The organism is Bradyrhizobium sp. CIR48 (assembly GCF_014198315.1).
In the GTDB taxonomy this organism is placed as follows: domain Bacteria; phylum Pseudomonadota; class Alphaproteobacteria; order Rhizobiales; family Xanthobacteraceae; genus Bradyrhizobium.
This window is the reverse complement of record NZ_JACIHG010000005.1, coordinates 461,374-518,710: the sequence shown is the minus strand read 5'-3', so window position 1 is coordinate 518,710 and position 57,337 is coordinate 461,374. Positions and strand designations below refer to the sequence as shown.

The window sequence follows — 57,337 nt, the reverse complement described above, 5'->3', positions numbered from 1 at the left end:
GACCGGGGCCGGAACTGCTCTCCGATGCAGGCCGTCCGCACAGTGGAGGCCACGATGCTCGGTAAGCTCGATTGGTCGGCCATTCCGTTCGATCAGCCCATCCCGCTGGTCGCGGGCGCAGTGGTGCTGGTCGCGATCCTCGGCGTGCTGACCTGGGTCGTGGTGAAGGGGCATCTGCCCTATCTCTGGAGCGAATGGATCACCAGCGTCGATCACAAGCGCATCGGCGTCATGTACATCCTGCTGGCCTCGGTGATGCTGCTGCGCGGCGGCAGCGACGCCATCATGATGCGGATCCAGCAGGCCGTCGCCTACCAGTCGCAGGGCTACCTGCCGCCGGAGCACTACAACCAGATCTTCTCGGCGCACGGCACCATCATGATCTTTTTCGTGGCGATGCCGTTCGTGATCGGGCTGATGAACCTGATCGTGCCGCTGCAGCTCGGCGTGCGCGACGTCGCTTTCCCGACGCTCAATTCGGTCGGCTTCTGGCTGACCGCGACCGGTGCGCTGCTGGTCAATCTCTCGCTCGTGATCGGCGAGTTCGCGCGCACCGGCTGGCTCGCCTTTCCGCCGCTGTCGGAGCTGTCCTATTCGCCGGGCGTCGGCGTCGACTATTACGCCTGGTCGCTGCAGATATCCGGCGTCGGCACGCTGGTCGCCGGCATCAACCTTGTCACCACGGTGCTGAAGCTGCGCACCAAGGGCATGAATTATTTGCGCATGCCGATGTTCTGCTGGACCACGCTGGCCTCGAACCTCCTCATCGTCGCGGCCTTCCCGATCCTCACCGCCACGCTCGCGATGCTCTTGCTCGACCGTTACCTCGGCTTCCACTTCTTCACCAATGAGGCCGGCGGCAACGTCATGATGTTCATGAACCTGATCTGGGCCTGGGGACATCCGGAGGTCTACATCCTGGTACTGCCGGCCTTCGGCATCTTCTCCGAGGTGGTCTCGACCTTCTCCGGCAAGGCGCTGTTCGGTTATCGCTCGATGGTGCTTGCGACCATGGCCATCTGCGTCATCTCCTTCATGGTCTGGCTGCATCATTTCTTCACGATGGGGGCAGGGCCGGACGTCAACGCCATCTTCGGCATCGCCAGCATGATCATCGCGGTGCCGACCGGCGTGAAGATCTACAATTGGCTGTTCACGATGTATGGCGGCCGCATCCGCTTCGCGACGCCGATGCTGTGGGCGGTCGGCTTCATGGTGACATTCATCATCGGTGGATTGACCGGCGTCCTGCTCGCGGTGCCGCCCGCTGACTTCATGCTTCACAATAGCATGTTCCTGGTGGCGCACTTCCACAACGTCATCATCGGCGGCGTGTTGTTCGGCGCCTTCGCCGGCTTCGAATACTGGTTTCCCAAGGCATTTGGCTTCCGCCTCGACGAGCGCTGGGGCAAGCTGGCATTCTGGTTCACCTTCCTCGGCTTCTTCATCACCTTCATCCCGCTCTACATCGCCGGCATGCTCGGCATGACCCGGCGCATGCAGCATTATGACGTCGCGGCGTGGCGGCCCTGGATGATCGTTGCCGCAATTGGCATGGCCGTGCTGACGATCGGGGTGATCTGCCAGATCATGCAGCTCGTGGTCAGCATCCGCAACCGCGAGGCGCTGCGCGACCGTACCGGCGATCCCTGGGACGGCCGCTCGCTGGAATGGGCGACCTCGTCGCCGCCGCCGGTGTTCAACTTCGCCTTCAATCCCGATGTGCGCGGCGAGGACGCCTATTGGGACATGAAAATCCATGCCCAGCAGCAATCGCTCGAACGCGACAGGCCGGAATATCAGGACATCGAGATGCCCCGGAATTCCCCGACCGGCTTCGTCTGCGCGTTCTTCGCCACCGTCATGGGCTTTGCACTGATCTGGCACATCTGGTGGATGGTGATTTTGGGCGGTCTCGGCGCGTTCGCGACCTTCGTCGTTTTCGCCTGGCGCGACCATGACGAATACGTCATTCCCGCGGAGGAGGTCGCAGCGATCGACCGCATCAATCTCGAGGAACGACGCAGCCTCGTCAGCATGGCGGGGGCGGTCTGATGGCGATGACTGCGACCGCCGGCCACGCGCATGCCGATCCCCATCACATCGGGCTCGTGATCGAGCATCCCGGACCCGCTTCGAAGCGGATCGTGACCGCCTACGGCTTCTGGATTTTCCTGCTCTCCGACATCGTGATGTTCTCCTGCTTCTTCGCGGCCTACGCGGTGCTGTCCGGGCAGACGGCCGGCGGCCCGAAGGGCTCGGAGATTTTCGAGCAGAGGAACGTCGCGATCGAGACCGTGTGCCTGCTGTTGTCGAGCTTTACCTGCGGCATGGCCAGCATCGCGGCCGATGTGCGCAACCGGTTCTGGTTCTATCTCGGGATGACCGTGACCTGCGTGCTCGGGCTGATATTCCTCGTCATCGAGTTCCGCGAATTCGCCGATCTCGTCGCGCGCGGCTACGGCCCGTCGCGCAGCGCGTTCCTGACGGCGTTTTTCTCGCTGGTCGGCTGCCACGGCCTGCATGTCTCGGCCGGCGTGCTGTGGCTCCTCACCATGATGGCCCAGGTGTTTGCCAAGGGCTTCCGCGCCGACGTCCTGCGCCGGATGATGTGCTTTGCGCTGTTCTGGCACGCGCTCGACATCGTCTGGGTCGGGGTGTTCTCCGTCGTCTATTTGCTTGGGAGTGCCGCATGAGCGATCAGAGCCACGCGCGGAGCGACCACGACCTCGCGCCGGGCGAGGAAGAGCAACACAGTGTCGGCACCCGTATTCTCGGCTACGTCGTCGGCCTTGTCCTGGCTCTGCTGCTCACGGCGACGTCGTTCTTCATCGCCGGCACCGATCTGGTCTGGCAGCCCTCCATCCCGGTTGCGTTGATCGTGCTGGCGATCGCGCAGATGGGGGTGCATCTGGTGTTCTTCCTGCACATCACGACCGGTCCCGACAACACCAACAACGTGCTGGCGCTGGCCTTCGGCCTGCTGGTGGTCTTCCTGGTGGTGGGCGGCACGGTCTGGATCATGGCGCATCTGAACGCGAACATGCCGCCGATGGATCAGATCATGCGGATGCAGTGATAGCACCGCCCAAAAAAGAAGAGCCGCTTGTTGTGACAAGCGGCCCAAGTCTAGGGAGGAAACGCCCAAGCAGGGCAATCAGGCCGGAGCCGGATTGCTGCCAAGGAAACGCCCGCGCAAGCGCTTGCGTACCTTTATGAGTGCAGCAACTCGCGAAGGGGTTCAATTCCGGATCAATACGGTCATGGACTACTACTCACGGATGCGTGAGGGAATTTTTCACTTCGGCCGACGGCAATTGTAGGCCTTGCGGAAGCCGGCCGCCTGGGCGTCGTCCTCCGAGCAGAACCAGCGGTCCGGCTTGGTGGTCGCCGGGTAGCTCGGGCAACCCCGCAGATGATAGATGCCGATGTTGCCGGTGACGCGTGCGCGCACCGCGAGCTTTCCCTTGATGCTGCAACTCGGCGGCATCGTCAGCTCCTCCGGGAACAGCACGGCGCGAATTTCCTTGTCGCGGTCCGGACGGCAGGCGGCGCCCAGCAGTGCGCCGTCCTTCTTGCCCGCGCGGAAGTCTTGCGGCGCAACAAAACAGCCCTTCCAGATCCCGGCGGCGGCTGACTTGGCCTCGGCCACGGCCGGCTTGACGTTCGCCTTGATCGGCTCCCGCGCGACGGCAAAGCCGAGCTTGACCAGCTGTTCGTTCAGGCTGGCCTTGTCGCCCTCGGCCGTGCAGATCGCCCGGTGCCGCTTGCCAAAGCTCTTCTCCGGCCCGACATCGTCACAGCGCACGGAGCGCTTGTTGATCAGCTTCGCCAGCTGGTCGCGAGCCTCGATGCCGCAGGTCCAGGAATCGGCGTGGTCGTCGATGCAGACCTGGTCGAGCTCGGGCGCGTCGACGCCGTCAAGCCGGTAGGTGACGTCGCCAAGCTGGATGGAGTTGCCGTCGCGGACTGTCGCGGCGGCGGTCAGCGCGGAAGCCGGCTCGGAAGACGCCAGGACTCCGGACAAGGCGAAAAACAAAACGAGCGCAAAAGCGCGGGCGGCGGCAAAGACATTTCGGAAGGACATACGGTCTCGCTATCGATTGCTCGTGTGCCTGTTCCTAGCATCCGGATGTGGCGATACCAATGGTCTGCACCCTGCGAAGTGCGACATTCCGGCCCCGCGGCTTTACTCCCCGCCCGCTCTGACCCTATCGTTCGCAGGCCTTGCGGACCGTGCAGGCCGAATCGCCCGGGAAGCGGCGAGGGCGGGAGGAAAAGGTTGCGATGAAAGACCCCGTGGACGTCCTGATCATCGGCGCCGGCGCTTCGGGCGCGGCGGTGGCGTGGTCGCTGGCCGAGACCAAGATGCACATTCTCTGCCTGGAGCAGGGCGGCTGGATGAACCCGGCGGAATATCCCAGCACGGGCCGGGACTGGGAGGCCAAGTTCTACGGCGAGTGGTCGTCGAGCCCGAACGTGCGCGGCCGGCCCGAGGACTATCCGATCAACGACGACAATTCGCCGATCAAGGTCGTGAACTACAATGCGGTCGGCGGCTCCACGGTGATGTACACCGCGCACTGGCCGCGGCTGCATCCCTCCGATTTCAAGGTGAGGACGCTGGACGGCGTCGCCGACGACTGGCCGATCGACTACGACGCGCTGACCCCGTTCTTCGAGGAGAACGACCGGATCATGGGCACGTCGGGCTTGTCAGGCGATCCGCTCTCGCCGCTGACGCATCCGCCGATGCCGCAACAGCCGCTCGGATTGTCCGGCGCCATCATCGGCAAGGCCATGAACAAGCTCGGCTGGCACTGGTGGCCGTCGGATACGACGGTCGCGACGATGGACTATGAGGGCCGGGCGCGCTGCATCAATCTCGGCCATTGCACGCCGGCCTGCGCGCAAGGCGCCAAATCTTCCACCGATATCACCTATTGGCCACAGGCGATCCGCGCCGGCGTCGAGCTGCGCACCCATTGCCGGGTACGCGAGATCACCACCGACGAGAGTGCCATGGCCTCCGGCGTGGTCTATTACGACAAGGACGGCGTCGAGCAGTTCCAGCCCGCGCATGTCGTCATCATCGCCTGCAACGGCGTCGGCACGCCGCGGCTTTTGCTGAACTCGGTGTCAAACCGCTTTCCGAACGGCCTTGCCAATTCGTCGGGCCTCGTCGGCAAGAATTTGATGTTCCATCCCTATGCGCAGATCTACGGCTATGTGAAGGAGCCGACCGATAGCAACCGCGCGCCGCCGACCTGCCTGTGGAGCAAGCAGTGGTACGACACCGACCTGTCGCGCGGTTTCGTGCGCGGCTACGGCGTTCAGTTCGTGCGTGGGGCAGGGCCGGTGTTCGAGGCTGTCGTCAGCGAGCAGAAGGGCATTCTGCCCTGGGGCGAGGATCATCACCGCGTCTTCCGCAAGCTGAACGGCCATCGGCTCGGTTTTTCCGCGATCTGTGAGGATCTGCCGGAGGAGCATAATCGTGTCACGCTCGATCCCGTGCTCAAGGACAGTCACGGCATTCCCGCGCCGAAGATCGACTACACCATCAGCGAGAACAGCCGGAAGATGATGGAGCATGCGCTGGCGCGCGGCCGGGAGATTTTGGAGACCGCGGGCGCCACCGATATCTGCATCAATTCGCCGATCCCCTGGGGCGGCTGGCACCTGCTCGGTACCGCGCGGATGGGCACCGACCCAGAGCGCTCCGTGGTCAATGAATGGGGCCGCACGCACGACGTCAAGAATCTCTTCATCGTCGACGGCAGCATCTTCGTCACGTCGGGCGGCGTGAACCCGACCTCCACCATCCAGGCCCTCGCGCTCTACATCGCCGACCAGATGAAGCAGCGCCTCGCCAATTTGTTTGATTAAGGCCGCCATGTCCGCAGACAATCTCACGCGCACCCAACGCGACGACCTCCGCAGCATCGCCGCGATGATCGTTCCCGCCAGCGACGAGTACAAGGTGCCCGGCGCGGACGATCCCGCGATCCAGGCAGATATGCTCGCAACGCTTGGCCGCGATACCAAATTGGTCGCGGCCGCGCTGGATGATCTGGCGCGGCTGGCAGGAGCGCCGCTCGCCGAGCTCGATGCCACCAGACGCGATGCGGTGGCGCAGGAGTTTCGCAAGCACGGCGGCGTCGCCGCCGCGACGCTCGTCCGTGTCGTGCTGCAATGCTACTACCGCGACGACCGCGTGCTGGGTTCGCTGGGGATCGAGCTGCGGGCGCCATTCCCGAAGGGCCATGTGCTTCCGGATGGGGACTGGTCGCTGCTCGATCCGGTGAAGGCGAGGGCAGGCACGCTGCGGCGGGCGCCCTAGCCATCTGGGCAGTCCAGCCCTGCGCGCCCGACGGGCACCTTGCGCGGCCGGGCACAGGCCACCATCTGTGTGAGCCTTCAAGGACTCTTGCCATGCTGGATTTCACCTCAGATATCGTCGATGACGCCGCGTCATCGCGAACGACAGCATCTGCGCCGGCCGATGACCGGGCGTTGCTGGACGCCTATTCCAATGCCGTGATCGATGTGACCGACCGGGTCGGCCCCGCGGTCGTGCGTGTCGAGACCGGGCCAAAAGTGCCGAACGGCCGTGAGCGCGGGGGGCTCGGCTCGGGCATCGTGATCTCGCCTGATGGCCTCGTCCTCACCAACAGCCACGTGGTCGGCACGTCGAAGGAGATCCGGCTGCGCGACGTCGAGGGCCATGTCGGCGACGCCCAGGTGCTCGGCGTCGATCCCGATACCGATCTTGCGCTACTGCGCGCCAACGGCGTGCGCCATTTGCCCTATGCCGCGCTCGGCAATTCCAAGACGCTGCGCCGCGGCCAACTCGTGATCGCGATCGGCAATCCGCTCGGTTTCGAATCGACCGTGACCGCCGGCGTGGTCTCGGCGCTCGGCCGCTCGATCCGCTCGGTGAGCGGGCGCACCATCGAGGACGTGATCCAGACCGACGCCGCGCTCAACCCTGGCAATTCCGGCGGCCCGCTGCTGTCGTCGAATGCCGAGGTGATCGGCATCAACACTGCCATCATCAACGGCGCGCAAGGCATCTGCTTCGCGGTTGCCAGCAACACCGCGCAATTCGTGCTGTCGGAGATCATCCGTCACGGCTATGTCCGTCGCGCCTATATCGGCGTCGCCGGACAGACCGCGCCGATCCCACGGCGGCATGCGGTGCTGGCCGGCATCGAAAACAAGATGGGCGCATTGCTCGCGCAGATCGAGCCGGATGGTCCGGCGGCGAAGGCGGGCCTGTTGCCTGGCGACGTCGTCATCAGGCTCGACGGCGTTGAGATCAACGGCGTCGACGATTTGATCCGCGTGCTCGACCGCGACCGCATCGGCCGGCGGCTCGCCATGGACGTGCTGCGGCTCGGCCGCCTGCGGGCGATCGATATCGACCCGATCGAGCGCAAGCCGCAGCGCTAGCGCCGAAGGGGCGAGGCGAGGTATGACGGTGTCATGCCTCGCCTTCGGAAACCCGCCGCATGATGCCGGCACACGAGACCTACGACGTCATTGTCATCGGCGCCGGTGCCGGCGGCATGACGGCGGCGGCCGTGGCCGCTGCGCAAGGCCTGCGCGTGCTGGTGATCGAGAAGACCGCGTTCGTCGGCGGCACCACCGCCTGGTCCGGCGGCATGGTCTGGATTCCGGCCAATGCCAGGATGAGGGAGGCCGGGCTCTCCGACAGCGTCGCGGATGCCGTCCAATATCTGTCGAGCACGGTGCCCGAGCCCGCCAATGCCGGTCTGCGTGCCGCCTTCCTCGCGCGCGGGCCCGAGGCGATCGCCTATCTCGAAGCCAATACGGAAGTTCGCCTCCAGCCGGTGAAGGCTTGTCCGGATTGTCATCCGGAGCGGCTGGGCGCTACGCCCGGTGGCCGCGTGTTGGAGCCGGTCGGTTTCGACGGCACGCGGCTCGGCGGCGCTTTTGCGCGATTGCGGCCACCGTTGCCGGAGTTCACGCTGTTCGGCGGGATGATGGTCGATCCTCGCGACGTTCCGCATTTGCGCAGTGTTGGAAAATCGCTGCGCTCGACCCTGCGTGCGGCGCGGCTGATCTCTCGATATGCGCTGCAGCGGCTGCGGAGCCCGCGCGGCACGTCGCTGTATCTCGGCAACGCACTTGCCGCGCAGCTCTATGCTTCGGGGCTGGCGCGGCAGGTTGAAGTTCTCTTCAGCGCCGACGTCGAAGACCTCTCGATGCAGGGCGACCGCGTCAGTGGAGTTGTGATCCGTCATGGCTCGCGCGACCGGCCGATCGCAGCGCGCCGCGGCGTGGTGCTGGCAACCGGCGGGTTCTCGCACGACGCCGTATTGCGCAAGCGCTTTTTCCCGGCGGCGGCTGGATTCGTCTCGGCGACCAACCCTTCCAGCACCGGCGACGGACTTCGGCTGGCGGCAGCGACTGGTGCCGCGCTCAATGCGGATGCGACCAGCCCGGCCTATTGGGTGCCGGCCTCGCTATTCCGCCGCGCCGACGGCAGCCGCGGCGTGTTCCCGCACCTTGTGACCGACCGCGCCAAGCCCGGCGTGATCGCCGTCAATGCCGCGGGCCGGCGTTTCGTCAACGAGGCGCTGTCTTACCACGAATTCGTGCTGGCCATGCTGCGCGACGGCAATGCCGAGCCGGACCGGCCGTTCTATTTGATTTGCGATCGCCGGTTCCTGTGGACCTACGGCCTCGGCCGGATCAGGCCGGCCACGCGGAGCTATCGGCGCTATGTGGCGAGCGGCGAGTTGGTCGAGGCGCCTGATATCGCGGGGCTCGCGGCGAAGATCGGCATCAAGCCGCGGGTGCTGGCGGCGACGATCGCGAGCTACAACGAAGGCGCGAAGGAGGGGCGCGATGGCGAATTCGGCCGCGGCAGCACCATCTATCAGCGCCACCTCGGCGATATCAGCCACAAGCCTAATCCCTGCGTCGCGCCCATCCTCCGCGCCCCGTACTTCGCGATGCGCATCCATCCGGCCGATCTCGGCACGGCCGTCGGCATGAAGGTCGATCCGCAAGCCCGGGTGCTGCGCGCGGACGGCACGCCGATTGCGGGCCTTTATGCCTGTGGCAATGACATGGGCTCGATCATGAACGGGAATTATCCGGGACCGGGCATCACGCTGGGGCCAGCACTGGTGTTTGGATATATCGCAGGAAGGCATCTGGCGGAGGGAAGCGTCACACGTGAGACCGCTGCAGGCGTGTCGGCGTCGGTTTAGCTATTTCCACCGCTGCCATGCTCCGCGAAAGTGGGGCATCCAGTACGCCGCGGCCCATCGGTTCAATCACAACCGCCTCGGAGTACTGGATCGCCCGGTCCCGGCTCCGCCAAGGCTACGCCGCGGCCCACACGAGCACACGAGCGCTTGGCACGCCGAAGCTTCAGCGAAGGCGGCAAGCCGGGCGACGACACTGAGTATGTGGCGAGACTCTGGATTGCTTCGTCGCATGGCTCCTCGCAATGACGGGGAGAGAGCCTGCGTTCTTAGCCGCTACTCCGCCGCCGCCGCAAAACGGCTGTTCTCCAGCTCCGCCTCCAGCCGTGCCGTCTCGGCCGCCGCCAGCTTGATGTTGGTCTCCTTGACGTGGCCGAAGCCTCGGATCGTCTCGGGCACGCGCGCGAGGCGTGCCAGCAGCGGGATCTGCTCTGCCTTCAGCCCGGCCATCCGCTGATCGATCATCGCCAGATAATCCTCAACCAGCTTGCGCTCGGTCCGGCGCTCCTCGGTGCGGCCGAACGGATCGAGCGCGCTGCCGCGCAGGAACTTGAGCTTGGCGAGAACGCGGAAGGCATGGATCATCCAGCCGCCGAACTCCTGCTTCTGCAGCCGGCCTGTCGTCTTGTCGCGCTTGGCGAAGATCGGTGGTGCCAAATGGTATTTCAGCGTGAAGTCGCCGTCGAATCTCTCCGAGACCTTCTTCGCGAAGCTGCCGTCGGTGTAGAGCCGGGCGACCTCGTACTCGTCCTTGTAGGACATCAGCTTGAATAGGTTCTTGGCGACGGCCTCGGCCAGCTCGGTTGATGCGGGCGAGGCGGCCGTTTCCGCCTTGCGCACTTTTGCAACGCCCGCGAGGTAGCGGTCGGCATAGGTCTTGTCCTGATAGCCGGTCAGGAATTCCGCGCGCGTCGCGATGATGTCGTCGAGCGACTTCGTCGGTGCCGCCGCCCGGCTCTTGAACTGCAGCACGCTGCGCACCCGCGACATGTCGTGGGCGGCCAGGCGTCCCCAGGTGAAGGCGAGCTCGTTCATCTCGATCGCGGCGCCGTTGATCTCGATGGCGCGCAGCAGCGCTTCCAGCGACAGCGGGATCGCGCCCTTCTGGAAGGCAAAACCGAGCATGAAGGGGTTGGTGGCGATGCTGTCGCCCATCAGCGCGGCGGCTATGCCTGTGGCGTCGATGATGTCGAGGTTCTTGTCGCCGACGGCGTCGCGCAGCACGGTCTGCATCGTGCCCATCTCGAAGTCGAGATCGGGGTTTTGCACAAAGCTCGCGGTCGGCTGCAGATCGGCGTTGATATAGGCTTTGGTCACGCCGCGCTCGGCACGGCTGAGCGCGGAGGGACCTGCCGAGACGATCATGTCGCAGCCGAGGATGACGTCGGCGCCGCCCGTGGTGATGCGGACCGCGGCGATATCCTCCGGCTTCGGGGCGATGCGGACGTGGCTCATCACGGCGCCGTTCTTCTGCGACAGGCCGGTGAAGTCGAGCGCCGAGCAGCCGCGGCCGTCGACATGGGCCGCCATGCCTAGCAGGGAGCCGATGGTGATGACGCCGGTGCCGCCGATGCCGGTGACGAGGATGTTGTAGGGCGCGTCCAGCTCGCTTGCGGGCGGCAGCGGCAAATCGGCGAATAGCTGGCCGGAATCGACGGCCGAAGTCTTCATGCGCTTGAGCGAACCGCCATGAACGGTGACGAAACTCGGGCAAAAACCCTCGACGCAGGAAAAGTCCTTGTTGCAGTTCGACTGGTCGATCTGGCGCTTGCGGCCGAACTCGGTCTCCAGCGGCTGCACCGAGACGCAGTTGGAGGCCTGCGAGCAGTCGCCGCAACCTTCACAGACCAGCTCGTTGATGAAGGCGCGCTTGGCGGGATCGGGATAAAGCCCGCGCTTGCGGCGTCGGCGCTTTTCCGCGGCGCAGGTCTGGTCGTAGATCACGACCGTGAGACCCTTGATGTCGCGCAGCTCGCGCTGGACAGCATCGAGCTCGCGGCGGTGATGGATGGTCGCGCCTTGCGGGAAGTAGTTTCCTTGCGGGTACTTGCCCGGATCGTCCGAGACGATTGCCAGGCGCTTGACGCCCTCGGCCCAGACCTGATGCGCGATCTGCGCGACGTTGAAGGCCCCTTCGGCGGGCTGGCCGCCGGTCATGGCGACGGCGTCGTTATAAAGGATCTTGTAGGTGATGTTGATGCCGGCGGCCGATGCCGCGCGGAGCGCCAACAGCCCGGAATGGGTGTAGGTGCCGTCGCCGAGATTCTGGAAGATGTGCGTCTCGCTCGTGAAGGGTGACTGGCCGATCCAGTTCACGCCCTCGGCGCCCATATGCGAGATCAGATCGGTGCGGCGGGTCGGCATGCTCAGGGCCATGCCGTGGCAGCCAATGCCAGCCATGGCGCGGCTGCCTTCAGGCACGCGGGTCGAGGTGTTGTGCGGACAACCCGAGCAGAAGAACGGCGTGCGAGCCAGCTTGATCTGCGTGCCGGTGGTGACCGGATTGTCGAAGGCCTCGAGCCGCGCGAGGCGCTGCTCCAGCACCGGGCTGTGATGGCCGAGCTTGCGCAAGCGCGCCACCAGCGCGCCGGCGACGATGGTCGGCGTCAGCTCGCCCTCGCTCGGGAGCAGCGGCGCGCCGCTTTCGTCGCGCTTGCCCGTGATCGTCGGGCGCCGCGATGCATCGATATTGTAGAGGATGCGCATCAGCTGGTCTTCGATGAAGCCGCGCTTCTCCTCGACCACGAGCACGTCTTGCAGACCCTCGGCGAAACGCTTGGCGCCGCTTTCTTCCAGCGGCCAAGTCAGGGCAACCTTGTAGATGCGAAGACCGAGGTCCTGCGCGTCCTTGTCGGTGATGCCGAGATCAGCCAGCGCCTGGCGCAGATCGAGATAGGCCTTGCCGGTCGCGACGATGCCGAGCCGCGCAGGCTTGGAATCGAGCACGATGCGGTCGAGCTGGTTGGCGCGGGCGAAGGCCTGCACCGCCGCCATCTTCGGGCCGAACAGGCGCCGCTCCGCTTCCAGCGGCGGATCGGGCCAGCGGATGTTGAGGCCGCCGGGCGGCATCTCGAAATCGTCAGGGAGCACGATCTTGATGCGTTCAGGGTCGCTGTCGATCGACGCCGAACTCTCCACGGTTTCGCTGATCGCCTTGAAGCCGACCCAGCAGCCGGAGAAGCGCGACAGCGCAAAACCGTAGAGGCCGAGATCGAGATAGTCCTGCAGCGTCGCCGGATTGATCACGGGGATCAGCGCAGCTGCAAACACCTGCTCGCTCTGATGCGCCAGCGTCGAGGACTGGCAGCCGTGGTCGTCGCCGGCCAGCGCCAGCACGCCGCCATTGAGCGCGGTGCCGGCCGCATTGGCATGCTTGAGGGCATCGACCGAGCGATCGACGCCGGGGCCCTTGCCGTACCAGATGCCGAAAACGCCATCGACCTTGGCACCGGGAAACAGGCCGACCTGCTGGCTGCCCCAGACCGCCGTCGCCGCCAGATCCTCGTTCAGGCCAGGGACGAAGGCGATGTCATGCTTCTGGAGGTGCGACTTCGCGCGCCACAACGCGTGGTCGTACATGCCGAGCGGGGAGCCGCGATAGCCGGAGATGAATCCGCCGGTGTTGAGACCCTGGAGCCGGTCGCGTTCGCGCTGCAACATGGGCAAGCGAACCAGAGCCTGTGTGCCGGACAGGAAGATCCGCTTCGATTCGAGCCGGTATTTGTCGTCCAGCTCGACCTGCAACAGCGTCATTTCGGCAGTCCTTGTGTGGTAGTCCGGCGAGGGATTTTGCGCCGCGGGAGGCTTGCGGCTTTGCGAAGCGGGAGATCCCAGTCAAGAGCATGGGCCGGCGAAGTCAATATCGCTGGCCGCATCCGTGGCGCTCCTGATAGTCATGGCTTCCAGTGGAGAACATCATGGCTGCAAACGCATTCGACACCGAGATCACAGCGACGGCCGAGGCCCTGATTGGACCGTGGCGCCAGCCGCGTCAGATGCTGCAAGCGCAAACCTATGATGCGCACGCGTCCATTCACGACGACGCCACCGCGCAGAAGCTCGGCTTCAAGGGCGGCACCATCGAAGGCCCGACGCATTTCAGCCAGTTCGCTCCGCTCTGCGCGCAGCTGTGGGGACACACCTGGTTCGAAACCGGCTGCCTGTCCGCGCATTATCGCAGCGTCTGCTATGAGGGCGAGGAGGTGCAGGCGATTCTGTCGAAGCCACTGCCCGGGACAAGCCAGTGCCAGATCCAGATGGTCAAGCGCGACGGCACCGAGGTGCTGCGCGGCACGGCTTCGGTCGGTGAACCGCACGCAGCGACTGCGCTGGAGGCGCGCCTCGCCGAGCTCAAGCCGCTCGCCGATCCCGTCATCCTGCGCGACGTCAAGGTGGCGCAGACCGGCAAGCGACAGACGGTCCGCATGGCGTTCGATCAGACCATGGGCGACCTCTATCCGTTCTCGCTGCGGCAGAAGCTCGCCGTCATCACCGAGAATTCGCCGTACTATTCCGGCGCCGACAACCCCTGGGGCAGACCGATCATCCCGATGGAGATGCTGAGCGTGCTGTTCCAGTATCGCTCGAAGGACGATCCGCTCCCGGCCAAGGGCCCGGCCGTCGGCCTGTTCGCCGATCAGGAGATCCGGCTGATCAAGGGCCCGCTCTTCGAGGGCGAGGAGTACGAAGTCGAGCGCGAGGTGGTCGCGCTCTCCGGCAGCCGCCGCACCGAAAGCGCCTGGGTCAGGACACGCGTGTTCGACAAGGCGGGCACCATGGTGGCCACCATGCTGCTGAACATGGCGACGATGAAGGACTCCTATGCGCCGTACGAGGAAGAGTATCGGCAGCTGTATGGGGCGTAGGAGCGATGGCTGCACCCTCTCCCCTTGTGAGGGGAGAAGGGAAGAATGCTGCCAATCGGCCGCCCATCCTTTAAGCAGATGCACGCGGCGAAGCCGTCGCACAGGGAATATGCAGGCGCCGATCGCTTGCGTAACCTTCTGACTACACAACGAATTCCCTCGCGTCCGGCGCTCCACCGCAATTGTACACAATGGCACGGCGCTTGCAGAACTCCGGCAAAGAGAGTTCTCGCGAGGGGCGGGCGTCATGCTGGACTCGAGCAAGTCGACATTGGGCGTCATCAGCGCCGAGCCCGAGCCGATCAGGCTCGACTGGCCGAGCACCGCGCTTCTCATCATCGACATGCAGCGCGACTTCATGGAGCCCGGCGGCTTCGGCGAGACGCTCGGCAACGACGTCAGCCAGCTTGCGCGCGCGGTGAAGCCGATCGGCACCGTGCTGACGGCGGCGCGCGACACCGGCATGCTGGTGATCCACACCCGCGAGGGCCATCTGCCCGATCTCTCCGACGCGCCGCCGGCGAAAGTCGAACGCGGCGCGCCGTCTTTGCGCATCGGCGACCCCGGTCCGATGGGCCGCATCCTCATTCGCGGCGAGGCCGGTCACGACATCATTCCCGAGCTCTATCCGCTCGACAGCGAGATCGTGATCGACAAGCCCGGCAAGGGCGCGTTCTACGCCACCGAGCTCGGCGACGTGCTGGAGAAATACGGCATCGAGAATCTGCTGGTGTGCGGCGTCACCACTGAGGTGTGCGTCAACACCACCGTGCGCGAGGCCAATGACCGCGGCTACCGTTGTGTCGTCATGTCGGACGGCTGCGCGTCCTACTTCCCCGAGTTTCACGAGATGGGCCTGAAGATGATCAAGGCCCAGGGCGGCATCTTCGGCTGGGTCGCAACCTCAGCCGCAGTCCTGGAGGCAATGAAGGTTTCGACCACATAGGGGTATTGTCATGAGCACATTGACGGGGACGGCCGGCAAATCTGACTTGAACAAGTCCGAGTTCAAGCCGGCGCTATGGACATCGGGCGACTGGAATGCGTTTTTCGGCTTCGGCACCAATATCCTCGTCAACATGCTGGTGCTCACGGGGCTGCTGCGCTTCGTCTTGAAGATGCCGGACAGCCTGGTGTTCGGCCGCATCCTGCCCGCGCTAGGGCTGATGATGTGCCTCTCGACCTTCTACTATGCCTACCTCGCCTACCGTCTGGCGCAGAAGACCGGCCGCAACGACGTCTGCGCGCTACCCTCGGGCGTCAGCGTGCCGCACATGTTCATCGTCACCTTCGTCATCATGCTGCCGATCACGCTGAAGACCGGCGACCCGCTCAAGGGCTGGTCGGCCGGCCTGGTCTGGGTGTTCTTCCAGAGCTTCATTCTCATGATCGGCGGTTTCATAGCGCCGTTCATCCGCAAGATCACGCCGCGCGCGGCGCTGCTCGGCACGCTTGCCGGCGTTTCCGTCACCTTCATCTCGATGCGGCCGGCGCTTGAGATGTATATGACGCCGCAGATTGGTCTCGTCTGTTTCGCCATCATCCTGGTGAGCTGGTTCGGCGGCGTGAAATATCCTCGCGGCATTCCCGCGGGCCTCGTAGCGATCGCCGCCGGCATGATCATCGCCTGGGGCTCGAACCTGTTCGGTCTTGGCCTCGGTGGACTTAGCGTCAAGGGTGTCGGCGATGCCTTCGCCAATTTCGGCTTCTCGGTGCCGCTTCCCGCCGTGGGTTACGTCTTTTCCGGCTTCGAATTCCTCGGCATCATCCTGGTCACCGCCATTCCGTTCGGCATCTATGACCTCGTCGAAGCCATGGACAATGTCGAGAGCGCGGAAGCCGCCGGCGACGAATATCCAACCACGCGAGTGCTCACGGCGGACGGCGTCGTCAGCCTGATCGGCTGCCTGATGGGCAACCCTTTCATCAACGCCGTCTATATCGGCCATCCCGGCTGGAAGGCGATGGGCGGCCGCATCGGTTACTCCGCCGCAACCGGCATCATGGTGATCGTGCTGGCCTGGTTCGGCATCATCTCGGTGCTGCTGGCCCTCGTGCCCGTGGTCGCGATCTCGCCGATCCTGCTCTACATCGGCATGCTGATCGGCGCCCAGGCGTTCCAGACCACGCCGGTCAAGCACGCGCCCGCGATCGTGCTGGCGCTGACGCCGCATCTGGCCGCCTGGGCCAAGCTGCAGATCGACACGATGCTGGGCTCGACCATGAATGCGGCGGCAACCGTCGGCGGCATGGCCGCCGACAAGGCCGACGCGGTGAAGGCTGCCGCGATCGCCGCGCTGCCGCAGCAGGGCGTGTTCTACCACGGACTGGAGGTGATGGGCGGCGGCTCCATCCTCGGCGGCCTCATCCTGGGCGCGATCGGCGTCTTCATCATCGAGCGCGACTTCGAGAAGGCATCAGGCTTCGCGCTGGTCGGTGCGGTCCTGACCTATTTCGGCTTCATGCATGGCGAGGCCGTCGGCATCGGCGGCGGATTCGGTGTCACGCCCGCCGTTGCGCTGGCCTACGCCGCGATGGCCGCCGGCCTGTTCGCGGCCAGCAAGCTTGGCGCCGGCGGACACTATGCCGCCCATCCGGAGCTGTCGGCCGCGCCGGCGGAATAGGAGAAGCGAAGCGGAGATTGCGGCCGGGCGGCGATATGCTGCCCGGCCGTTTCCTTTCAAGCCGCACGACAAGGCAAGTCAACCGAGCTGGTTGATCCACTCGCGGAATAGCTCCGGGCCAGCGTCGACGGCAGCTGCGAGATCGCGGGAGTCGCGCGCTGCGCGCGGCGAGTAGCCGAAGCGTTGCCGGAAGCTGCGGCTGAAATGGGCCTGGCTCACGAAGCCGAATTCAGCTGCGATCTCCGCATTCCAGCGGTCTTCGTCGGCGTCATCCAGCAGCACATGGATCGCCTCGAGCCGCCGTCCGCGGATGTAATCGGCGACGCCCGCCAGCGGCGTGAAGACCCGATAGAGCACCGAGCGCGACACGCCGATCTCGCGGCAGATGGTTGCCACCGAGAGATCGGGGTGACCGAGGTTCTGATCGATGAAACGGCTGGCGCGATGAAGGATGGCGATGTCGCGCCGGGCGAGCCCTTGCTCGCGCGGCCGCGCGGCCATGCCGAAACATCCGCGCAGCAGCCCGAGCGTCGTCTGGATCGCCTCGGGCGCCTCGTTCCCGTCCATCGCCGGAAGCCGTCGTCGCAGCAGTCCCATCTGATCGGCGAGCACGCGGCCGGCGGCGCCGTCGAGGACGAGCCCGTGCAGGTCGAGACCATCGGGCGCGGCGTTGACGATTGCATCGCGCTCGACGTCGAGGCTGATCGTGTCGGTCGCCGTGGCGATGCCGTCGAAGCGCCGGGTCAGGTCGAGCACTAGCACCTGGCCGGGGCCGGCCGAGATCGGCTCGCCGTCGACCTCGCCGCTCCAGGCGCCGCGACGGAGCAACAGCAGCGCGAATGAGTTGCGGCCATCGGCCTTTGCCAGCGCGGCGGTGCGGGTGAAGCGCACGGGCCCCATCCTGGTGGATGCGGTCACCAGGCCGCCCAGCAGCCAGGCCTCGGCCAGAACCTCGAAGTCGTCGCTGGACGTGCCTTCGGGGACCGACACCTCATAATGGGTGAGAATCGCGCGGTAGCGATCGAGCCGCTCGGCGGCGGGTAGCTCCGCTGTATCGAACCGCAGATACGGAATTTTCGTCATGCCAGGCCGCTCCCTCCGGCAGTTGGTCTGCAAATTGGGACGATCAGGCAAGTTTCCACGCCGTCGAACCGCAGTCTCCGGGCATGAATATTCATATTATCGCGCGCGGGCCAGACGTGAGTGTTTGCCGGCCCGAGCAATTTGCAATGACGTGAAGGTGAGCGATGGATAGGCGAGGGGCGGGTCTTGCGGTGCGGTTGGCCGAAGGGCGGACCGGCGAGACAGCGGGACGAACGCGGGGGGAAGCGACGCGGCGGCAAATGTGGCCAGCTGCGATCTGTGTCGTGGCGGCGCTCGCGCTGGCCGCGGTCGTCGACGTGTCATCCGCGCAGGCACAGTTCGTCTGTACCGACGCCAGCAACAGCACCGGCGGCGCTGTCGCCGTTGCCGCCGGAAGCACGGCGTGCGGTGCCAGCAGCACGGCGGGCGGTGCATCCGGCACGGCCTATGGCGCCTCCAGCACTGCCTCTGGCTATAATGCTCTCGCCGTCGGCGCTTCTAGTCAGGCGACCAACGTGCAGACCACCGCGATGGGATTTGGCGCCCTCGCGATCGGTCAGCACGCCTCCGCCGCCGGCGCGCAGAGCGCGGCGACCGGCTACGAGAGTACCGCCTACGGCTATGTGAGCAGTGCGACCGGCAATCAAACCGTGGCCGTCGGCACCAACAGCAGTGCACCCGGCTGGTACTCGACGGCGGTGGGGGCCGCCTCCCGGGCCTCCAGCGACTTCGCGACTGCGACCGGTGGCCGGAGCACAGCGACCGGCCTCGCCAGCTCAGCCTACGGCATGGACAGCTATGCCTATGCCGACAGTTCGGTGGCGGTCGGATCGTGGGCGGTCGTCAACGCCGGCAGCACGAGCGGAACGGCTGTCGGCAACAACACCACGGTGACCGGCGTCAACAGCACCGCGGTCGGTGCGTTCAACACCGTCACCGGCACCAACAGCGGTGCATTCGGCACGGGTCAAACCGTGCGCGGCAATGGCAGCTACGCCATCGGCGACCCCAATACGCTGAACGGCAATGGCAGCTTCGTGCTCGGCGACAACAACACCGTCAACGGCACCAACCAGACCGGCCGGGGCGACAACGTCAATGTGGTCGGCTCCAACAACGCGGTGGCCGGCACGGCAAGCGCTGCCGGATCCTCCGTGTTCGGCTCCGGCAACACCGTCAATGCGCCCAATGCGCTGGTGATGGCGAACGCGGGGACCGTGACCGGCGCGGGCGGCATCGCAATCGGCAACACCGTTTCGGTCACTGGGGCCAATGCCTTCGCTGTCGGCAACAATTCCAGCGCCGGCTTTGCCAATTCCGCCGCATTCGGCAATGGCGCTACAGTGACCCGCGCCAACCAGCAGACGTTCGGGACGACCGGCAACACCTACACCATGGCCGGCATCACCTCTTCGGCCAGCAAGGCTGCGCAGAGCGGCACGACCCAGCTTGTCACCTCCGATGGCGCCGGCAATCTGGCGACCACGACGCTTGCCAATCTCGGCATCGCCTCGGCCAGCGATCTCAGCGCCATCAATGGCCAGCTCGCCAGCATCAACGGCCGCCTCGACGACCTCAGCAGCAGGACCAGCAAGGTGACCAGCGGCGTCGCCATGGCCTTTGCCATGGCCGGCGTGCCGACGCTGCTGCCGAATGAGAGTTTTGCCGTGACCATGAACTACGGGACCTTCGAGCGGGCCAACGGTCTCGCGTTCAACGCGGCACTACGTCTCAATCAGAACATGCAGTTCAACGGCGGAATAGGTTACGGGCCCGACCAGCGGGTCGCCGGCGGACGCGTCGGCTTGCGCATGGGCTGGTGAGTGCATGGTCGTATCGCCACGATTGATCGTAGGTATGATCCTCATCGCAGCCTGCGCACCCATGCGTGCGGAGACGCAATCACCGCCTTCCGGCTTTGCGGATCGTTGGGCGGTTCAGCCCGCCGCGGCCCCGACACGACAGGGCGGGCCGCAGGTCACCGTCGAGCAGGCACTCTATCTGATCCGCTCCTCGCTCCTGACGTTGAATGACGCCAATCGCTCCGGCAATTATTCGGTGTTGCGCGACCTTGCCGCACCTGAATTCCAGGCCAGGAATAGTGCCGCCGATCTCGCGCTTGCGTTCTCCGACCTGCGGGCCCGCAAGTTCGACCTGTTTGGAGCCGCACTTCTCGCCCCGCGATTGTCGGCGGCACCCAACGTCAATGGCCGCGGCATGCTGCGGCTCAGCGGCACCATTCCGACGAGGCCGTTGCAGATCGATTTCGATCTGATGTTTCAGGATGTCGGCGGTAGCTGGAGGCTCCATGGACTATCGGTCGCGACACCCGCGGCTGCGGCCGAAGCCACCTCGCCGCAAGCGGAAGCCTCAAAGCACTAGTCTCAGGGCCGGACGGCCGGCGTCTCCATCGGCAAGCCGCGCGCCCGCGACATCAGATAAAGCCCGAGCGCGACCAGCTCGGGCGAGCCGTAATCATAGGCCTGGGCGCGGACGCCGCTCATGCAGCTGCGCAGCCGTCGCTCCAGCGATCCCAGCGTTTGCCATTCCAGGCGGTAGAGCGGATAGCCGGTCGGCTGTCCTTGCGTGATCGGCGCGCCCGCGAGGCGCTTGTCGAAATTGTCGTCGTGGCAATTGGTGCAGGCGAGGTTGAGCTGACCCTCGCGCTGCATGAAGAGGTCGCGGCCTTGCTCCACGAAGGGCTTTGCTTGCGGATCGTCGCCGGCAGTGATCGCGACACCGCGCGATTGATGGGCGACGAAGGCGGACAGCGCCAGGAGGTCGCGGCTCTCGTAAGGCAGTGGCGACGCCTGCTGATGATTGGAGCGGCAGAGATTGATGCGCTGGTCGAGCGTGACGGGGCGACTCAGCGCCTTGTCGAAGGCCGGGTAGCGTGCGGCAACACCCTTCATGCTGGTGCGTGCATCGCCATGACAATCCGCGCAGGCTTTCTCGGCTCTGCCGATCTTCTTGTCCCATAGCTGTTCGCCATCGAGCACGAACAGCATGCCGGGATTGGAGGTGTCGTCATCCTGCATGGCGCGCGTGTCCGGGCCCATGAAGAAGTAGCCGGACCGGCGCGCATCGTGCGGGACTTCACCAGCGAGCAGGGCAGGCGCTGCGGCGAACAAGGCCGCTGCTGCTATCGCGTGCCAAACGCTCATTCGACAATGATCGATGCCGACGCGGTGGAGGAATAGCCGTTGTCGCCGATCCACTCGAACTCGAACTTGCCGCTTTCCCTGGCGACCGTGAAGAACGACAGATAAGGATTGGCCGCGATCGCCGGAAACAGATCGGCGCGGAAGATCTCGGCGCCGTTGTAGCGGCAGGTGAAGCTCGTGATGATGTCGCGCGGTACCAGTTTGCCGTCTGTGGTATGGCGGAAGCCTGTTTCCATGATGTGCGAGGTCAGCGTGCGGATCTCGATGACGTCGCCGCGCTTCGCCTTCGCGGGAACGTTGATGAGCGCGGCCATCAGTTCATCTCCTCGGTGCAGGCGGCCAGCGTAACGACCACGTCGGCGGCGACCTGCCAGAACGTGTCGTCGGACAGGCGGGCGATCGCCACCACCTTCTGGGTGTCGGCGAGGCGGATGCGTGTCGCGACCTGAGCGCGGCCGGTGGAGGGGCCGAAATAGAAATTGCCGATGTTCGGCTGCGGGTTCTTCTCGTTGAAGACGTGGATGCTCTTGACGTGGTCGTCCGCCGTCATCGGGCTTGCAACGCTCACCGTCATCGGCACGGTGTTGCCGTTCTCGACCAGCGGCGGAATGTCGAGCTTCACCCTGCCGGTGCGAATTGGTGCTTCGCCGACGACATTGCGGATTGCGGTGTTGAGCATCGCGGGCGTCGCGTGAAGCGGACGCAGGGTGACGATCGGGATCGTCCCGGCGGCCGTCACGCCTCCGGCGAGGCTCAGAAATTGTCGTCGCGTGGTTGGCATGAACAGTCCTAGTCGCGAAGCGTTGCAAGAAAAGCCACGATGTCCTCGATCTCCGCCGCCGACAAGATCGGCTTGCCGGTGAAATTGCGTCCGACTCGCACGAGGTCGCCGTTGCGATAATAGGACGGCATGATGGTGTCCGGGTTGAAGCGCGCCGCATCGACCAGCCGAAGCCGCAACTGGCTCGCCGACCATCGGTTCCCGGCGCCTGTGAGGTCAGGCGCGAGATCTCCCTGGAACCGCGTTTCCGGGAAAGGGCCGGAATGGCAGAGGATGCAGGTCGTGGTGCGCGCCAGCACCAGCGCGCGGCCGCGCACGGCATCGCCTGGCGTGCCGGTGAGCGATTCCACTATGCCGTCGCCGGCTACCTTGTAGGAGGCGAGTTCGTCCGCGCGCGCAACGCTGACGAAGGCGAGACTGGCGGCGATCAGCGCCACGCCATGGACGAAGGATTTAGCCAAAGGTGTCCGCCGTGATGATTTGAAACCAGCGCTCGGCTTCGGTCGCCTCGCGGGCGCGCAATTCGCGCGGGGCATCGACTGGGCTCGTCGCGCCGCCCTCGACCTCGGCAAAGATGTCGCCTTTCGGCTGATAATTGCCTGCAAGCAAAAATCCATAGCCTGGCGCGACGGTGTTGTAGCAGACGCCGGTCAGCCGTGGCGTCTCGGGTGCTCGGCCCGCGAGCAAAGCGACGATGGCAGCGGCGCAAGCCTTGCCCTGCCCGCTTGCGGCCGAGGCCGATTTGGGAATGCCGCCGCCGAGGCAGGCGTCGCCGATGACATGGATGTTCTTGACGAGCTTCGACTCGAAGGTCACGGGATCGATCGGACACCAGCCGGTGTGGTCCGCCACGCCTGCGATCTCGGCAATGCGTCCCGCGCGTTGCGGCGGAATGACATTGGCGACATCTGGCGTGTAGTTGCCGAACTCGGTGACAATGGTCATGGTCGCCGGATCGACCGAGGTCACGCGGCCGCCTTGTGACAGCGCGATGCGCTCGATCATGTCGCCGTAGAGCTCCTTCCACGCCCTCTCGAACAGCCGCTGCTGGGAGAAATTGTCCTTGGCGTCGAGGATCAGAACTTTCGAGCGTGGCTTGTTCGTCTTCAGGTAATGCGCAATCAGGCTGGCACGCTCGTAAGGCGCCGGCGGGCAGCGCGAGGGATTAGCGGGGATTGCGATCGCGACGGTGCCGCCGTCAGCCATTGCCTCCAACTGCCTGCGCAGCAACAGCGTTTGCGCGCCGGCCTTCCAGGCGTGCGGCATCTTCTCCGATGCGGCGTCGTCATAGCCGGGCAGGGCTTCAAAGTGGAAGTCGATGCCGGGCGAGAGCACGAGGCGGTCATAGGCAAACGTGGCGCCATCGGCGGCCGTCACGCTGCGCTTTTGCGCGTCGACGGCCGTCGCGGCCTGAGCAGCGACGGTGACGCCCTCGGCGGCGAGCTTGTCATAGCCGAACTGTTGCGTCTCCATTTCGCGCAGGCCGGCGATCACCTCGTTGCTGAAGGGGCACGACGTGAAGGTCTTGTTCGGCTCGATCAGCGTCACCTGCAAGCCCGCCTGCGCACGCTTGAGCGCCCGCGCGCAGGCCGCTCCACCAAAGCCGCCGCCGACCACGACGATGCGGCCTGCGGATTGCGCGCGCAGGATCGAGGGGACGGCAAACGATGTGGCCGCGGCGGTGATGCCGAGAACGGCATTCCGCCGTGTCACCGGCGCATTCATGAATTTTGTCCGCAAAATGCCGCGGCGGCCGTCGTGGCCGCCGCGGCTGTGCTTAGGCGAAGGTGATGTTCTGGTCCCGCAGCGGCACGGAGCGGATGCGCTTGCCGGTCGCGGCGAAGTACGCATTGAGCACCGCCGGCGCTGCGACGCCGATGGTAGGCTCGCCGACGCCGCCCCAGAATCCGCCGCTCGGCACCATCACCGATTCAACTTTCGGCATCTCGTTGATGCGCATCGAGTTGTAGGTGTCGAAGTTGGTTTGCTCGATCTTGCCGTCCTTGACGGTGCAGCCGCCGTAGAACAGCGCGGAGAGGCCATAGACGAAGGACCCCGCGATCTGCCGCTCCACCTGCGCCGGATTGACGACGTAGCCGGGATCGGTGGAGGCGACGATGCGATGCACCTTGATCTTGCTGCCGTCGGTCACCGAGATTTCGGCGGCGCCAGCAACATAGCTGCCATAGCCCATGACCTGGGCGATGCCGCGATAGACGCCCTGCGGCGCCGGTGTGGTCCAGCCGATCTTCTCGGCAACGGCATTGAGCACCGCCAGATGCTTGGGATGGTTGCCCATCAGCTTGCGACGGAATTCGAGCGGGTCCTGGCCTGCGGCCTGGGCCAGCTCGTCCATGAAGCATTCCATGTAGATGGCGTTGTGATTGACGTTGACGCCGCGCCAGAAGCCCGGCGGAACGTGCGGGTTGCGCATCGCATGCTCGACCAGCAGGTTCGGCACCGAATAGCCGAACGCCGCTTCGCCGGATTGGGCGACGCCCTGGAAGGCAGCTGGGTCCATGCCGTTCTGCAGCGCTTCGGGGCGCAGCGAGAACAGGATCGATTGCCCGGACAGGCGGTAGTGCAGCGCGACCAGATTGTTGTTGGCATCGAACGCGCCGGTCATCTTGCACTGGGTGATCGGGTGGTACCGGCCGTGCGCCATGTCCTCTTCGCGCGACCACAACAGCTTGACCGGGGTGCCCGGCATCTCTTTGGCGATCATCACGGCCTGGCGGACATAGTCGGTCTGGCCGCGCCGGCCGAAACCGCCCCCTAACATCACCTTGTGCACGTCGCACTTGTCGGCCGGCAGGCCGGAAGCTTCGAGCACCGCCGCGAACGCCGCCTCGCCATTCTGCGTGCCGCACCAGACCTCGCATTTGTCCGCGGTGTAGAGCGCGGTGGCGTTCATCGGCTCCATCGTGGCGTGGTTCTGGTAGGGATAGGAGTAGACGGCCTCGACCTTCTTGGCGGCGCCGGCAATCGCGGCCTTCGCATCGCCGTTCTTGTTGCCGACATAGGCCGGCTGGTCGTTGTTGAGGCCTTCGGCCAGCCACTTCGCAATCGACTCGCTGGAGACCTTTGCGTTGTCGCCCTCGTCCCAGACGATCGGCAACGCCTCCAGCGCGGTCTTGGCGTGCCACCAGGTGTCGGCAACGACCGCGACCGCGGTATCGCCGACCTTGACGACTTTCTTGACGCCTTTCATGCTGGCGATCTTGGCTTCGTCAAAGCTCTTCAGCTTGCCGCCGAACACGGGGCAATCCTTGATCGCCGCATTCAGCATGCCCGGCAGCTTGATGTCGGCGCCGTAGATCATGGCGCCGTTGGTCTTGTCGACGGTGTCGAGCCGTTTCACACCCTTGCCGATCAGCTTCCAGTCCTTCGGATCCTTCAGCTTGACGTCCGCCGGCGGCGTCAGCTTGGCGGCGGCTTCGGCGACCTTGCCGTAAGTCGTGGTCCTGCCCGACGGCGTGTGGGTGATGACGCTGTTCGCGGCCGCGCATTCGGAGGCCGGCACCTTCCAGGCGTCGGCGGCGGCCTGGATCAGCATCACGCGCGCGGTGGCGCCGCCCTTGCGGACATAGTCCTGCGAGGAGCGGATGCCGCGGCTGCCGCCGGTCGAGAAATCGCCCCATACGCGCTTGCGAGCGACGCTCTGGCCGGGTGTCGGATATTCGGTCGTGACCTTGGTCCAGTCGCATTCGAGCTCCTCGGCGACGAGCTGGGCGAGACCGGTGAGTGAGCCCTGGCCCATCTCGGAGCGGGCGATGCGAATCACGACGGTGTCGTCGGGCCTGACCACGACCCAGGCGCCGATCTCCGGCGAGCCGTCGGCGGCGCGGACCACGGCGGGGCCGCCGAAGGGGAGGTCGAGGCCGATCGCAAGGCCGGCACCGACCGCCGCGCTGCCGATGACGAAGGCGCGGCGGTTGAGCCGCGGCGAGACATGCTTATTCATGTGGGGATTTCCTTACGCGCTTGCGATCGTGTGGATCGCTTCGCGCACCTGCTGGAAGGTGCCGCAGCGGCAGATATTGGTGATGGCCTCGTCGATATCGGCGTCGGTCGGCTTCGGCTTCTCGCTCAGCAGCGCCGCCACCGCCATGATCATGCCGCTCTGGCAATAGCCGCATTGCGGCACGTCCTGGGCGATCCAGGCCTCCTGCACCTTGTGCAGCGCATCGCCGGAGGCGAGCCCCTCGATGGTGGTGATCTTCTTGCCCTCGGCTTCGCTGACCGAGACGCCGCAGGAGCGGGTGGCGACGCCTTCGATGTGAACCGTGCAGGCGCCGCATTGTGCAATGCCGCAACCGTATTTGGTGCCCGTCAGGCCGGCATTCTCGCGAATCGCCCAGAGCAGCGGCGTATCCGGCTCGACGTCGAGAGTGAAGGTTTTTCCGTTGATTGTTAGGTTTGCCATCGCAAGTCCCCTAATTGGCCCAATCCACCGATTGAACTCAGGGGCGCAATGTGTCCGGCAAACTGGAACTGTTCAAATCAACAGTCCGAGGGGTGAAATGCGAAGAATTACGCCGCCGAGGGAAGATTGTGGGGAGGGTGGTGTTTTGTCTCGCCCTCCATCATGGTTGATTCGGTCGTCCTTCCGCGGGCGCCAATCCATGGGTCTGAGGCGACGCCAGCTGTGAACGCCGGTTCCAGGCCCGGTCGAGGCCACGGCGACAGTTTGTCCCTTTTGCCGGGGTGCAAGACGCGGGCGCTTTGGTACACTGCGCCGACGCTAGAAGGAGTTCCATGAACGTGCCGAGTCCCAACGTACTGATGCTGTACCCGCTGTTCTCGGCAGAGTCCTTCTGGACCTTTGGCGAATCCTGCAAGGTATTGGGCGTAAAGCGCCCGGCCGCTCCTTTGGGCCTGATCACCGTTGCCGCGATGCTGCCCGAAAGCTGGGCGGTCCGGCTGATCGATTGCAACACGGCGCCCTTCAACGACGAGGATCTCGCCTGGGCCGATGTCGTCTTCACCGGCGGGATGATGCCGCAGCAGGCCGACACGCTGCGCCTGATCGAGCTCTGCCGCGCGGCCGGCAAGCCGGTGGTCGTGGGCGGCCCCGACCCGACTTCAAGCCCGCACATCTATGAGCGGGCCGACTTCCGGGTGCTCGGTGAGGCCGAGAGCGTCATCGACGAATTCATTGCGGCCTGGGAGGGTGGCGCGCGGAGCGGCACCTTCACCGCACCGAAATTCCAGGCGGACGTGACCAAGACGCCGGTGCCGCGTTTCGACTTGCTCAAGTTCGAGGACTATCTCTATCTCGGTGTGCAGTATTCGCGCGGTTGTCCGTTCACCTGCGAGTTCTGCGACATCATCGAGCTCTACGGCCGCGTGCCGCGGACCAAGACGATCGAGCAGATGTTCGTCGAGCTCGATAGGCTCTATCAGATGGGCTACCGCGGCCATCTCGACTTCGTCGACGATAATTTCATCGGCAACAAGAAGTCGCTGCGGCAATTCCTGCCTAAGCTCGCTGAATGGCAGCGGACCCACGGCTATCCGTTCGAATTGTCGACCGAAGCCTCGGTCAACCTGGCCGATGATCCCGAGCTATTGGAGTTGATGGGGGCGGCGAATTTCTTCGCCATCTTCGTCGGTATCGAGAGTCCGGATCCGGCAACGCTGGTCGCGATGCGGAAGAAGCAGAATACGCGGCGCAACATCGCCGAGAGCATCCACAAGATCTACGCCGCCGGCATGCTCGTCACCGCTGGCTTCATCGTCGGTTTCGACAATGAGAAGGTCTCCATGGCGGACGCCATGATCGATTTCATCGAGGAAGCGGCGATTCCCGTCAGCATGGTCGGGCTGCTCTATGCCTTGCCGAACACGCAGCTGACGCGCCGCCTGGAGCGCGAAGGCCGGCTCCACGCGGGCCACGATGTGGCGCCGACCATCGGCGCCGATCAGTGCACGGCTGGAATCAATTTCGATCCGGTGCGCCCGCTCCGCGACATCCTGACGGACTACAAGCGGGTGCTGGAGCACGTCTACAGCCCGGCTGCCTATTCAGGACGCGTCGACCGCCTCATGACGCTGCTCGACCGGTCTCGGCAGCGCCACGAGCTCGCCGAAGGCGATATCCGCGCCAAGCTCGGTGCGATGGAGACGGTGCACAAGGTGGTCACCGCCCTTCCCGAGGCGCGTGGACCGTTGTGGCAAACTTTCATGAACTGCGCCAAGCGCGACACGACATCCGCGCGCATTGCCGTGCAGATGATCGCAGCCTATGCCCATCTCGGACCGTTCTCGCGCAAGGTCATCGCCGCCATTGACGCGCGCCTGGCGGCGCTGGACGAGCAAATCCCGAGTCCGGCCGTGGCTGTGGGCGCGACCGAGGCTCGACATCTGGCCTGACATCCGGAGAGCGATGGAACCGCCCACGACGCTTTGATGCGCTGCCCGGCGTGCCGTCGGCAATCAAACTGGCTGTCATGTGTGAGATCCCGGCTTGACAGCAGGACAACCTCAAGCTGATCGTCGTCAGGACGACACCGGGCCCGCCGCGATTTCGGCGTCTGGACGTTCCGCGCGGGCATTTTGAGTTGGCCCGCGAGGCTCAGTGCTCGTCTGCCATTGCGACCGACGTCATTGCCGGAAAAGCTCTAGCGGGGGTTGGGCCATGTTCAGGAAGGTGATCCGCTGGTCGGTTGCGCTGATTGTCGTGGCGGTGCTGGTCTTCGCATATCTGCCTTCCTTCATCGCCGATTCCATCTACAAGAACGTCGACGACATCACCGATGGCGAGATGCCCGCCACCGTCACGGCCTTTCAATCGGGGCCGGACGTCGTCAGTACCATCGGTGGCAGTGGCGAGGGCCTGAACTGCAGCCTGCCGCCTTGGGCCAACATATTTTTCGACGGCGGCAGGGATTCCAACCAGAAGCGCCATCTCGTCCTGCAGCGCTTCAGGCAGGCGTGCGTCTTTCACGACCTGTGCTATCGCCACGGCCTTGCGACCTATGGCTATAACCAGAACGATTGCGACCGCATTCTGCAGAACGCAGCTTTTCGACTCTGTCTCTACATACGAAACGGCAGCCAGGAGAGCAGCGCGGCGCGCTGTCAGACCGACTCCAAGATGGTTCTGGCCGGCGTGAGCATCGGCGGATACGACGCCTATCGCGGCTGGGACCGATCGACCTATTTCGAGTTCGATTCGGACCCGTCGCGGTCGAACGGATTTCTGGTCAGCCGTGTGGTGGATCATCCGTTCAAGGCGGCCGCGCCGGCCAAATACGGCAGCGACCCCGATCAGGTCATTCTCATGTTCGAGAACGTCCGCTCCAATCTTGCGGTGACCTGCATCACCTGCGCGAGTGTTCCCGTTCTCGAGTGGACGACCGATCCCAACGCCGTCAGCGCCGAGTTGCGCTCGGTCGGCGTGACGCGGTTGCCGGAAGCGCTGCTCAAGCGCGAGCCCATGCTGTCCGAAACCATGCCGGTCTGGTTGCCGCCGCGCCGTCGACACGCGGCGCCGCATCTCCTGGTCGACGGAGCGGGCAAGGACCATCTGATCTGGATGAGCCGGAACAACCCGCAGGACAGCATGTCCTGTATCGTCGGCGCCGATCCGGCGCGCCTCCTCACCCATACCCTGCCGGCCCGGGATCTCTGCTCCGTCGATGCGGGCCCGTCGCTCAGCAGGGTGGAGGTCGACATGTTCGCGACCTCTCCGCTTCCGATGGAAGTGCCCGGAAGTCCGGATCTCGTCTACGCGACGTCGATCAGCACGCAGAAGACTAAGGAGCAGCATCTGAGCTTCTGCTCCCGCTCTGCATCCAGGAAGGTCGAGGAGTCCGGAGGCGACGACCGGTCCAAATGCGTCACCTTCCCCGAAACGGAGGTTCGCAAGGGCGCGGCGCTCGGTGCATTCCAGAACTTTCCGCTGGTTCGCGCCGGACAGCAGATCTATTTCGCGCGGGACATCGATCAGCGGACGGATTCGCTGTTGACCGCCGCCTGGCAGCGCGCCTTCGGCAACAGCTTCTCGCCCGACGGTGCCCTGCTCGTGATCGACGTTGCACCGCCGCTCGCCGCCAAAGGGCCTCTCTCGGCCAAGCTGAAGAAGATCGTCCGGTTCAACATCGACGATCGTTTCGATCCGATGATGCCGATCACGCGCAAGGCGGACGATTTGCGATTCCTGAGCCTCGAGGCGTCGAAGACAAGTGTGCACCTTCGCACGATCGATTTCGCCAAGGACAACCCCTCCGTTAACAATGCGCGGCTGACGATGGGCGACGGGGACGTGGACCTGGACCGCTCGTGGGCGGAGAGGCCCATGCTGGTGCTGGAGACCAGGGAGGCGCGACCGAGGACCAAGCTGGTGTTCTCCCGTGGGGAAATAGCGATCGAACCGGGCAAGCCCGACGTGTCCCGCGCGACGACCGAAGTGTTGACGCTGCAGACCCTGGTTTTCGAACGCGATGCCGCCGCGCCGTCGAATGCGCCGTTCGTGAAATCGGCCGGAGCTGCTTGCCGGGTCGTCTATGAGTTCGAAGCGAACCACACCGATTGGCCGTGCTATCGCGCCTTCGACCCCGACCGCGCGATGCGAGCCTCGCCAGCGACGCGGATGCAGGCCTCCCAGACGCTGGTTGGGCGGTTCAGCCAAGGCGGCGGCCATGGCCTCGCATTTCCCGATCTCTGCCTGAAGTCAGAGCCGATCATCCTGACGCCGCAAGGAGGCACGTTTGCGCCCCTGAGCGAGACCGCGGGCTGGAAAGGCCCGCCAAAGCTGACACGGACGATCAAATGTGAGCCGCTCGATGCCGCGGCAATCGTGAGCCGTCCCATCGCGCAGAAGGCTCCGTGAAGGCGGGCCGGCCAATGAGGCGCGCCAACGCGTTCGGTCTACTTCACCGCCAGCCGCAGGAAGCTCATCACGCTGCCGAGTGCGGCAAAGCCGGCGCCGAGCGCCAGCGCGACGGTTGCGCCGTCGTGACCGGCGAGCGCGAAGCAGAGCGCCGCGAGGGCCGCCCCCGTCGTCTGTCCCGTCAGGCGCGCGGTCGCGACGATGCCCGAGGCGCTGCCGCTGCGATGCGGCGGCGCGCTTGACATCACCGCCTTCATGTTCGGCGCCTGGAAGAAACCGAAGCCCATGCCGCAGATCACCATCCGCCAGATGATGTCGGCAATGGCGGGGTTGGCCGGAAGGGTCGCGAGCAGCGCCATGCCAAGGCCGAGCAGCACCAGGCCGATGCCGCCGAGCAGGCCGACCGCGTGGCGGTCGGACAGGCGTCCCGCGATCGGCGCCATGATGCCGACCACCAGCGGCCACGGCGTCATGAAGAAGCCGGTCTCGACCTGCGAGCGGCCGAGCACGTCCTCGAAATAGAACGGCAGCGAGACGAAGGCGAGGCCCTGCACGGCGAAGGAGCACACCGCAGTCGCGGCCGACAGTGCGAACATCGGCCGGCTGAACAGGTCGATCGGCAGCATCGGCGCCGGATGGTCGGCGTGGCGGCGCGTCAGGATAAAGCCGAGCGCGAGGGCCGTGACCAGCTCGATGATCACGACCACCGGCGATAAATTATGCGCGGCACTGCCGATGCCGGTGATGAACAGGCCGAGGCAGGCCGACGCCAGGATTGCGCCGAGAAAGTCGAACCCGTGATCGGCGCGCGGCGTCTTCGGCAGCATCGCAGCGCCGATGCCGATCGCGACGAGGCCGAACGGGATGTTGACGGCGAACAGCCACGGCCACGGGCCGATGGCCAGGATGGCGGAAGCGATCGTTGGCCCGAAGGTGAAGGCGGTCGCGACCACAAGCGCGTTGTGGCCAAAACCGCGGCCCAGCATCCGGCCGGGATAGACGAAGCGCACCAGCGCGGTGTTGACGCTCATGATGCCGCTGGCACCCAGCCCCTGCAGCATGCGCGCGACCAGCAGGCTGTCCAGCGACCACGCCACCGCGCAGAGCAGCGAGGCGATGGTGAACAGGATGAGGCCGCCGAGATAGATGCGCTGGTGTCCGACGATCTCGCCGAGCGCACCCAGCGGCAAGAGCGTCGCCACCAGCGCGATCTGGTAGACGTTGACCACCCAGACCGACTGCTCCGGCGAGACATGCAGATCGGCAGCAATGGCGGGCAGGGCGATGTTGGCGATCGCGGTGTCGAGCGAGGCCATCGCCAGCGCGGTGAAGATCGCGGCGATCGCCCAGCGCCGCTGCGCGGCGGGGAGGCCATCGGAGATGGTGTGGTCGGGCTCGCGCGCGGTGGCAGGTAACGTGATCGTCATTGCGTTGGCGCGTGGCTCCGGCGGCGCGGCTCAAATCGGTCATTTCGCATGTACTACGGCGGGGCCGCCTTCCACAGGCATATGCTTGCATGCTGTGTATGCGCGAAGGTGAGGCGATGACGGCTCGCGCTGGCGTATGATCGCGCCGCGGCTGCAAAAGTCAGGGGATCGCCATGCAAATCGTCGTTCTGCCCGGTGACGGCATCGGACCCGAGATCACGACCGCGACATCGGGCGTGCTGCGCGCGGCCTCAGAGCGCTTCCAGCTCAATTTGCGTCTGGAGGAGCACGCGGTCGGGCATGCGAGCCTGAAGCTATCAGGCACGACCGTGCGCCCCGAGCTGCTCGACATCGTCCGCGCCGCCGACGGGCTGATCCTGGGTCCGACCGCGACCTTCGACTTCAAGGACGAGGCTCATGGCGAGATCAATCCGTCGAGGTACTTCCGCAAGAACCTCGACCTCTACGCCAATATCAGGCCCGCGCGCACCTATGCGGGGCGGCCCGGCCGCCTCGGTGATTTCGACCTCGTCGTGGTCCGCGAGAACACCGAGGGATTCTACGCCGACCGCAACCTGGAGCAGGGCAGCGGCGAGATGCTGGTCACGCCCGACGTGGTGATCTCGCTGCGAAGGATCACACGCCTCTGCTGTGAGCGCATCGCGCATGCCGCATGCCGCCTCGCGATCAAGCGGCGCAGGCACCTCACCATTGTGCACAAGGCCAATGTGCTCAAGATCGGCGACGGCATGTTTCTCGAGATCTGCCGCGCGGCGGCGAAGGCCTATCCAGGACTGAGCGTCGACGACATCCTGGTCGATGCCATGATGGCGCATGTGGTGCGCAGTCCCGATCGTTTCGACGTCATCGTGTCCACCAACATGTTCGGCGACATTCTGTCCGATCTTACCGCCGAACTTTCGGGGAGCCTCGGCCTCGGCGGCTCGCTGAATGTCGGCGAGCGCTACGCGATGGCGCAGGCCGCGCACGGCTCGGCGCCCGACATTGCCGGACAGGACGTCGCCAATCCCGTCTCGTTGATCCTGTCGACCGCGCTGCTGCTGGCCTGGCACGGCGAGAAGACTGGTGCAGTCCGCTATGAAGAGGCCGGGCATGCGATCGAGGCGGCGGTGGCGAAGGCGATTGGCGAGGGCAGGGCGACGCGGGACATCGGCGGCAAGCTCGGCACGATCGCGGCAGGGGCGGCGATTGCGGAGATTCTGCAGGCGGAGTGAGCGGTGCTTGCACACTTTCCTCGGGGCCCAAGACAAAAAAGTCGAAAAACAACCCCATGCACAGTAGAAGTCGCCTTGATTGATAAGGGATTTTCGAACCGCCTTGCGACGGCAGTCGCGGCTGCGATCAAGTTGACCCGTCGGGCAAAACACTGGCAGGATGCTAACGTGCCAGCGATCCCGAAAAAGACGTGGACGCCGGTGAACGTGCGACGCCGCCTATCAAGGCGGGCCACGTATCGGCTTGGCAAGCGCTGACCTACGATATCGCGCGCCGATCGCGGTGCCGCTGCCCGGGCCGGCCCGCCAAGGCTCTTGACCTCGTGATCTCCGAAAGTTTTCTGATCGGTGCCGATCAGGTGATGGACTGAAGTAGTTGGGTTCACGGCAGAAGCGTCATGAACTCATAGACGACTACGGCAGCGCCGAGACAGCGCCGCCAGGGATTCACGCCGCGGAAGACCTCGTCGGCGCCCCAGACGACGAGTCCGCCCTTCATGACAATCGTCAAGCCGACGCTGACTTTGCCTGCGGCAGGCCAGATCCAGAGCAGAACGCCGGCAACGAGGATGATCCAAAGAAGAAGATTCGGCCACTGCGCGATGGTGATGGCACCTGTTTCGCGGCTCCGGAAGAACCAATCAGCGAATCGCCGCTCCATCACGGAGCCGATCAGAGCGCAACCTCACCCTCTTCACGGCCCTTCCAATAAGTGATGCGGTTGGCTTTGACCTTGATCAGCACGATGCCCGGCGTATCGATGCCGTCGTCGAACCATTTGTCGACATCGCTCGTCCAGTGCTGTTGGAAAGCCGCCTTGTCCCGGATCAGTTCGGCCGTCCCTTCGACGGCGACATAGATCCCCTTCGAGAAGAGGCCCGCTTCCGATGAAAAGCCGAGCGCGACTTTCGGATTTCGCCTGATGTCCGAGACGGTGCGGGTCCGGTCATGGGCAAAGTAGTAAGACGTGCCGTCGTAGGCGACATCGCCGTTGTTGCTCATGGGGCGGTTGGCGATTTCGCCGTTCTCGGTGTGGGTCGAAAGAATGGCGATGTCGATGTCGGCCATTTCCTTCGCGATCTCGGCGAGCGATGTCTTGGACATGAATTTTCCTCCAATGAGCTGGAGCAACGGCGGGATGAGGCTACGCGTTCCTCGCGTTCTACTCGTTGGAAACGCAAAACCGCCCCCGACATCAGTCGGAGGCGGTTTCGAATTGAATCGGATCAGTGGCCGGTGCCGGGCTTGGTGGTCTTCGGGGGCTTGCCGTCTTCCATGCGGCCCTCATTGCGAAGATCGCGCCCCTCTTGAGCCTTGCGCTGGCTCTCGGGATCCTTGCCGTGCTCGTTCATCTCTTCCTTGATGTAACCGGCGCCTTCCTTGATCTTGCCTTCAACGCTCATGATCTTCTCCTTCCATACAGGCGATAACGCGTTGGCGGACTTGGCGTTCCGGTATCATAACGGCGCAGATTGCGGGGAACCGAGTTGTGCCTTCGAACGCGCAGAATGTTAGAGCGCTTGCGAAACTCATCGTGCTGAGTGCTGAACGTTCGTCGACGGTGTCGCTGCGTATTGATGGCGTGGCTCGGACTTTCCGAGCTGTGGCGCTGGTGCACGACAGGCGCACTGCTCACTTATTTCCGCTGCATGGATCACGTCAGCAGATGGCAGCTCATGAGAGCCATCCGTTCAATTTCGTTTCGCTCTTCATCGTCCACGGAGTGGTTGCTGCCATGGGAGTGACGATTTGCGCCATGCAGTTGGCTGTTGATCCGCAGGTGGTGGTTGAAGAAGCCGGCGGCGGATCAGTGATAGTGCGCGCGCCTCTCACGAGCATCATCGGCCGCTTTTGAAGGCAAGGAAGATGCTCGGCGCGCTGTCGCCGACATTGTTGTCGGTGCCTCCTGCACGCACTCCCGCACTGTATTGCCTTAGCAGGCTCGCCCAGGCTGACGACTAGGGGGCCGGGAGATCGGGTAGTTCCGAATGATAAATTGCGCGAGGACGCGACAAGACGGCTAGTAAGAAATCGGCGGAATAAGCGATGTGGAGGTCAACGCTCGGGGTGGAAAACCGTCACTCGAACGCAAGCCCCAACGCCAACCAGGTCGCAAGAGACAAACAGACGCCAATTCCCAAATAGGGCAATGCAAGGCGCATCGGTCACTCCTCAGCTCCGAGACGCGAAAACGCCGTCAGCTTCGCATGTTCGCCGTGCACTGCCCATATTCCATACGATGTACGAGGGTTGGTTTGCCGTGGACGACAACGTACCCGACCGCGCAATGAAGACGATGTTAACAGGAAGCAGACGTGCCTGATTTGACGCCCCTTTCAGGCCGGACCCGGCTGATTTAATTTGACTCCGCATTTGGTTCAAAATATATAATTTATTTAATTATTTAATTGTGGGGCTGATGCCTGCCAAGTCCTTTCGATCTCGGGATTTTCTTCCATGCCGAACCGCGAAACAGGCGGAGCAATCGCGCCGCTCTAGCCTTCATCTAAAGAGGCGTGATCGATGCGCCGACCGATTGATACTGCACCCAGGGACGGAGAAGACATCTGGGTGGAAGATGCGACCGGGGTCGTTGACGTCGCTCGCTGGTCGCCTCAAGCAGGCAAATGGGTCTCCAAAGACGGTGCTCCAATCAACGCCGAGCCGACCCATTGGTATCCCGAAGCTGAGGACATGGACCCAGAGGGCGAACCATCGGGCAATCCGCTGGCAGCGGCTGTCATTTTGCTTCCCGCGATCTTGGTTGGAGCGGCCTTACTGGGTGTGTTCGACACTTTCAGCGCACGAACGATGCCGGAAATGGCGCAAATCGGCGGCGAGAATGCCCTCCGCTTCGACCGACGGCCGGAAATAGGGGCGGGGTCGCAAGCGCTCCTTCAGCGCGAAGCGAGCGGAGCCCTGACGTACACGGTGCCGGCGGGCATGGTGCAGCCTGAGCCATGGCCCGATCGAGATGCTTTGCACAGTCATGCGCGCGCCAGTGAACCGGACGGGGCGCGTAGGGAACCTGAGGAGGCGGTCCAGCAGGCGCACGCGGCAAAAATTGCGGCGGACGAGTTGCGGCAGTCGCTGCAACAGGAGCAAGCGCGCAACGCTGCGCTTGCGAACGAAGTTGCCGAATTCCGCCGGCAGGTCGATGCCCGCGACGCAGAATCGCGGAAGGCGGAGGATGTGGCCGCGCAACAGAGAGAAGCGGCGCAACGGCAGATCGCAGAACTAGAGCAGTCTCTGCAGCGCGAGCGGGAAACTAGCACCGCCCGCGCAAGGCAGGTGAACGCCGCACAGGCAGCGGCGGCGAGCGCTGAGCAGGAACGCCACGAGGCGCAGTCGCGCGCCGCCGCGCTCGCGAGCGAACTCGCCGGAATGCCTCGCCGCTTGCCTGTGACGGAAGCTGCGACTGCGGAGGAAAGCCCGGCGGAGGGGCTGGAGATTGCGGAACTGCGGCAGTCCCTGCAGCAAGAGCAGGAAAAGAACGCCATTCTGGTCACGGAAGCCAAAGCAGCGCAGGCAGCAGCTGCCGATGCCGATCAACAACGCCGCGCTCTCGAAGCGGCTCAGGCGCACGCCGCTGCGCTGGAGAGCGAACTTGCCGAAGTGCGCCGGGAGCTCGAAGCCCGCAACGCGCAATTGCGCGATGCCGAAAATGCGACCTTGCAGCAGAGACAGGCAGCGAAACGAGAGATCAGTGAGCTGCAACAGTCGCTGAAACGGGAGCTGAGCAAAACCGAGGCCAGGGAGAGAGATCTTGCATCGGGGTGGCGCTCCACCCGTGAGCGCGCTCTCGCCGAGCAAGCAAATGACGCGCCGGTCCTGCCGGCGACGCGGAGCGTGGAAGTAGCGGAGCCACCGACCGCCGCAGTCCAGAACGAGGCGGAGGCCCGTTTGCTCCCGCGTGCCAGGGCGCTGCTCGATCAGGGAAATATTGGTGCAGCACGCATTGTACTCGAGCTCGCAGCTGAGAAAGACATTGCGCAGGCAAGTTTCATGCTCGCCGAGACCTATGATCCGGCGGTTCTTTCCGCCTGGGGTACTTATGGAACTCGCGGCGAAGCGGCCAAGGCGCGCGAATTCTACGCGAAGGCACACAGGGGCGGTATTCGCGAAGCCAAGGAACGGCTGGATGCGCTCCGACCCTGAGAATGGGATTCTTGGTGTCCGAGAGACAAAAGCTTGCGGCGGCTGAGCCAGAAGGGAACGACATGAACAATGCGCCAAAGTCACGCTCGTTGCTCCTGCTCGCTTGGTTGGTGCCGGTCGCTATGATGCTTCAAACGGCCTGCCTGGAAGCGCAAACGGCGAGAAATGCCAAGGCCGATGCACAGCTCGACCGACGGCCGCTTCCGAAAGAGAACGAAAAGGACCGGATGAATGCCTGGACGGTCGGGCTCGCCGGGGGCCTGCTCGAGGGCGCGCCGATCCGCCTCGCCGCAGAAATGGCTCGCGTCGTCGACGACGGAGCAGACCTGCATCTCCTGCCGATCGTCACCCGGGGGGCCACCGACAATCTGAACGCGCTGCTCTATTTGCGCGGCGTCGATACTGCCATCATCAACTCCGACGCGCTCGAGGAGTATAAGATTCAGGTACCGCAGATCCGGAGCCGCATCACCTATCTGCTCAATCTCTTCCCATCCGAGCTGCACATCTTTGTGCGGCCTGAGATCACAAGCCTGCAGGATCTTGTCGGCAAGAGGGTGAACTTCAACACCCTGGGCACCGCGGCCGCCTATTCAGGGCCACTGATCTTCAGCCGCCTCGGGATCGATGTCGAAAAGACATTCATCCCACATCAGGTTGCCCTGGAGCAGATGCGCAAAGGCGAAATGTCGGCCGTTGTGTTCATCACGTCGAAACCCGTCGACGCCTTCGTAAAGGGCCGCTGGGAGGCTGGATTCAAGTTCCTCCCGATCCGTTACGACCAGAAATTCGAGGACTATTATCTGCCCGCGACCTTGGACGCCAATGAGTATCCCAATCTGATCAAGCAGGGTGAGCGGGTCTCGACCATCGCGGTCCCGACAGCGCTGGTCGCTTTCAACTGGCCGCCAGGCTCCAATCGCTACCAACGCGTGGCTCGCCTTGTCGAGTACCTGTTCTCGCGGATCGACCGGCTGCAGGCACCAGGCTTCGATCCGAAATGGCAGTCGATCAATCTTGCGGCATCCGTCCCGGGTCTCACCCGCTTCCAGGCCGCGCAGGAATGGCTGGATCGCAAAGCGCGCAGCGTACAGGCGAGGCCATGAAGACTGCCGCTCCGCCGCTCGCTGTCGCCTTCAACGTCGCCTGCGGTATCGCCTACGCGCAAAGTACGAGCGATCCCATGGAGACACTTAGGGCTTGTTCGGCGATGGAGGGACAAGCCCGGCTGGAATGTCTGCAAGGCCTATCGCGCAAGATTCCCCCGTCCAGCCGGAGTAGCCGGGATGCCGGCTGGATCGTCAGCGAGACGACTTCGCCAGTCGATTATCTGCCGGTCGTCACTGCCACGGCCACTTCTGTCGGCCGCTCGGACGGTGCCGCGATGCAGCTCGCAATCCACTGCCGCAGAGGCCGCACGGAAGTCATCGTCGCCGGACCGGCGCTGTCACGCAGCGCCAACGAATACGTGATCTCCTTTCGGCTGAATGCGGATACGCCAATGCAACTCGCAGCAGCGTCGCCGTCATTCGGCTCCGGCGTCGCTTTCGGCGGCGACGTCGTAAAATTGTTGAGCTCACTACCGGACGACGGTCACATCGTCGTGAGCCTTTTCACCCGCACTGGCCCGGCGCAAGACGGACAATTCCTGCTCAGCGGATTCGAAAACGTGCGCAAGAAAATGGCGGCCGCATGCAAATGGCCACATGCCGTCACCAGGCCGGGTAGGTGATGGTCAGGATATGGGAGACACGAGATGATCAATCCAAAATTGGCGATGGCAGTCATCGGCGGCTTGACGATAGGGCTTCTGGTCGGACCAAGCGCGCAGGCGCAGCAGGACAACCAGTGGTTCCCGCAGGCGCGCGAGAAGAGCCAAGCGAGCAACGCGAAGCATCCGGGTGGACAGAAGCAGGTGAGCAAGCCGCGGCAGGCTCACGCGATCAGGCAGGATCCTCCGAACAACACGAAGATGGCTCAGGCTACAAAAACCGAGAGCGCGAAAAAGTCGCACCGGCTGGTGCTGCAGGTCAATTCCAACGAACCTGCGATGATGAACCTCACGCTCAACAATGCGAGCAACGTCGCGCAATATTATCGCGATCTCGGTGAACCAGTGTCGATCGAGGTCGTCACCTTTGGTCCCGGCCTTCACATGCTGCGCGACGACACCTCGCCGGTAAAGCCGCGCATCGAGGTGCTCGCGATGAGCCATCCCGAAATCTCGTTCAAAGCCTGCGGCAACACGCAGGAAAACATGCGCAAGGCGGAGAACAAGGACATCAACCTGATCCCACAGGCAACGGTCGTGAAATCCGGCGTCGTCCGCGTCATGGAGCTGCAGGAGCAGGGCTGGAGCTACGTCAAACCGTGAGGTCTGGCGGCAAACCCAGGTCAATCGCATTTGGCGCTTAGCGCGAGCTGAGCGCGCGCCTCGTCCTTCGAGGCGACCGCTTCGCGGTCTCCTCAGGATGAGGCTAAGCAGCATCGGTGCTCGTTGAAACTGCAGCCGCGCACTCGATCATCATCCTGAGGGCCCGCCAACGGCGGGCGTCTCGAAGGATGGCCACAGGCGAAATCACTCCCAAATGCGATAGCCCTGGGACATCGCGTGCGTTCGCGGGTCGTGGATACAGGAGCCCAGCCCTAGAACTGATACCGCCGCAACCCGCCATCCACCGGGATCACCGTCCCGGTGATGTACCGCGCCACCGGTGACGCCAGAAACACCGCGAGTGCGGCCAGATCTTCCGGCTCGCCCCAATAACCGACCGGGATTTCCTCCTCGGCAAAACGCTCCCGATAATCCGGCGGATAGTTGCGGCGGATCTGTTCGCTCATGATGCGGCCGGGAGGGATGCAGTTGATGGTGATGCCGTGCTCGCCGATCTCGCGCGACAGGCCCTTGGCCCAGGCGTGCACGGCGGCTTTCGCTGCGAACGCGGCGTTGAGCCCTTCGGGCTCGGACTTGCCGGTGATGTTGACGATGCGGCCCCATTTGCGTTCGATCATCTGCGGCAGCAGCGCATGCGCGATGCGGCGGTAGCTGGTGAAGTTCAGCGCGATCGCCTCGTCCCATTTGCTGTCGGGCGCATCGACCGGCAGGGGGCGGCTGCCGCCTGCATTGTTGATGAGGATGTCGACATGTCCAAGCTCCTTCACCGCGAACGCCGCGATCCGCTCTGCCGCGTCCTTCGCCATCACGTCCTGCTCGAGCGGCGTGATCAGCCCGGAGCCTTCCTCCTTCACCAGCTCGGCGAGCAGATCGGTGCGCCGCGCCACGCCGACCACACGCACGCCTTCGGCGGCGAGGCCCTTGGCGATGGCGCGACCGATGCCGATGCTCGCGCCGGTGACAACAGCGGTTTTCGATTTGAGCCCGAGGTCCATGGTGACACGCTCTCTTGCTGGTTTTTGCTTATTGCTGTCCGCTTCCTGCCCGTCCCGCGGGCCTTGCGAATTGCCTGAGCGGGACGAGCAGTGGTAACCAAGAGCGACCTTGAAGGAAACACGAAAAAGAAAAGGCGTTGAGCGATGGCCTGGGATCCGCAGCAATACTTAAAATTCTCCGGCCATCGGCTCCGGCCCGCCGTGGACCTCTTGATGCGGATTCCGGATTTTGGCCCGCGCGAGATTGCCGATCTCGGCGCCGGCGCCGGCAACGTGACAAAACTCATCAAGGAGCGCTGGCCGGAGGCGAGCGTGACCGGCCTCGAGGGCTCCGCCGAGATGGTTGCCGCCGGCCGCAAGGCTGCACCCGATGTCGAATGGTCCCACGAGGACCTCGGCCAATGGCGCCCCGCCAGGCAATACGACTTGATCTATTCCAATGCCGCACTGCACTGGCTGCCCAATCATGCGGCGCTGTTTCCATCGGTCATGGAGAAGGTGAAGCCTAGCGGCATGCTTGCGGTGCAGATGCCGCGCAACTTTCTGGCGCCGTCGCATGTGCTGATCGGCGAGACCGCGCTCGATGGTCCGTGGCGATCCAAGCTCGAGCATCTCGTGACGCCGACGCCGGTCGAGGGGCCGGCCTTCTATTACGATCTTCTTGCGCCGATGTCGGCCGACATCGACATCTGGGAGACCGAATATCTGCAGGTGCTCGAAGGCGAGAACCCCGTCAAGGAATGGACCAAGGGGACCTGGCTGACGCGCTATCTCGACGTGCTCGCAGGCGAGGAGAAGATCGCATTCGAAGCCGCTTATGGCGCGGGGGTTGCGAAGGCCTATCCGAAGAATGCTGCGGGGCAGACCCTGTTCCCGTTCCGCCGCCTTTTCATGGTTGCGCAGCGCAAGAGCTGATGCTCTGCCGCAATGCGACATAAGCGCTCGTTCCCCTGGACAGAAGCAGGTGCCGGGTTGCGTAGACAGCGCTCGTCAAGATAGCTTGGCTGCGGCAAATTGGGCTTAGGTCTAGTTGTTCGGCCTGCGGATTGCTGCCACTACTCAAACCGGAAAACAAAAAAGCACCCGGTTTGTCGAGGTTGTTGGGAGGTCTTCATGCGCAAACTGCTTCTTGCGGTCGCGGCGGCCGCGCTGATTCTGGCCCCTGCCGCTGCGCTGGCCCAAACTCCGATCGTCATCAAATTCAGCCACGTCGTCGCCAACGACACCCCGAAGGGGAAGGGGGCGCTGAAGTTCAAGGAGCTCGCCGAAAAATACACTGACGGCAAGGTCAAGGTCGAAATCTACCCGAACTCCACGCTCTACAAGGACAAGGAAGAGATCGAGGCGCTGCAGCTCGGCTCCGTGCAGATGCTCGCGCCCTCGACCGCGAAATTCGCGCCGCTGGGCATCAAGGAGTTCGAGGCGCTCGACCTGCCCTGGCTGTTCAAGGACGACCAGACCTATTCCAACGCGATGAAGGGCACGGTCGGCAAGTGGCTGTTCCAGAAGCTCGAGACCAAGGGCATCACCGGGCTTGCCTATTGGGACAATGGTTTCCACATGGTCTCTTCGAATCGCCCGCTGATGAAGCCGACTGACTTCCAGGGACTGAAGTTCCGCATCTCCGGATCGAAGGTTGCCGACCAATATTTCCGCCTCGTCGGCTCGATCCCGCAGATCATGGCGTTCTCCGAAGTTTACCAGGCGCTGCAGACCGGCGTGGTCGACGGCTGCGAGAACACCGCATCCAACTATCTGACGCAGAAGTTCTACGAGGTGCAGAAAGACATCACCGTCTCCTATCATGCACACCTGCAGTATGCTGTGATCGTCAACTCGAAGTTCTGGTCGGGCCTCCCGCCCGATATCCGCACCCAGCTCGACAAGGCGATGGCGGAGGCGACTGACTACACCAACTCGATCGCCCGCCAGGAGAACGAGGACGCGCTGGCCGAGATCAAGAAAACGGGAAAGACCAATCTGCATTACCTCACCGATGCTGATCGCAAGGCCTGGCAGGAGGCGATGCAGCCGACTTATAAATGGGCAAAGGGACGGGTCGGGCAGGAGGTGCTCGATCTCATCGCCAAGGAACTCGACGTCAAGATGAACTGACGGCTGCGGCCCAATAAGAACAACACCAACGGTCGGGGGTGATCGCACTCCCGGCCGTTTCGCTCTTGAATGACGACCTGATGCTGGGGGACCAAGTTGTTGCGTGTGCTGAATCGTTTTCTCGACCATCTCGAGGAATGGCTGATCGCGACGATGATCGCGGCTGCGACGTCGCTCATCTTCGTCGCCGTGCTGCACCGTTACGGCGCCGGGCTGTCGATCGATATCGCCAAATGGGCGGAAGCCCGAAACCTGACCTTCCTGGCCGTTCCGGCGCGGGCGACGTTCACCTGGCTTGCTGCGCTCGACTTGTCCTGGGCGCAGGAGCTCTGCATCTACATGTTCATCTGGATGGCCAAGTTCGGCGCCGCCTATGGCGTGCGGACCGGCATCCATGTCGGCGTCGACGTGCTCGTCAACATCCTTCCGGGCGGATCCCGCCGGCGCGTCATCACCTTCGGTCTGTTGTGCGGTGCGCTGTTCACCGCCATTGTCGCCTATTTCGGGGCCGCGTTCGTCGGCCAGATGTGGCAGACCGGCCAGCAGTCCAATGATCTGGAAGCACCGATGTGGATGGTGTATCTCACCATCCCGCTCGGCTCCGGCCTGATGTGCTTCCGCTTCCTGCAGGTCGCCTGGTCGTTCCACCGCACCGGCGAGCTGCCGCATCACGACATGGCGGGCGTCGAGGGTGTTGAGGCGGATCCGGTGCATCCGGCGCCGGTCACGCATAGTCAGGTCGTCCGGGACGAGCGCAGCCCGCTCGGCTGGATCCTGATGCTGCTGCCGGTCTTGATCGTCGCGCTGTGCTTCGCGCATGCGGGTCACGTCATCACGCTGCCGCAGGGCTTGCGCGTCCTCATCGTGTTCGCGCTTCTGCTCTCCTTGATGCTGACGGGCATGCCGATCTCGATCGCGCTCGGTCTCACCGTGCTCAGCTTCATGTTCACACTGACCGACGTGCGAACGGAATCGGTGGCGCTGAAGCTGTTCACCGGCATCGAGAACTTCGAGATCATGGCGATCCCGTTCTTCATCCTTGCCGGCAACTTCCTGACCCACGGCGGGGTGGCGCGGCGGATGATCACCTTCGCGACCTCGCTGGTCGGCCATTGGTACGGCGGTCTCGCGCTGTCGGGGGTGGTCGCCTGTGCGCTGTTTGCCGCGATTTCCGGCTCGTCGCCGGCGACCGTGGTGGCGATCGGCTCGGTGATCCTGCCGGCGATGGTCGCGCAGGGCTTCCCAAAGCGGTTCGGCGCGGGCGTGATCACGACGTCGGGCTCGCTCGGAATTCTGATTCCGCCGTCGATCCCGATGGTTCTCTACGCCGTCTCCACCAACAGCTCGGTCGGCAAGCTGTTCATTGCCGGCATCGTGCCGGGATTGGTCCTGGCCACGCTTCTCGGCGCCACGACATTCTATCGGGCCTGGCGCAACGACTATCCCCGGATGCCGAAGGCAACGCTGCGCGAGCGCTTCGATGCCTTTCGCAAGTCGATCTGGGGCATCCTGCTGATCGTGATCGTGATCGGCGGCATCTACAGCGGCCTGTTCACGCCGACCGAAGCTGCCGCCGTCAGTGCGGTCTACGCCTTCATCGTGGCCGTGTTCATCTATAAAGACCTGAAGCTGAGCGACGTGCCGCGGGTGCTGCTGTCGTCGGCGAATCTCTCGGCGATGCTGCTCTACATCATCACCAACGCCGTCCTGTTCTCGTTCCTGATGACCTACGAGAACGTGCCGCAAGCGCTGGCGCAATGGATGATCGACCAGGGCCTGGGGTGGATCGGCTTCCTGCTCCTCGTCAACCTGCTGCTGCTGCTGGCGGGTAACGTGATGGAGCCGTCCTCGATCATCCTCATCATGGCTCCGATCCTGTTCCCGGTCGCGATCAAGCTCGGCATCGACCCGATCCATTTCGGCATCCTGATGACAGTCAACATGGAGGTTGGCCTCTGCCATCCGCCTGTCGGCCTCAACCTTTACGTCGCCTCCGGCATCGCCAAGATGGGCATCACCGAGCTCACGGTCGCGGTGTGGCCATGGCTGCTGACGATGCTGGGATTCCTGGTGGTGGTGACGTACTGGCCGGGCCTGTCGTTGTGGCTGCCGCGGCTGCTGGGGATGTAGCGACGAGTTCTGAATCCCTCTCCCCTTCTTGTGGGAGAGGGTGGCTCGTCGCGCAGCGGCGAGACGGGTGAGGGGTATCTATCCTCGCGGACGCTCTCGCGAGCGGAGAGATGCCCCTCATCCGGCGCTTCGCGCCACCTTCTCCCACAGGGGGAAAAGGGGACAGCATCCGTGTTGCTGCCGCCGATAGTAATCACCCGCCAGATGCGGTTAGATGCCGCGCAACCGGCGGGGAGGAGCAAGCATGACAGACATCAGCGGCGAGCCAAAGGACGCGACGCCGTCCGTCATCGCCCAGCAAACGGCGATGCTGAAGGCGCTGCCGTTTTCCGACACGCGGGATTTCGACGATGCCGCGCGCGGCTTCCTCGGCACGATCGAGAATGCGACGATCACGAACCCGCAAGGGCGGACGGTCTGGAGTCTCGCGCTTTACGGCTTCCTGTCCACCGAAGAGGCGCCACCCACGGTCAATCCGAGCCTGTGGCGGCAGTCGCGTCTCAACATGCAGCACGGCCTGTTCGAGGTCGTGCCCGGTGTCTACCAGGTGCGCGGGCTCGACATCGCCAACATGACGCTGATCGAGGGCGACAGCGGCGTCATCGTCGTCGACACGCTGACCTCGATCGAAGGTGCCCGCGCCGCGCTCGATCTCTATTTTAGGCATCGCGGCCTGAAGCCCGTCGCGGCCGTCATCTTTACCCACACCCACACCGATCATTGGGGCGGCGCGCGCGGCGTGCTGGAGGAAGACGCGCTCGCTACTAGCCGCGTGCCGATCATCGCGCCGAACCTGTTCATGGAGCACGCCGTCTCCGAGAACATCATCGCGGGCCCCGCGATGCTGCGCCGGGCGCAGTACCAGTTCGGGCCGCTGCTCGCCAAGGGGACGCGGGGGCAGGTCGATTGCGGGCTCGGCAAGTCGATGGCGGCAGGCTCCGTCGCGCTGCTGCGCCCGACCGATTTGATCATGGCGACCGGCGACAGGCGCGTCATCGACGGCGTCGAATTCGAATTCCAGATGGCGCCGAACAGCGAAGCGCCGGCGGAGATGCATTTCTTCATCCCGCGCTACAAGCTGTTGAACCTCGCCGAGAACTGCACGCACAATTTCCACAATCTGCTGCCGTTCCGCGGTGCCGACGTGCGCGACGCGCTGGCCTGGTCAAAATATCTGGGCGAGGCCTTGCAGCTCTGGGACGGCAAGGCGGAGGCGATGTGCGGCCAGCATCATTGGCCGGTGTGGGGAGCTGAGCGCATCGGCACGATGATCCGGCAGCAGCGTGACCTCTACAAATTCGCGCACGACCAGACCATCCGCCTGATGAATCACGGCCTCACCGCGGCGGAGATCGCCGAGACGATCCAGCTGCCGAAGAGCCTGGAGGGCGCCTGGCACGGCCGCGGCTATTACGGCCACATCCGGCACAATGTGAAGGCGATCTACCAGAAATATCTCGGCTGGTACGATGCCAACCCGGTCAATCTCGATCCGCTGCCGCCGGTGGAGTCAGGCAGGAAATACGTCGAGTATATGGGCGGGGCGGATGCGATCCTGGCGCGGGCACGTGCGGATTTCGACAAGGGTGAATTCCGCTTCGTCGCCCAAGTGCTCGGCCATCTCGTCTTCGCCGAGCCTGATCATGTGGCGGCGCGCGCGTTGCTCGCCGACACGCTGGAGCAGCTCGGCTACGTCGCCGAAAGCGCGACCTGGCGCAACGCCTATCTGTTCGGTGCGCAGGAATTGCGCCAGGGCATGCCGAAGGTGCCGGCGCGCCCGCCGATGCCGCGCGAGACGCTGGCGGCGCTGCGCACCTCGCAGCTCTGGGACGTGCTCGGCATCCGCCTCAACGGCCCCAAGGCCGAGGGCAAGCACATCGTGCTGAACTGGAGTTTTTCCGATACCGGCGAGACCTTCGTGCTCAATCTGGAGAACTGCGCGCTGACCTACACCGAGGGCGTGCAGGTGGAGGGCGCCGATGCCAGCTTCACGCTGACGCGCGCAACGCTCGACGGGGTGATCGCCAAGCTGACGAGCTTTCCGGAAGCCGTCGCTGCAGGGAGGGTCAAGCTGTCGGGCAACCCGATGAAACTCGCCGAGCTGATGGGCCTGATGGACGAGTTTCCCAGGATGTTCGAGATCGTGGAGCCGAAGCGGGCGGTGGTGAGGTAGGGAAGGCCGTGTTGACGCGCTGAGGACGTCACACTCCGCTGTCGTCCCCGCGAACGCGGGGACGACACTGTTGGTCGGTCTGCGACGCCGTTGGTTGGCTAGCTTACTCCGCGCTGCTCACCAGCTTGATCCGCGGCGACTGTTCCTCGGCGAGGCTGCGGTAGGCGGCGAGGTAATCCAGCGCCATTCGCCGCGCCGTGAAACGTGTCTCGAACTGTTTGCGGATCGCGGTGCGGTCGAGTTGCGGAAGGCGATTGACGACGCCGGCTGCGCTGAGGATGTCCTCGACGACGAAGCCGGTCAGCCCCTCGTCGATGATCTCCGGCACCGAGCCGCGGTTGAAGGCGACCACCGGCGTTCCGCAGGCCATGGCTTCGATCATCACGAGGCCGAACGGCTCCGGCCAGTCGATCGGCAGCAGAAGGCCGAGCGCGCCGCTCAAAAAGTCCGACTTCTCGTGATCGCTGATCTCGCCGATGAACTCCACCAGCGGATTGTTCTCGATCATCGGCCGGATCAACTCGTCGTAGTAATCCTGGTCGGCACGATCGACCTTGGCCGCGATCTTCAGCGGAATGCCGCAATGGGTCGCGATCTTGATGGCGCGGTCGACGCCCTTCTCGGGCGCGATGCGGCCGAGCACGGCGAGATATTCCTGTTTCGCCGGCTTCGGCGTCAGCAAATTCTCCGGAAGACCGTGATGAATCGTCGTCACCCAGTTCGCCTGCGGCACCGGCCGTCGCTGCGCATTGGAGATCGAAATGACGGGCATCTTGGAGAAGGTGTTGAACACCGGCTGATGCTCCGGCAGGTCGAGCCGGCCGTGCAGCGTGGTCAGGAACGGCGTCGGCTGGCGGTGGAACAACGACCACGGATAATAGTCGAGATGGAAGTGGAGGAAGTCGAACTCCTCGTCGTCACATTTTTGCCGCACGCGCTCCAGCAGCACCATGTGCAGGGCGTTTGGATCGCGCACGGAACCGTCGAGACGGAGTGCCTTCGGCCACAGTGCATCCAGCTTGGCCGAGGTCTGTGAATCGCCGCTGGCGAACAAAGTCACGTCGTGCCCAAGGGCCACCAACTCTTCCGTCAACCAATGCACCACCCGCTCGGTGCCGCCATACAGCTTGGGTGGAACAGCCTCCGTCAACGGAGCTACCTGCGCGATGCGCATCTCACCATCTCCTTGCGATCATAAAGGTTGAAACCCCCCGCCAGTACGGCACCGGCATGCCAGACAAGGGAACGTTCCCGCACTTGCGAAGTTCCTTCCTCCGAACGTTACATCTTCGACACGTCCGCGGGTGTCTCGATGCTGCCACGACATCTTCTCAGATCGTCCGCATCCGCATGTCGTGATCGCCCGGCCCGGGAACCGAGGCGACGAGGTCGATGTTCAGTCGATCAGTAACAAAACGAAAATCAGCATAACGGGGCGATAGCCATATGGATCATCTTTCTGGATACGCGCGCAGGCCATTTGCCTTTGTCTTGCGCTATCTTCGGATGCGAATCGCATCGCATCTGGTGATCCTGGCCGCGGTTGTTGCAGCGGTTGCCTGCTCCGTAGGCACCCAATACGGGGTCAAATCCCTCGTCGACGCCTTGTCAGCGGGTCCTTCGCAAGGCGGCGGCGTATGGCTGGCATTCATTTTACTCATGTCGCTGATCGCCGCCGACAACTTCCTGTGGCGGATCGCGAGCTGGACGGCGAGTTTCACCTTCGTTCGTGTCACGGGTGATTTACGGCGTGACATATTTCGTCATCTGACCGGACACGCGCCCAGCTACTTCTCGGACCGGATGCCCGGCATGCTGACGAGCCGCATCACCGCGACGTCGAACGCGGTGTTCACGGTCGAGAACATGTTCGTCTGGAACGTGTTGCCGCCCTGCATTGCCACAATTGCGGCAATCGCCCTGATTGGAACCGTCAGTCCTTACATGGCACTTGGCCTGATCGTGATTGCCGGCGGCATGGTGGTTGCGATGTTCCGTCTCGCCGCCGCGGGCAAGCCGCTGCACGACGACTTCGCCGACAAGGCCGCCGTGGTCGACGGCGAGATGATCGACGTCATCAGCAACATGCCGCTGGTCCGTGCCTTCTGCGGTATCGGCCACGAGCACGAGCGGTTCGACGCGACGGTGAACCGGGAACTGACCGCGCGGAGCCGCAGCCTGCGTTATCTGGAAAAGCTGCGGCTGCTGCATGCCGCAGTGACCGTGCTTCTGACGATCGCGCTGATGGCCTGGGCAGTCACGCTCTGGCAGCATGGCGAGGCGACGACCGGCGACGTGGTGCTGGTCTGTACGCTCGGTATTTCCATCCTGAGCGCGACGCGCGACCTTGCGGTGGCGCTGGTCGACGTCACCCAGCACGTTGCGCGACTGACCGAGGCGATCGCCACGCTGCTGGTGCCGCACGATCTGCGCGATCACCCCGACGCCGAGCCGCTGGTGAAGAGCGGCGCGGCGATCGCGTACAATAACGTTACCTTCGGCTATCCCGGCGGCGAGAAGATCTTCGAGCGCTTCAGCCTGCGGCTCCAGCCCGGCCAGCGCGTCGGCCTGGTTGGTCAATCCGGCGGCGGCAAGTCTACGTTGTTCACGCTGCTGCAGCGCTTCTACGACACCGATGAAGGCAGCATCACGATCGACGGACAGGACATTTCGAAGGTCACGCAGCTCAGCCTGCGCGAGGCGATCTCCGTGGTGCCCCAGGATATTTCCCTGTTCCACCGTTCCATCCGCGAGAACATCCGCTATGGTAGGCCGAACGCGACCGATGACGAGGTACTGCGCGCGGCGATCGCGGCGCGCTGCGATTTCGTCGAGAGCCTGCCTGATGGCCTCGACACCATGGTCGGCGACCGCGGCGTCAAGATGTCCGGCGGCCAGCGCCAGCGCATCGCCATCGCGCGCGCGTTTTTGAAGGATGCGCCGATCCTGCTGCTGGACGAGGCGACCGCCGCGCTCGACAGCGAATCGGAGGAGGCCATCCGCGAGGCGTTGTCCCGCCTGATGCGCGGCCGCACGGTGATCGCGATCGCGCATCGGCTGGCGACGCTGCGCAATTTCGACCGCGTGGTGGTGCTGAGGGCCGGCAAGATCATCGAGGACGGCGCGCCCGACCGACTGATGCAGGGTCACGGTCCCTACCGTGAGCTGGTGACGCAGGAGATGAGCCGGCTCGCGAAGTTCGCCGCGTAAACCCAACAGTCGCGTTCGCGTTGGTTGCGTTTCGAAACAAGGCGCAGGGGAGCAGCTCATGGCAGCCGAAGCCGTAACCAAGATCATCTCCGTATCGCAGACGGTGGAGGCCGTCGCGGAGCAGACGTTCTACATTCCGATGACGGGGCCCGCCGCGCGGCCGCGGCGGTCCCTGAAACATGACGACACCTTTATCGTGCTCGACAGCCATGGCGACATCGGCGCGTCGGCCGGCGGGCCGGACGGCTTGTTTCACTACGACACCCGCTATCTGGCGCGGCTGGAGCTCGTGCTCGACGATCTCCAGCCGCTGTTGCTCGGCTCCAACCTGCGCGACGACAATTCGGCGCTCACCGTCGATCTCACCAATCCCGACATCTACCGGCAGGGCCGCCTCGTCTTCCAGAAGGACCTGCTGCACATCGTGCGCACGATTTTCCTGTGGCGCGGCACGGCCTATCAGCGCATCGGCGTGCAAAACCACGGCGACGGCCGCGCCAGTTTCGAGCTGACGCTGCTGTTCGACAACGACTTTGCCGATCTGTTCGAGGTCCGCGGCGAGCGCCGTCCGCGCCGCGGGACCGGCACGAGCAAATTGCTCGGGCCGACCGACGTGCTGTTCGAATATCGCGGCCTCGACGACACCGAGCGCACTACGGGCCTGCATTTCGACCCGCGTCCGACGCGGCTGTCGGTGAATGCCGCGACCTGGCAGCTCGAGCTTGACCCTCATGAATCGAAATCGCTGTTCGTAGCCGTATCCTGCAACCGTCCGGTCGCCGAGAAGCCCGCACGCTTCTTCAGGGGCTTGCTCGCCCATCGCCGCGAGATGCGCCGGTCCACGATGGGCGCCGCCAGCATCGAGACCTCTAATAACATCTTCAACGAGGTGCTGTGCCAGGCCATGGCCGACCTCAACATGCTGATGACGGAGACGCCGCAGGGGCGTTATCCCTATGCCGGCATTCCCTGGTACTCGACGACGTTCGGCCGCGACGGCCTGATCACCGCGCTCCAGATGCTGTGGGTCGATCCGCGCGTCGCCAAGGGCGTCTTGCGCCGGCTCGCGCATTTCCAGGCCAAGGCGACAGATCCGCTCGCCGATGCCGCGCCGGGCAAGATCCTGCATGAGATGCGCGGCGGCGAGATGGCGGCGCTGCGCGAGGTGCCGTTCGCGCAATATTACGGCAGTGTCGATTCGACCGCGCTGTTCGTCCTGCTCGCCGGGAGCTATTTCGAACGGACCGGCGACGAGAAGACCTTGATCGAATTATGGCCGGCGATCGAGGCGGGGCTGGCCTGGATCGACGGTCCCGGCGATCCCGACCAGGACGGCTTCGTCGAATACCAGCGCGCCACCGAGAAGGGACTCGCCAACCAGGGTTGGAAGGATTCCTACGACGCGATCTTCCATGCCGACGGCCAGCTTGCGGAAGGCAACATCGCGCTCGCCGAAGTCCAGGGCTACGTCTACGCCGCCAAGCTGCTCGCCGCGCGTTGCGCGCTGCGGCTCGGCAAGCCGGACCGCGTGCGCAAGCTCGAGGCCGAAGCCAGGACGCTGGCCGAGCGTTTCGAGAAGGCATTCTGGTGCGAGGAGCTTGGCACCTACGCGCTCGCCCTCGACGGCAGGAAGCGGCCCTGCAAGGTGCGGACTTCGAACGCCGGCCAGGTGCTGTTCAGCGGCATGATCCGCGAGGACCGTGCCCGCCTCGTCGCCGCCGATCTGATGCGGCCGCATTTCTTCTCGGGCTGGGGTATCCGCACCGTCGCGCAGGGCGAAGTGCGCTACAACCCGATGTCATATCATGACGGGTCGATCTGGCCGCACGACAACGCGCTGATCGCGCTCGGGCTCGCGCGCTACGGCCTCAAGCATTCGGTCGCTCATGTCTTCAAGGGGCTGTTCGACGCCGCCACCTATATGGACTTGCGCCGGTTGCCCGAATTGTTCTGCGGTTTCCGGCGCGAGAAGCGGCGCGGCCCGACGCTCTATCCGGTCGCCTGCGCGCCGCAGGCCTGGGCCAGCGCGACGCCGTTCACGCTGCTGGAGGCGGCGCTCGGCATCGAGTTCGACGTGGCGCGCAGCGAGATTCGCCTGCGCAACCCGCATCTGCCGGCGTTCCTCAACGAGGTGATCCTGCGCGATCTCAGACTCGGCGAATCCAGCGTCGATCTTCGCGTCAGCCGCCACGGCGACGACGTGGCGCTGGAAGTATTGCGCACGCGAGGCCAGATCCAGGTGTCGATCGTGCTGGCGCGCTAGCGGCGCGCGGGGAGAGTGTCATGCGTGCGGTCGGAGCGTTGTTCCTTGGCATAGCCATCGTCGCGGGCCTGGCGGCGGCCACGTCGCGCGCCGCAGAGGAGCCGCCTGCAGGGCAGAGCGAGGCGAAAGCGCCGACGGTACCGTCGCCGACCTCGGCCGTCCCTGTCACGCCGAAGGACGCAGCGCCGCCGCCGTCGGTGACCATCATCGGTGCGAGCGAGGCCCATGGCGTGCTCGGCCGCGACGTGCGTAGCGCCGCGGATGAAGACATGGGCCGCATCGTCGACGTCATCGTCGACCGTGGCGGCCATGTCCGCGCCGCAGCCATCGATTTCGGCGGATTTCTCGGCGTCGGCAGCCGCAAGATCGTGGTGGATTGGAACGCATTGCGCTTCGGCAAGATTGCCAACAAGAAAGACAGCATCACGCTGGAACTGACCAAAGCGCAGGTCGCGGCCGCGCCCGAATACAAGGAAGACACGCCGATCGTCGTGCTCGGCGCATCCGGCAGCCTTCAACCGCTGCAAGCGATCCAGTGAGGTGCCGGGAGGGCTGACCGCCTGTGCTGTTGTCGAGGAAGCCGAACCATGCAGATCGTGACGGCCGCGCCGAGCAGGACAACGTCGCCGCGCCATCGGCCGCGGGCATTCCTGCGCCGTCGCGCCAGAGCCTGCGCGGCCTCGACTGGTTCATCTTCTTCCTCGCCGACGTGCAGACCGGATTCGGTCCCTTCATCGCGGTCTATCTGACGACCCAGAAATGGACCCAGGTCGAGATCGGCCTCGTGCTGTCAATCGGTGGTATCGTCGCGTTGATCGGGCAGATGCCGGGCGGGGCGATCATCGATGCCGCGAAATCGGAGCGACTGGTCGCCGCCCTCGCGATCGCGACCATCGGCGCTTGCGCGCTGGCCTATGCGGCGATGCCGATCTTTCCTGTGGTGGTGGCCGCGGCCACCTTGCACGCGGCGGCGAGCTGCGTGCTGGGGCCGGCGATTGCGGCGATCAGCCTTGGTCTGGTCGGCCCGTTCGCGATCAGCGAGCGGCTCGGCCGCAACGCGCGCTTTGCCTCCCTCGGCAATGGCGTTGCCGCGGCGGTGATGGGTACCGCGGGCTATCTGTTGTCGAGCCGCTCGGTCTTCCTGGTCACCTTCCTGCTCGCGATCCCCACCCTGATCGCGCTCTCGCGCATCCGTGAGAATGAGGTCGACATCGCCCGCTGTCATGGCGAGATGCCGCGCGAATCGGCGGATCGCGGCGACACCAACATCTGGCACCTGATCCGGCAGCGTCCGCTCATCGTCTTCGCGCTCAGCGTGCTGCTGCTGCAACTCGCGAATGCCGCGATGATGCCACTGATGGCGAGTGCAGTGACGGCGCGGTCCGCCCAATGGGCGACAGTGCTCGTCGCCTTTTGCATCGTCGTTCCGCAAGCGATCGTGGCGCTGCTGTCACCGACGGTCGGCCGCAAGGCGCAAGCGTGGGGCAGGCGGCCGCTGCTGCTGATCGGGTTCGGTGCGCTGGCGATTCGCGGCCTGTTGTTTGCGACCGTGCGCGATCCGTATCTGCTGGTCGCCGTGCAGGTGTTTGACGGCATCACCGCGGCGGTGTTCGCGGTGATGATTCCGCTGATCGTGGCCGACGTCGCCTTTGGCAGCGGCCATTTCAACCTGGCGCAGGGCATCGTCGGCACCGCGACCGGCATCGGCGCGTCGCTGAGCACGGTGCTCGGAGGCTATGTCAGCGACAAGTTCGGCAATGCGACCGCCTTCATCGGGCTGTCGGGTGTGGCCGCGACCGGGCTCTTGCTGATTCTCTTCGTGATGCCGGAGACGCGGCGCACGGCATGATTCGCGGCCCAAAGAAAAAGGCCGGCCGAAACGCGTTCGGCCGGCCAAGTGGGTAGGAGGAGGAAGATCAGGCGAAGCTCAAGCGTCGAGATGTTGCAGGCGCTGGCGGTTGCGCAACACGATCTGGCGGGCGCCGGAGAAGCCCAGAATGCCCTGGGCGTGGAGCTGCGACAGCGCGCGCGACACGGTTTCGAGGGTGAGGCCGAGATAGTCGCCGATGTCGCGGCGGCACATCGGCAGCGCCATCATGCCGGCAACGGCGAGGCGGCGGTCCATTTCGAGCAGGAAGGTCGCAACGCGCTCCATCGCGGTCTTGCGCCCCAGCAGCAGCATGTGGTCCTCGGCATGGCGCAGCTCGGAGGCGGTCATGGCCCAGAGCTTGCGGGCGACCTGGACGTCGGTGCCTGCGGCCTTCTCGAGGCTGGCGCGCTTCACGAGACGCACGGTGGTGTCGATGATGGCTTCGGCAGCAAGGCGGTGAGCGGGACCGGATTCGAGGCCGAACACGTCGCCGGGAAGATGGAAGGCGCCGATCTGGCGGCGGCCGTCGGACAGGAGCTTGTAGCTGCTCACTGCGCCGGACACGACCTGGTAGACATATTCGGCCGGCTCGTCCTCGCCATAGATCTCCTCGTCCTTGCGGTAGGAGAACTCGGTGGCGACGAGGCCGACATGGCCGGTGATGGCGCCGAACTGGTCGGTAACGGGATGGCCGGGGGCGATCTTGCCAACAATCTGGGTGTTGATCGCCTGGGTGTTGAGGGTCTGGGTGAGCATCTGCGCCATCTCCGTTGTGATGACGCTTTGGTACGCGGTATCGGGGGCTTCGAAAATTTCGAGCGATATCTTAAGGGGGTCTACCTACGTAGAATCCCGTAGGTCACGCGCGGGAGCGGTCCTGAATCGCGCGGCGAATGCGCTTGATCAGGGTTTCGTCGAGAAGCGGCTTCAAAACCACGTCTTTGACGCCCGCCGCAGCCGCACGGGTCGAGATGTTCTCGTCCGGATAGCCGGTGATCAGGATCACGGGGGCGCCGCGGTCGGCCTCGCGCAGGCGGCCCGCAAGCTCGATGCCGTTGATGTCGGGCATCTTGTAGTCGATCACGTAGCAGTCCGCCCCGGGCGCGCCGCCGGCGTTGAGCAGCGCGGTGCCGCTCCTGAAGGTCCGCACGGCAAAGCCGTCGGTTTCCAGCAGGAACCGCAGAGAGCCCAGGACGGCGGCATCATCATCGACCACGTAGACGGTGGGGAGCGCTGAGGACGACGGCCGCTCGTGATGTGAACCGACCTCGATCATGCTGCTTGGCTAGCACGGCGCCGGGAAGGGGCCTTGACTTGGCTCAATCCCGTTTGCCTCTATCCGACATGCCTCAATCGTTGAGCATGCCGGCGCGCATTGCGAGGCGGACCAGCTCCGACAGGCTGTTGGCTTGCATCTTGGTCATGACGTTGGCGCGGTAGACCTCGATGGTGCGCGGGCTGATGTCGTATTCGCGGGCGATCAGCTTGTTGGACAGGCCCGCGATCAGCCCCTCCATGACCTGGCGCTCCCGGGGGCTCAAGGAGGCGACGCGGGCGGCGATGTCCTGCGTGACGGCGTCGCTCTTGGCGGCGGGCTCGGCCTGGCGGATCGCCGATTCGATCATGGTGGTGAGGCGGTCGTCCTCGAACGGCTTTTCCAGGAAGTCGACCGCCCCCAGCTTCATCGCCTCGACCGCGAGCGGCACGTCGCCATGACCGGTCATGATCAGGATCGGAAACGGGCTCTGCTGCGCCTTCATCCGCTTGAGCAGCTCGATCCCGTCGAGTCCCGGCATGCGCACGTCGGAGACGACGCAGCCGAAGGCGAGGCCGGGCAGGGCATCGATGAAGCTCTGCGCATTGTCGAACAGCGTGACGCCGAAGCCGGCCGAATCCAGCAGGAAGTTCAGCGAATCCCGCATCGCCGCATCGTCGTCGATGACGTAGATATGTCCCTTGGTGGTCATGAATTGGTTCTCGTCAGTCAGTTCTCGGCGGTCGCCGGCAAGGTAAAGCGGAATGTCGCGCCGCCCGATGCATTGCTCTCGGCCCACATGCGGCCGCCGTGAGCCTCGATGATCGAGCGGCTGATGGACAGTCCCACGCCCATGCCGGTTTCCTTGGTGGTGAAGAAGGTCTGAAACAGGTTTGGAATGACGTCGCCCTGGAAGCCGGAGCCGGTGTCGGAGACCTCCACCTCGATCATGTCGTCGGCGACGCGGGTGTTGGCCACGACGAGCTCGCGGCGCGACGACTGCGCCATCGCCTCCAGCGCGTTGCGGAACAGATTGACCAGCACCTGCTGGATCTGCACCCGGTCGGCGAGGACGAGATCGGCGTCGGGATCGAGGCTGAAGCGGAGCTGCACGTTCTGCTCGCGCGCGCCGGCGAGCCCGAGCGCGCCGGCCTCCTCGATCAGCTTGGACAGGCTCTCGACCCGCTTCTCCGACTCGCCGCGCGAGACGAAGTCGCGCAGACGCCGGATGATCTGACCAGCGCGCAAGGCCTGCTCCGCCGCGCGATCCAGCGCGCTTTCGATCTTCGGCGTGTTCGCGTCGGTGCTGCCGGCGAGCAGCCGCCGCGATCCCTTCATGTAATTGCTGATCGCGGCCAGCGGCTGGTTGAGCTCGTGGGCGAGCGCGGAGGCCATTTCGCCCATCGCGGTCAGTCGCGAGACGTGGACCAGCTCGGATTGCAATTCCTGGAGCCGGGCCTGGGTCTGCTGGTGCTCGGTGAGGTCGCGGACGAATCCGGTGAAATAGGGCTTGCCGGCG

The 57,337-nt window shown here is 64.5% G+C and carries 50 protein-coding genes and 1 pseudogene (2 of these 51 running past the window's edge); 31 read left to right on the top strand and 20 right to left on the bottom strand.

What is annotated here, in order from left to right; translation table 11 throughout:
* The 4 genes in view from GGD66_RS18820 to cyoD are tightly spaced (each overlapping or abutting the next) and all read left to right on the top strand, a layout consistent with a single transcriptional unit that may run on beyond the window.
* Positions 1–65 carry the 3' portion of a cytochrome ubiquinol oxidase subunit II gene (locus GGD66_RS18820; RefSeq protein ID WP_183258616.1) on the top strand. The gene continues 769 nt to the left of window position 1, outside the view, so only the last 65 of its 834 coding nucleotides appear in the window; its start codon lies off the left edge, out of view; the stop codon is at positions 63–65.
* Positions 55–2,055 (top strand): cytochrome o ubiquinol oxidase subunit I, encoded by a 2,001-nt coding sequence (gene cyoB, locus GGD66_RS18815; RefSeq protein WP_183258615.1) that lies wholly within the window; start codon positions 55–57, stop codon positions 2,053–2,055. Before GGD66_RS18820 ends, cyoB begins: the two co-directional genes overlap by 11 nt.
* Positions 2,055–2,696, top strand: a complete 642-nt coding sequence (locus tag GGD66_RS18810) for a cytochrome (ubi)quinol oxidase subunit III (protein WP_092259820.1) — start codon at positions 2,055–2,057, stop codon at positions 2,694–2,696. The genes cyoB and GGD66_RS18810 overlap by 1 nt, the downstream gene beginning before the upstream one ends.
* A complete protein-coding gene (gene cyoD / locus GGD66_RS18805) occupies positions 2,693–3,079 on the top strand; it encodes a cytochrome o ubiquinol oxidase subunit IV (RefSeq protein ID WP_018322693.1) in 387 nt (128 codons plus the stop codon). Before GGD66_RS18810 ends, cyoD begins: the two co-directional genes overlap by 4 nt.
* 219 nt (positions 3,080–3,298) lie before the next feature.
* On the opposite strand, the gene GGD66_RS18800 is transcribed toward cyoD, so the two are convergent.
* Positions 3,299–4,087 (bottom strand): thermonuclease family protein, encoded by a 789-nt coding sequence (locus GGD66_RS18800; protein WP_179735506.1) that lies wholly within the window; start codon positions 4,085–4,087, stop codon positions 3,299–3,301.
* 200 nt (positions 4,088–4,287) lie between these two features.
* Between GGD66_RS18800 and GGD66_RS18795 the strand changes: the two genes are divergently transcribed.
* The 4 genes from GGD66_RS18795 to GGD66_RS18780 all read left to right on the top strand — a co-directional run bounded on the left by GGD66_RS18795 (position 4,288) and on the right by GGD66_RS18780 (position 9,242).
* Entirely contained in the window at positions 4,288–5,886 is a 1,599-nt protein-coding gene (locus GGD66_RS18795) for a GMC family oxidoreductase (RefSeq protein ID WP_183258614.1), read from the top strand.
* A gap of 7 nt (positions 5,887–5,893) precedes the next feature.
* A complete protein-coding gene (locus GGD66_RS18790; RefSeq protein WP_092259814.1) occupies positions 5,894–6,340 on the top strand; it encodes a hypothetical protein in 447 nt (148 codons plus the stop codon).
* A 92-nt stretch (positions 6,341–6,432) separates the two neighbouring features.
* The gene (locus tag GGD66_RS18785) at positions 6,433–7,452 is read left to right on the top strand and encodes a S1C family serine protease (protein ID WP_183258613.1); all 1,020 of its coding nucleotides are present in this window, start codon (positions 6,433–6,435) and stop codon (positions 7,450–7,452) included.
* A gap of 59 nt (positions 7,453–7,511) precedes the next feature.
* Positions 7,512–9,242: an FAD-dependent oxidoreductase gene (locus GGD66_RS18780; protein WP_183258612.1), complete on the top strand. Its 1,731-nt coding sequence runs from the start codon at positions 7,512–7,514 to the stop codon at positions 9,240–9,242.
* Positions 9,243–9,515: 273 nt separating this feature from the next.
* Here the strand turns inward: GGD66_RS18780 and GGD66_RS18775 are convergent, their stop codons facing one another.
* On the bottom strand, positions 9,516–12,992 hold the full coding sequence (locus GGD66_RS18775) for an indolepyruvate ferredoxin oxidoreductase family protein (RefSeq protein ID WP_183258611.1): 3,477 nt from the start codon (positions 12,990–12,992) through the stop codon (positions 9,516–9,518).
* A gap of 164 nt (positions 12,993–13,156) precedes the next feature.
* Between GGD66_RS18775 and GGD66_RS18770 the strand changes: the two genes are divergently transcribed.
* The 3 genes from GGD66_RS18770 (at position 13,157) to GGD66_RS18760 (ending at position 16,728) form a co-directional block, all read left to right on the top strand.
* A complete protein-coding gene (locus GGD66_RS18770; RefSeq protein WP_177237265.1) occupies positions 13,157–14,104 on the top strand; it encodes a hypothetical protein in 948 nt (315 codons plus the stop codon).
* A gap of 247 nt (positions 14,105–14,351) precedes the next feature.
* On the top strand, positions 14,352–15,050 hold the full coding sequence (locus tag GGD66_RS18765) for a cysteine hydrolase family protein (protein WP_018322701.1): 699 nt from the start codon (positions 14,352–14,354) through the stop codon (positions 15,048–15,050).
* 10 nt (positions 15,051–15,060) lie between these two features.
* A complete protein-coding gene (locus tag GGD66_RS18760) occupies positions 15,061–16,728 on the top strand; it encodes a regulator (RefSeq protein ID WP_183258610.1) in 1,668 nt (555 codons plus the stop codon).
* 78 nt (positions 16,729–16,806) lie between these two features.
* Here GGD66_RS18760 and GGD66_RS18755 read toward each other — a convergent pair whose 3' ends face one another.
* Positions 16,807–17,811, bottom strand: a complete 1,005-nt coding sequence (locus tag GGD66_RS18755; protein WP_183258609.1) for a helix-turn-helix domain-containing protein — start codon at positions 17,809–17,811, stop codon at positions 16,807–16,809.
* Positions 17,812–18,071: 260 nt separating this feature from the next.
* Here GGD66_RS18755 and GGD66_RS18750 point away from each other — a divergent pair, with 260 nt between their 5' ends.
* Positions 18,072–19,634, top strand: a complete 1,563-nt coding sequence (locus GGD66_RS18750) for a hypothetical protein (protein WP_183258608.1) — start codon at positions 18,072–18,074, stop codon at positions 19,632–19,634.
* 34 nt (positions 19,635–19,668) lie between these two features.
* A complete protein-coding gene (locus GGD66_RS18745) occupies positions 19,669–20,193 on the top strand; it encodes a hypothetical protein (RefSeq protein ID WP_246783486.1) in 525 nt (174 codons plus the stop codon).
* 2 nt (positions 20,194–20,195) lie between these two features.
* Here the strand turns inward: GGD66_RS18745 and soxA are convergent, their stop codons facing one another.
* The 7 genes from soxA to GGD66_RS18710 are packed head-to-tail and all read right to left on the bottom strand — an operon-like array spanning position 20,196 to position 26,182.
* Positions 20,196–20,975 carry a sulfur oxidation c-type cytochrome SoxA gene (gene soxA / locus GGD66_RS18740; RefSeq protein WP_183258607.1) on the bottom strand — a complete coding sequence of 260 codons (780 nt, stop codon included), beginning with the start codon at positions 20,973–20,975 and terminating at the stop codon, positions 20,196–20,198.
* Entirely contained in the window at positions 20,972–21,289 is a 318-nt protein-coding gene (gene soxZ, locus GGD66_RS18735; RefSeq protein WP_092259792.1) for a thiosulfate oxidation carrier complex protein SoxZ, read from the bottom strand. Before soxZ ends, soxA begins: the two co-directional genes overlap by 4 nt.
* On the bottom strand, positions 21,289–21,756 hold the full coding sequence (locus GGD66_RS18730) for a SoxY-related AACIE arm protein (RefSeq protein ID WP_183237894.1): 468 nt from the start codon (positions 21,754–21,756) through the stop codon (positions 21,289–21,291). Before GGD66_RS18730 ends, soxZ begins: the two co-directional genes overlap by 1 nt.
* Positions 21,757–21,764: 8 nt before the next feature.
* Positions 21,765–22,217 (bottom strand): sulfur oxidation c-type cytochrome SoxX, encoded by a 453-nt coding sequence (soxX, locus tag GGD66_RS18725; protein WP_183258606.1) that lies wholly within the window; start codon positions 22,215–22,217, stop codon positions 21,765–21,767.
* On the bottom strand, positions 22,210–23,481 hold the full coding sequence (locus GGD66_RS18720; protein ID WP_183258605.1) for an NAD(P)/FAD-dependent oxidoreductase: 1,272 nt from the start codon (positions 23,479–23,481) through the stop codon (positions 22,210–22,212). The genes soxX and GGD66_RS18720 overlap by 8 nt, the downstream gene beginning before the upstream one ends.
* 52 nt (positions 23,482–23,533) lie before the next feature.
* On the bottom strand, positions 23,534–25,720 hold the full coding sequence (locus tag GGD66_RS18715; protein ID WP_183258604.1) for a xanthine dehydrogenase family protein molybdopterin-binding subunit: 2,187 nt from the start codon (positions 25,718–25,720) through the stop codon (positions 23,534–23,536).
* Positions 25,721–25,732: 12 nt separating this feature from the next.
* Positions 25,733–26,182 carry a (2Fe-2S)-binding protein gene (locus GGD66_RS18710; protein WP_026202799.1) on the bottom strand — a complete coding sequence of 150 codons (450 nt, stop codon included), beginning with the start codon at positions 26,180–26,182 and terminating at the stop codon, positions 25,733–25,735.
* Between the two features lie 332 nt (positions 26,183–26,514).
* Between GGD66_RS18710 and GGD66_RS18705 the strand changes: the two genes are divergently transcribed.
* Positions 26,515–28,131: a B12-binding domain-containing radical SAM protein gene (locus GGD66_RS18705; protein WP_183258603.1), complete on the top strand. Its 1,617-nt coding sequence runs from the start codon at positions 26,515–26,517 to the stop codon at positions 28,129–28,131.
* A gap of 265 nt (positions 28,132–28,396) precedes the next feature.
* Positions 28,397–30,592: a hypothetical protein gene (locus tag GGD66_RS18700; RefSeq protein WP_183258602.1), complete on the top strand. Its 2,196-nt coding sequence runs from the start codon at positions 28,397–28,399 to the stop codon at positions 30,590–30,592.
* A 38-nt stretch (positions 30,593–30,630) separates the two neighbouring features.
* On the opposite strand, the gene GGD66_RS18695 is transcribed toward GGD66_RS18700, so the two are convergent.
* The gene (locus tag GGD66_RS18695) at positions 30,631–32,019 is read right to left on the bottom strand and encodes an MFS transporter (RefSeq protein ID WP_183258601.1); all 1,389 of its coding nucleotides are present in this window, start codon (positions 32,017–32,019) and stop codon (positions 30,631–30,633) included.
* Positions 32,020–32,192: 173 nt separating this feature from the next.
* On the opposite strand from GGD66_RS18695, the gene GGD66_RS18690 reads away from it, so the two are divergent.
* Together GGD66_RS18690 and GGD66_RS18685 are read left to right on the top strand one after the other, a co-directional pair.
* Entirely contained in the window at positions 32,193–33,254 is a 1,062-nt protein-coding gene (locus GGD66_RS18690; protein WP_183258600.1) for an isocitrate/isopropylmalate dehydrogenase family protein, read from the top strand.
* A gap of 191 nt (positions 33,255–33,445) precedes the next feature.
* Entirely contained in the window at positions 33,446–33,625 is a 180-nt protein-coding gene (locus GGD66_RS18685) for a hypothetical protein (protein WP_179735538.1), read from the top strand.
* Between the two features lie 11 nt (positions 33,626–33,636).
* On the opposite strand, the gene GGD66_RS18680 is transcribed toward GGD66_RS18685, so the two are convergent.
* The 3 genes from GGD66_RS18680 to GGD66_RS18670 form a co-directional block, all read right to left on the bottom strand.
* The gene (locus tag GGD66_RS18680; RefSeq protein WP_183258599.1) at positions 33,637–33,915 is read right to left on the bottom strand and encodes a hypothetical protein; all 279 of its coding nucleotides are present in this window, start codon (positions 33,913–33,915) and stop codon (positions 33,637–33,639) included.
* 11 nt (positions 33,916–33,926) lie between these two features.
* Positions 33,927–34,358, bottom strand: a complete 432-nt coding sequence (locus GGD66_RS18675) for a pyridoxamine 5'-phosphate oxidase family protein (protein WP_183258598.1) — start codon at positions 34,356–34,358, stop codon at positions 33,927–33,929.
* A 122-nt stretch (positions 34,359–34,480) separates the two neighbouring features.
* On the bottom strand, positions 34,481–34,657 hold the full coding sequence (locus GGD66_RS18670) for a hypothetical protein (RefSeq protein ID WP_018322718.1): 177 nt from the start codon (positions 34,655–34,657) through the stop codon (positions 34,481–34,483).
* 131 nt (positions 34,658–34,788) lie between these two features.
* Here GGD66_RS18670 and GGD66_RS18665 point away from each other — a divergent pair, with 131 nt between their 5' ends.
* From GGD66_RS18665 to GGD66_RS18645, 5 genes are all read left to right on the top strand, one after another.
* Entirely contained in the window at positions 34,789–35,109 is a 321-nt protein-coding gene (locus GGD66_RS18665) for a hypothetical protein (RefSeq protein ID WP_183258597.1), read from the top strand.
* A gap of 716 nt (positions 35,110–35,825) precedes the next feature.
* Complete coding sequence (locus tag GGD66_RS18660) at positions 35,826–37,412, top strand: hypothetical protein (RefSeq protein ID WP_183258596.1); 1,587 nt, start codon at positions 35,826–35,828, stop codon at positions 37,410–37,412.
* A gap of 122 nt (positions 37,413–37,534) precedes the next feature.
* Positions 37,535–38,518, top strand: coding sequence for a TAXI family TRAP transporter solute-binding subunit (locus GGD66_RS18655; protein WP_244550718.1), 984 nt, complete (start codon positions 37,535–37,537; stop codon positions 38,516–38,518).
* Positions 38,515–39,144, top strand: coding sequence for a hypothetical protein (locus tag GGD66_RS18650; protein WP_026202803.1), 630 nt, complete (start codon positions 38,515–38,517; stop codon positions 39,142–39,144). Before GGD66_RS18655 ends, GGD66_RS18650 begins: the two co-directional genes overlap by 4 nt.
* 24 nt (positions 39,145–39,168) lie before the next feature.
* Positions 39,169–39,786, top strand: a complete 618-nt coding sequence (locus GGD66_RS18645; protein WP_246788908.1) for a hypothetical protein — start codon at positions 39,169–39,171, stop codon at positions 39,784–39,786.
* A 272-nt stretch (positions 39,787–40,058) separates the two neighbouring features.
* Here GGD66_RS18645 and GGD66_RS18640 read toward each other — a convergent pair whose 3' ends face one another.
* The gene (locus GGD66_RS18640) at positions 40,059–40,802 is read right to left on the bottom strand and encodes an SDR family NAD(P)-dependent oxidoreductase (protein ID WP_092259768.1); all 744 of its coding nucleotides are present in this window, start codon (positions 40,800–40,802) and stop codon (positions 40,059–40,061) included.
* Between the two features lie 144 nt (positions 40,803–40,946).
* Between GGD66_RS18640 and GGD66_RS18635 the strand changes: the two genes are divergently transcribed.
* The 5 genes and pseudogenes from GGD66_RS18635 to GGD66_RS18620 all read left to right on the top strand — a co-directional run bounded on the left by GGD66_RS18635 (position 40,947) and on the right by GGD66_RS18620 (position 47,220).
* Positions 40,947–41,717 carry a methyltransferase domain-containing protein gene (locus GGD66_RS18635; RefSeq protein ID WP_183258595.1) on the top strand — a complete coding sequence of 257 codons (771 nt, stop codon included), beginning with the start codon at positions 40,947–40,949 and terminating at the stop codon, positions 41,715–41,717.
* Positions 41,718–41,915: 198 nt separating this feature from the next.
* Positions 41,916–42,917 (top strand): DctP family TRAP transporter solute-binding subunit, encoded by a 1,002-nt coding sequence (locus GGD66_RS18630; protein ID WP_183231494.1) that lies wholly within the window; start codon positions 41,916–41,918, stop codon positions 42,915–42,917.
* 153 nt (positions 42,918–43,070) lie between these two features.
* Positions 43,071–43,547, top strand: a pseudogene (locus tag GGD66_RS41535) (TRAP transporter small permease); the annotation flags it as partial.
* A 219-nt stretch (positions 43,548–43,766) separates the two neighbouring features.
* Entirely contained in the window at positions 43,767–45,047 is a 1,281-nt protein-coding gene (locus GGD66_RS41530) for a TRAP transporter large permease (protein WP_244550726.1), read from the top strand.
* A gap of 244 nt (positions 45,048–45,291) precedes the next feature.
* Positions 45,292–47,220 (top strand): alkyl/aryl-sulfatase, encoded by a 1,929-nt coding sequence (locus tag GGD66_RS18620; protein WP_183258594.1) that lies wholly within the window; start codon positions 45,292–45,294, stop codon positions 47,218–47,220.
* A gap of 103 nt (positions 47,221–47,323) precedes the next feature.
* Here the strand turns inward: GGD66_RS18620 and GGD66_RS18615 are convergent, their stop codons facing one another.
* A complete protein-coding gene (locus GGD66_RS18615) occupies positions 47,324–48,394 on the bottom strand; it encodes a glycosyltransferase family 4 protein (RefSeq protein ID WP_092259758.1) in 1,071 nt (356 codons plus the stop codon).
* Between the two features lie 272 nt (positions 48,395–48,666).
* Between GGD66_RS18615 and GGD66_RS18610 the strand changes: the two genes are divergently transcribed.
* The 4 genes from GGD66_RS18610 to GGD66_RS18595 are packed head-to-tail and all read left to right on the top strand — an operon-like array spanning position 48,667 to position 54,542.
* Positions 48,667–50,430: an ABC transporter ATP-binding protein gene (locus tag GGD66_RS18610; protein WP_092259756.1), complete on the top strand. Its 1,764-nt coding sequence runs from the start codon at positions 48,667–48,669 to the stop codon at positions 50,428–50,430.
* Positions 50,431–50,488: 58 nt separating this feature from the next.
* A complete protein-coding gene (locus GGD66_RS18605; RefSeq protein WP_183231496.1) occupies positions 50,489–52,693 on the top strand; it encodes an amylo-alpha-1,6-glucosidase in 2,205 nt (734 codons plus the stop codon).
* Between the two features lie 20 nt (positions 52,694–52,713).
* Positions 52,714–53,232 carry a PRC-barrel domain-containing protein gene (locus tag GGD66_RS18600; protein WP_177237263.1) on the top strand — a complete coding sequence of 173 codons (519 nt, stop codon included), beginning with the start codon at positions 52,714–52,716 and terminating at the stop codon, positions 53,230–53,232.
* A gap of 23 nt (positions 53,233–53,255) precedes the next feature.
* The gene (locus GGD66_RS18595; RefSeq protein ID WP_092259752.1) at positions 53,256–54,542 is read left to right on the top strand and encodes an MFS transporter; all 1,287 of its coding nucleotides are present in this window, start codon (positions 53,256–53,258) and stop codon (positions 54,540–54,542) included.
* Positions 54,543–54,620: 78 nt separating this feature from the next.
* Here GGD66_RS18595 and GGD66_RS18590 read toward each other — a convergent pair whose 3' ends face one another.
* The 4 genes from GGD66_RS18590 to fixL all read right to left on the bottom strand — a co-directional run.
* Positions 54,621–55,319: a helix-turn-helix domain-containing protein gene (locus tag GGD66_RS18590; protein WP_026202804.1), complete on the bottom strand. Its 699-nt coding sequence runs from the start codon at positions 55,317–55,319 to the stop codon at positions 54,621–54,623.
* 103 nt (positions 55,320–55,422) lie between these two features.
* Entirely contained in the window at positions 55,423–55,839 is a 417-nt protein-coding gene (locus tag GGD66_RS18585; protein WP_092259750.1) for a response regulator transcription factor, read from the bottom strand.
* A 73-nt stretch (positions 55,840–55,912) separates the two neighbouring features.
* Complete coding sequence (gene fixJ / locus GGD66_RS18580) at positions 55,913–56,530, bottom strand: response regulator FixJ (RefSeq protein WP_018322736.1); 618 nt, start codon at positions 56,528–56,530, stop codon at positions 55,913–55,915.
* 17 nt (positions 56,531–56,547) lie between these two features.
* Positions 56,548–57,337: the 3' portion of a sensor protein FixL gene (gene fixL / locus GGD66_RS18575; RefSeq protein WP_183258593.1), read on the bottom strand. The gene runs 728 nt beyond the window's last position; the window shows 790 of its 1,518 coding nt (coding positions 729–1,518); its start codon lies off the right edge, out of view — the gene reads right to left on this strand; the stop codon is at positions 56,548–56,550.

Bases quoted from the DNA above. Each gene is read 5' to 3' on its own strand.
- GGD66_RS18670 (WP_018322718.1), bottom strand. From the start codon at position 34,657: ATGAGCGTTGAAGGCAAGATCAAGGAAGGCGCCGGTTACATCAAGGAA.
- GGD66_RS18630 (WP_183231494.1), top strand. From the start codon at position 41,916: ATGCGCAAACTGCTTCTTGCGGTCGCGGCGGCCGCGCTGATTCTGGCC.
- GGD66_RS18730 (WP_183237894.1), bottom strand. From the start codon at position 21,756: ATGCCAACCACGCGACGACAATTTCTGAGCCTCGCCGGAGGCGTGACG.
- GGD66_RS18610 (WP_092259756.1), top strand. From the start codon at position 48,667: ATGGATCATCTTTCTGGATACGCGCGCAGGCCATTTGCCTTTGTCTTG.
- GGD66_RS18795 (WP_183258614.1), top strand. From the start codon at position 4,288: ATGAAAGACCCCGTGGACGTCCTGATCATCGGCGCCGGCGCTTCGGGC.
- soxA (WP_183258607.1), bottom strand. From the start codon at position 20,975: ATGAGCGTTTGGCACGCGATAGCAGCAGCGGCCTTGTTCGCCGCAGCG.
- GGD66_RS18585 (WP_092259750.1), bottom strand. From the start codon at position 55,839: ATGATCGAGGTCGGTTCACATCACGAGCGGCCGTCGTCCTCAGCGCTC.
- GGD66_RS18755 (WP_183258609.1), bottom strand. From the start codon at position 17,811: ATGACGAAAATTCCGTATCTGCGGTTCGATACAGCGGAGCTACCCGCC.
- GGD66_RS18720 (WP_183258605.1), bottom strand. From the start codon at position 23,481: ATGAATGCGCCGGTGACACGGCGGAATGCCGTTCTCGGCATCACCGCC.
- GGD66_RS18615 (WP_092259758.1), bottom strand. From the start codon at position 48,394: ATGCGCATCGCGCAGGTAGCTCCGTTGACGGAGGCTGTTCCACCCAAG.
- GGD66_RS18695 (WP_183258601.1), bottom strand. From the start codon at position 32,019: ATGACGATCACGTTACCTGCCACCGCGCGCGAGCCCGACCACACCATC.
- GGD66_RS18770 (WP_177237265.1), top strand. From the start codon at position 13,157: ATGGCTGCAAACGCATTCGACACCGAGATCACAGCGACGGCCGAGGCC.
- GGD66_RS18605 (WP_183231496.1), top strand. From the start codon at position 50,489: ATGGCAGCCGAAGCCGTAACCAAGATCATCTCCGTATCGCAGACGGTG.
- cyoD (WP_018322693.1), top strand. From the start codon at position 2,693: ATGAGCGATCAGAGCCACGCGCGGAGCGACCACGACCTCGCGCCGGGC.
- GGD66_RS18745 (WP_246783486.1), top strand. From the start codon at position 19,669: ATGATCCTCATCGCAGCCTGCGCACCCATGCGTGCGGAGACGCAATCA.
- GGD66_RS18785 (WP_183258613.1), top strand. From the start codon at position 6,433: ATGCTGGATTTCACCTCAGATATCGTCGATGACGCCGCGTCATCGCGA.
- GGD66_RS18655 (WP_244550718.1), top strand. From the start codon at position 37,535: ATGATGCTTCAAACGGCCTGCCTGGAAGCGCAAACGGCGAGAAATGCC.
- fixJ (WP_018322736.1), bottom strand. From the start codon at position 56,530: ATGACCACCAAGGGACATATCTACGTCATCGACGACGATGCGGCGATG.
- GGD66_RS18765 (WP_018322701.1), top strand. From the start codon at position 14,352: ATGCTGGACTCGAGCAAGTCGACATTGGGCGTCATCAGCGCCGAGCCC.
- GGD66_RS18810 (WP_092259820.1), top strand. From the start codon at position 2,055: ATGGCGATGACTGCGACCGCCGGCCACGCGCATGCCGATCCCCATCAC.
- cyoB (WP_183258615.1), top strand. From the start codon at position 55: ATGCTCGGTAAGCTCGATTGGTCGGCCATTCCGTTCGATCAGCCCATC.
- GGD66_RS18640 (WP_092259768.1), bottom strand. From the start codon at position 40,802: ATGGACCTCGGGCTCAAATCGAAAACCGCTGTTGTCACCGGCGCGAGC.
- GGD66_RS18620 (WP_183258594.1), top strand. From the start codon at position 45,292: ATGACAGACATCAGCGGCGAGCCAAAGGACGCGACGCCGTCCGTCATC.
- GGD66_RS18700 (WP_183258602.1), top strand. From the start codon at position 28,397: ATGTTCAGGAAGGTGATCCGCTGGTCGGTTGCGCTGATTGTCGTGGCG.
- GGD66_RS18705 (WP_183258603.1), top strand. From the start codon at position 26,515: ATGAACGTGCCGAGTCCCAACGTACTGATGCTGTACCCGCTGTTCTCG.
- GGD66_RS18760 (WP_183258610.1), top strand. From the start codon at position 15,061: ATGAGCACATTGACGGGGACGGCCGGCAAATCTGACTTGAACAAGTCC.
- GGD66_RS18780 (WP_183258612.1), top strand. From the start codon at position 7,512: ATGATGCCGGCACACGAGACCTACGACGTCATTGTCATCGGCGCCGGT.
- GGD66_RS18800 (WP_179735506.1), bottom strand. From the start codon at position 4,087: ATGTCCTTCCGAAATGTCTTTGCCGCCGCCCGCGCTTTTGCGCTCGTT.
- GGD66_RS18645 (WP_246788908.1), top strand. From the start codon at position 39,169: ATGATCAATCCAAAATTGGCGATGGCAGTCATCGGCGGCTTGACGATA.
- GGD66_RS18675 (WP_183258598.1), bottom strand. From the start codon at position 34,358: ATGTCCAAGACATCGCTCGCCGAGATCGCGAAGGAAATGGCCGACATC.
- GGD66_RS18590 (WP_026202804.1), bottom strand. From the start codon at position 55,319: ATGCTCACCCAGACCCTCAACACCCAGGCGATCAACACCCAGATTGTT.
- GGD66_RS18715 (WP_183258604.1), bottom strand. From the start codon at position 25,720: ATGAATAAGCATGTCTCGCCGCGGCTCAACCGCCGCGCCTTCGTCATC.
- GGD66_RS18710 (WP_026202799.1), bottom strand. From the start codon at position 26,182: ATGGCAAACCTAACAATCAACGGAAAAACCTTCACTCTCGACGTCGAG.
- GGD66_RS18775 (WP_183258611.1), bottom strand. From the start codon at position 12,992: ATGACGCTGTTGCAGGTCGAGCTGGACGACAAATACCGGCTCGAATCG.
- GGD66_RS18790 (WP_092259814.1), top strand. From the start codon at position 5,894: ATGTCCGCAGACAATCTCACGCGCACCCAACGCGACGACCTCCGCAGC.
- GGD66_RS18680 (WP_183258599.1), bottom strand. From the start codon at position 33,915: ATGGAGCGGCGATTCGCTGATTGGTTCTTCCGGAGCCGCGAAACAGGT.
- soxZ (WP_092259792.1), bottom strand. From the start codon at position 21,289: ATGGCCGCGCTCATCAACGTTCCCGCGAAGGCGAAGCGCGGCGACGTC.
- GGD66_RS18600 (WP_177237263.1), top strand. From the start codon at position 52,714: ATGCGTGCGGTCGGAGCGTTGTTCCTTGGCATAGCCATCGTCGCGGGC.
- GGD66_RS18750 (WP_183258608.1), top strand. From the start codon at position 18,072: ATGTGGCCAGCTGCGATCTGTGTCGTGGCGGCGCTCGCGCTGGCCGCG.
- GGD66_RS18650 (WP_026202803.1), top strand. From the start codon at position 38,515: ATGAAGACTGCCGCTCCGCCGCTCGCTGTCGCCTTCAACGTCGCCTGC.
- GGD66_RS18635 (WP_183258595.1), top strand. From the start codon at position 40,947: ATGGCCTGGGATCCGCAGCAATACTTAAAATTCTCCGGCCATCGGCTC.
- GGD66_RS18690 (WP_183258600.1), top strand. From the start codon at position 32,193: ATGCAAATCGTCGTTCTGCCCGGTGACGGCATCGGACCCGAGATCACG.